This window comes from Desulfovibrio sp. (genome assembly GCF_018379785.1).
In the GTDB taxonomy this organism is placed as follows: Bacteria; Desulfobacterota; Desulfovibrionia; order Desulfovibrionales; family Desulfovibrionaceae; genus Desulfovibrio.
The window spans coordinates 1-57,212 of record NZ_JAGZUV010000006.1 but is presented as its reverse complement, the minus strand read 5'-3'; the positions used below and the strand labels follow the sequence as shown (position 1 = coordinate 57,212).

General features: G+C 55.1%; 51 protein-coding genes, 2 tRNA genes, 2 pseudogenes and 1 riboswitch (1 of these 56 running past the window's edge). Of the genes and pseudogenes, 25 read left to right on the top strand and 30 right to left on the bottom strand.

Annotation, left to right across the window (positions count from 1 at the left end):
- On the bottom strand, positions 1–604 hold the 5' portion of the coding sequence (locus tag KH208_RS02300; protein WP_291433465.1) for a hemolysin family protein. Its footprint begins 458 nt before the window's first position; only the first 604 of its 1,062 coding nucleotides appear in the window; its start codon is at positions 602–604; the stop codon falls past the left edge of the window.
- Positions 605–914: 310 nt separating this feature from the next.
- On the opposite strand from KH208_RS02300, the gene KH208_RS02295 reads away from it, so the two are divergent.
- The 3 genes from KH208_RS02295 (at position 915) to KH208_RS02285 (ending at position 6,185) form a co-directional block, all read left to right on the top strand.
- Positions 915–991 (top strand) — tRNA-Met (locus tag KH208_RS02295).
- Positions 992–1,488: 497 nt separating this feature from the next.
- Entirely contained in the window at positions 1,489–4,626 is a 3,138-nt protein-coding gene (locus KH208_RS02290; RefSeq protein ID WP_291433463.1) for an SNF2-related protein, read from the top strand.
- A gap of 11 nt (positions 4,627–4,637) precedes the next feature.
- On the top strand, positions 4,638–6,185 hold the full coding sequence (locus KH208_RS02285; protein ID WP_291433461.1) for a hypothetical protein: 1,548 nt from the start codon (positions 4,638–4,640) through the stop codon (positions 6,183–6,185).
- A gap of 57 nt (positions 6,186–6,242) precedes the next feature.
- Here KH208_RS02285 and KH208_RS02280 read toward each other — a convergent pair whose 3' ends face one another.
- The 16 genes and pseudogenes from KH208_RS02280 to KH208_RS02205 all read right to left on the bottom strand — a co-directional run bounded on the left by KH208_RS02280 (position 6,243) and on the right by KH208_RS02205 (position 23,449).
- Positions 6,243–6,512, bottom strand: a complete 270-nt coding sequence (locus tag KH208_RS02280; protein WP_291433459.1) for a hypothetical protein — start codon at positions 6,510–6,512, stop codon at positions 6,243–6,245.
- A 3-nt stretch (positions 6,513–6,515) separates the two neighbouring features.
- A complete protein-coding gene (locus KH208_RS02275) occupies positions 6,516–7,049 on the bottom strand; it encodes a hypothetical protein (RefSeq protein ID WP_291433457.1) in 534 nt (177 codons plus the stop codon).
- A gap of 82 nt (positions 7,050–7,131) precedes the next feature.
- Positions 7,132–7,557, bottom strand: a pseudogene (locus KH208_RS02270) (relaxase/mobilization nuclease domain-containing protein); the annotation flags it as partial.
- Positions 7,558–7,778: 221 nt separating this feature from the next.
- Positions 7,779–8,126 carry a plasmid mobilization relaxosome protein MobC gene (gene mobC / locus KH208_RS02265; RefSeq protein ID WP_291433455.1) on the bottom strand — a complete coding sequence of 116 codons (348 nt, stop codon included), beginning with the start codon at positions 8,124–8,126 and terminating at the stop codon, positions 7,779–7,781.
- The gene (locus tag KH208_RS02260) at positions 8,123–8,452 is read right to left on the bottom strand and encodes a hypothetical protein (RefSeq protein WP_291433452.1); all 330 of its coding nucleotides are present in this window, start codon (positions 8,450–8,452) and stop codon (positions 8,123–8,125) included. The genes mobC and KH208_RS02260 overlap by 4 nt, the downstream gene beginning before the upstream one ends.
- Positions 8,446–10,833, bottom strand: coding sequence for a DUF6371 domain-containing protein (locus KH208_RS02255; protein ID WP_291433451.1), 2,388 nt, complete (start codon positions 10,831–10,833; stop codon positions 8,446–8,448). The genes KH208_RS02260 and KH208_RS02255 overlap by 7 nt, the downstream gene beginning before the upstream one ends.
- Positions 10,830–11,042 carry a helix-turn-helix domain-containing protein gene (locus KH208_RS02250; protein WP_291433450.1) on the bottom strand — a complete coding sequence of 71 codons (213 nt, stop codon included), beginning with the start codon at positions 11,040–11,042 and terminating at the stop codon, positions 10,830–10,832. Before KH208_RS02250 ends, KH208_RS02255 begins: the two co-directional genes overlap by 4 nt.
- 218 nt (positions 11,043–11,260) lie before the next feature.
- Positions 11,261–12,190 (bottom strand): hypothetical protein, encoded by a 930-nt coding sequence (locus KH208_RS02245; RefSeq protein WP_291433449.1) that lies wholly within the window; start codon positions 12,188–12,190, stop codon positions 11,261–11,263.
- Positions 12,191–12,208: 18 nt separating this feature from the next.
- The gene (locus tag KH208_RS02240) at positions 12,209–13,624 is read right to left on the bottom strand and encodes an RNA-binding domain-containing protein (RefSeq protein ID WP_291433448.1); all 1,416 of its coding nucleotides are present in this window, start codon (positions 13,622–13,624) and stop codon (positions 12,209–12,211) included.
- 67 nt (positions 13,625–13,691) lie between these two features.
- The gene (locus KH208_RS02235; RefSeq protein ID WP_291433447.1) at positions 13,692–14,744 is read right to left on the bottom strand and encodes a tyrosine-type recombinase/integrase; all 1,053 of its coding nucleotides are present in this window, start codon (positions 14,742–14,744) and stop codon (positions 13,692–13,694) included.
- Between the two features lie 338 nt (positions 14,745–15,082).
- On the bottom strand, positions 15,083–15,532 hold the full coding sequence (locus KH208_RS02230; protein ID WP_291433446.1) for a hypothetical protein: 450 nt from the start codon (positions 15,530–15,532) through the stop codon (positions 15,083–15,085).
- 2 nt (positions 15,533–15,534) lie between these two features.
- Positions 15,535–16,443, bottom strand: coding sequence for a restriction endonuclease (locus tag KH208_RS02225; protein ID WP_291433445.1), 909 nt, complete (start codon positions 16,441–16,443; stop codon positions 15,535–15,537).
- Between the two features lie 32 nt (positions 16,444–16,475).
- Entirely contained in the window at positions 16,476–18,083 is a 1,608-nt protein-coding gene (locus tag KH208_RS02220; protein WP_291433444.1) for a type I restriction-modification system subunit M, read from the bottom strand.
- Positions 18,080–19,180, bottom strand: coding sequence for an AAA family ATPase (locus tag KH208_RS02215; protein ID WP_291433443.1), 1,101 nt, complete (start codon positions 19,178–19,180; stop codon positions 18,080–18,082). Before KH208_RS02215 ends, KH208_RS02220 begins: the two co-directional genes overlap by 4 nt.
- Positions 19,177–20,463, bottom strand: coding sequence for a restriction endonuclease subunit S (locus KH208_RS02210; protein WP_291433442.1), 1,287 nt, complete (start codon positions 20,461–20,463; stop codon positions 19,177–19,179). Before KH208_RS02210 ends, KH208_RS02215 begins: the two co-directional genes overlap by 4 nt.
- A 10-nt stretch (positions 20,464–20,473) precedes the next feature.
- Positions 20,474–23,449: a type I restriction endonuclease subunit R gene (locus tag KH208_RS02205; protein ID WP_291433441.1), complete on the bottom strand. Its 2,976-nt coding sequence runs from the start codon at positions 23,447–23,449 to the stop codon at positions 20,474–20,476.
- Positions 23,450–23,636: 187 nt separating this feature from the next.
- On the opposite strand from KH208_RS02205, the gene KH208_RS02200 reads away from it, so the two are divergent.
- From KH208_RS02200 to KH208_RS02175, 6 genes are all read left to right on the top strand, one after another.
- Positions 23,637–23,807 (top strand): hypothetical protein, encoded by a 171-nt coding sequence (locus tag KH208_RS02200; protein WP_291433439.1) that lies wholly within the window; start codon positions 23,637–23,639, stop codon positions 23,805–23,807.
- 489 nt (positions 23,808–24,296) lie between these two features.
- Complete coding sequence (locus KH208_RS02195) at positions 24,297–24,806, top strand: hypothetical protein (protein ID WP_291433436.1); 510 nt, start codon at positions 24,297–24,299, stop codon at positions 24,804–24,806.
- Positions 24,807–24,979: 173 nt separating this feature from the next.
- Positions 24,980–25,363: a DUF2007 domain-containing protein gene (locus tag KH208_RS02190; RefSeq protein WP_291433434.1), complete on the top strand. Its 384-nt coding sequence runs from the start codon at positions 24,980–24,982 to the stop codon at positions 25,361–25,363.
- Between the two features lie 80 nt (positions 25,364–25,443).
- Entirely contained in the window at positions 25,444–26,727 is a 1,284-nt protein-coding gene (locus KH208_RS02185; protein ID WP_291433432.1) for an MFS transporter, read from the top strand.
- Entirely contained in the window at positions 26,724–27,212 is a 489-nt protein-coding gene (locus tag KH208_RS02180; protein WP_291433430.1) for a methylated-DNA--[protein]-cysteine S-methyltransferase, read from the top strand. Before KH208_RS02185 ends, KH208_RS02180 begins: the two co-directional genes overlap by 4 nt.
- A 175-nt stretch (positions 27,213–27,387) precedes the next feature.
- On the top strand, positions 27,388–31,647 hold the full coding sequence (locus KH208_RS02175; RefSeq protein ID WP_291433428.1) for a PAS domain-containing protein: 4,260 nt from the start codon (positions 27,388–27,390) through the stop codon (positions 31,645–31,647).
- A 98-nt stretch (positions 31,648–31,745) separates the two neighbouring features.
- Here the strand turns inward: KH208_RS02175 and KH208_RS02170 are convergent, their stop codons facing one another.
- The 3 genes from KH208_RS02170 to KH208_RS02160 form a co-directional block, all read right to left on the bottom strand.
- Positions 31,746–32,363 (bottom strand): nitroreductase family protein, encoded by a 618-nt coding sequence (locus tag KH208_RS02170; RefSeq protein ID WP_291433425.1) that lies wholly within the window; start codon positions 32,361–32,363, stop codon positions 31,746–31,748.
- Between the two features lie 150 nt (positions 32,364–32,513).
- The gene (locus KH208_RS02165; RefSeq protein WP_291433423.1) at positions 32,514–33,599 is read right to left on the bottom strand and encodes a glycerol dehydrogenase; all 1,086 of its coding nucleotides are present in this window, start codon (positions 33,597–33,599) and stop codon (positions 32,514–32,516) included.
- A 117-nt stretch (positions 33,600–33,716) separates the two neighbouring features.
- Positions 33,717–35,411 (bottom strand): diguanylate cyclase, encoded by a 1,695-nt coding sequence (locus tag KH208_RS02160; protein ID WP_291433421.1) that lies wholly within the window; start codon positions 35,409–35,411, stop codon positions 33,717–33,719.
- Positions 35,412–35,618: 207 nt separating this feature from the next.
- Here KH208_RS02160 and KH208_RS02155 point away from each other — a divergent pair, with 207 nt between their 5' ends.
- The 11 genes from KH208_RS02155 (at position 35,619) to KH208_RS02105 (ending at position 43,543) form a co-directional block, all read left to right on the top strand.
- Positions 35,619–35,963 carry a helix-turn-helix transcriptional regulator gene (locus KH208_RS02155; protein WP_291433419.1) on the top strand — a complete coding sequence of 115 codons (345 nt, stop codon included), beginning with the start codon at positions 35,619–35,621 and terminating at the stop codon, positions 35,961–35,963.
- 427 nt (positions 35,964–36,390) lie between these two features.
- Complete coding sequence (locus KH208_RS02150; RefSeq protein ID WP_062253981.1) at positions 36,391–36,684, top strand: helix-turn-helix transcriptional regulator; 294 nt, start codon at positions 36,391–36,393, stop codon at positions 36,682–36,684.
- A 263-nt stretch (positions 36,685–36,947) separates the two neighbouring features.
- Positions 36,948–38,459, top strand: a complete 1,512-nt coding sequence (locus KH208_RS02145; RefSeq protein ID WP_291433417.1) for a glutamate synthase-related protein — start codon at positions 36,948–36,950, stop codon at positions 38,457–38,459.
- 280 nt (positions 38,460–38,739) lie between these two features.
- Entirely contained in the window at positions 38,740–39,744 is a 1,005-nt protein-coding gene (locus KH208_RS02140; protein ID WP_062253978.1) for a methionine ABC transporter ATP-binding protein, read from the top strand.
- Positions 39,737–40,399: a methionine ABC transporter permease gene (locus KH208_RS02135; protein WP_291433415.1), complete on the top strand. Its 663-nt coding sequence runs from the start codon at positions 39,737–39,739 to the stop codon at positions 40,397–40,399. The genes KH208_RS02140 and KH208_RS02135 overlap by 8 nt, the downstream gene beginning before the upstream one ends.
- A gap of 34 nt (positions 40,400–40,433) precedes the next feature.
- Positions 40,434–41,234: a MetQ/NlpA family ABC transporter substrate-binding protein gene (locus KH208_RS02130; RefSeq protein ID WP_291433413.1), complete on the top strand. Its 801-nt coding sequence runs from the start codon at positions 40,434–40,436 to the stop codon at positions 41,232–41,234.
- 383 nt (positions 41,235–41,617) lie between these two features.
- Positions 41,618–41,932, top strand: coding sequence for a hypothetical protein (locus KH208_RS02125; RefSeq protein ID WP_291433411.1), 315 nt, complete (start codon positions 41,618–41,620; stop codon positions 41,930–41,932).
- An 8-nt stretch (positions 41,933–41,940) separates the two neighbouring features.
- Entirely contained in the window at positions 41,941–42,225 is a 285-nt protein-coding gene (locus KH208_RS02120; protein WP_291433409.1) for a hypothetical protein, read from the top strand.
- Positions 42,189–42,452: a hypothetical protein gene (locus KH208_RS02115; protein WP_291433406.1), complete on the top strand. Its 264-nt coding sequence runs from the start codon at positions 42,189–42,191 to the stop codon at positions 42,450–42,452. Before KH208_RS02120 ends, KH208_RS02115 begins: the two co-directional genes overlap by 37 nt.
- Positions 42,453–42,600: 148 nt before the next feature.
- Positions 42,601–43,212, top strand: a complete 612-nt coding sequence (locus KH208_RS02110) for a hypothetical protein (RefSeq protein ID WP_291433404.1) — start codon at positions 42,601–42,603, stop codon at positions 43,210–43,212.
- A 172-nt stretch (positions 43,213–43,384) separates the two neighbouring features.
- The gene (locus tag KH208_RS02105; protein WP_291433402.1) at positions 43,385–43,543 is read left to right on the top strand and encodes a hypothetical protein; all 159 of its coding nucleotides are present in this window, start codon (positions 43,385–43,387) and stop codon (positions 43,541–43,543) included.
- Here the strand turns inward: KH208_RS02105 and KH208_RS02100 are convergent.
- From KH208_RS02100 to KH208_RS02085, 4 genes are all read right to left on the bottom strand, one after another.
- Complete coding sequence (locus KH208_RS02100) at positions 43,535–44,338, bottom strand: Dam family site-specific DNA-(adenine-N6)-methyltransferase (RefSeq protein ID WP_291433400.1); 804 nt, start codon at positions 44,336–44,338, stop codon at positions 43,535–43,537. The genes KH208_RS02105 and KH208_RS02100 overlap by 9 nt on opposite strands.
- The gene (locus KH208_RS02095) at positions 44,338–46,668 is read right to left on the bottom strand and encodes a DGQHR domain-containing protein (protein WP_291433398.1); all 2,331 of its coding nucleotides are present in this window, start codon (positions 46,666–46,668) and stop codon (positions 44,338–44,340) included. Before KH208_RS02095 ends, KH208_RS02100 begins: the two co-directional genes overlap by 1 nt.
- 138 nt (positions 46,669–46,806) lie before the next feature.
- Positions 46,807–46,882, bottom strand: a tRNA-Ala gene (locus tag KH208_RS02090).
- Between the two features lie 132 nt (positions 46,883–47,014).
- Positions 47,015–48,208 carry a pyridoxal phosphate-dependent aminotransferase gene (locus KH208_RS02085; protein WP_291433396.1) on the bottom strand — a complete coding sequence of 398 codons (1,194 nt, stop codon included), beginning with the start codon at positions 48,206–48,208 and terminating at the stop codon, positions 47,015–47,017.
- A 127-nt stretch (positions 48,209–48,335) separates the two neighbouring features.
- Here KH208_RS02085 and sfsA point away from each other — a divergent pair, with 127 nt between their 5' ends.
- Positions 48,336–49,178, top strand: a complete 843-nt coding sequence (gene sfsA / locus KH208_RS02080) for a DNA/RNA nuclease SfsA (protein WP_291433394.1) — start codon at positions 48,336–48,338, stop codon at positions 49,176–49,178.
- A 260-nt stretch (positions 49,179–49,438) separates the two neighbouring features.
- Positions 49,439–50,728 (top strand): phenylacetate--CoA ligase family protein, encoded by a 1,290-nt coding sequence (locus tag KH208_RS02075; RefSeq protein WP_291433392.1) that lies wholly within the window; start codon positions 49,439–49,441, stop codon positions 50,726–50,728.
- A 126-nt stretch (positions 50,729–50,854) separates the two neighbouring features.
- Here the strand turns inward: KH208_RS02075 and KH208_RS02070 are convergent, their stop codons facing one another.
- Positions 50,855–51,766 carry a sirohydrochlorin cobaltochelatase gene (locus KH208_RS02070; protein ID WP_291433390.1) on the bottom strand — a complete coding sequence of 304 codons (912 nt, stop codon included), beginning with the start codon at positions 51,764–51,766 and terminating at the stop codon, positions 50,855–50,857.
- A gap of 43 nt (positions 51,767–51,809) precedes the next feature.
- Positions 51,810–52,062: riboswitch (cobalamin riboswitch) on the bottom strand.
- Between the two features lie 54 nt (positions 52,063–52,116).
- On the opposite strand from KH208_RS02070, the gene KH208_RS02065 reads away from it, so the two are divergent.
- On the top strand, positions 52,117–52,707 hold the full coding sequence (locus KH208_RS02065; protein WP_291433388.1) for a hypothetical protein: 591 nt from the start codon (positions 52,117–52,119) through the stop codon (positions 52,705–52,707).
- A gap of 138 nt (positions 52,708–52,845) precedes the next feature.
- Entirely contained in the window at positions 52,846–54,564 is a 1,719-nt protein-coding gene (locus KH208_RS02060; RefSeq protein ID WP_291433386.1) for a 30S ribosomal protein S1, read from the top strand.
- A gap of 136 nt (positions 54,565–54,700) precedes the next feature.
- Here KH208_RS02060 and KH208_RS02055 read toward each other — a convergent pair whose 3' ends face one another.
- From KH208_RS02055 to KH208_RS15500, 5 genes are all read right to left on the bottom strand, one after another.
- Complete coding sequence (locus tag KH208_RS02055; protein WP_291433384.1) at positions 54,701–55,138, bottom strand: helix-turn-helix transcriptional regulator; 438 nt, start codon at positions 55,136–55,138, stop codon at positions 54,701–54,703.
- A 94-nt stretch (positions 55,139–55,232) separates the two neighbouring features.
- Entirely contained in the window at positions 55,233–55,820 is a 588-nt protein-coding gene (locus KH208_RS02050) for a helix-turn-helix transcriptional regulator (protein ID WP_291433382.1), read from the bottom strand.
- Positions 55,810–56,007, bottom strand: a complete 198-nt coding sequence (locus tag KH208_RS02045) for a helix-turn-helix transcriptional regulator (protein WP_291433380.1) — start codon at positions 56,005–56,007, stop codon at positions 55,810–55,812. Before KH208_RS02045 ends, KH208_RS02050 begins: the two co-directional genes overlap by 11 nt.
- A gap of 100 nt (positions 56,008–56,107) precedes the next feature.
- Positions 56,108–56,608: a helix-turn-helix transcriptional regulator gene (locus KH208_RS02040; RefSeq protein ID WP_291433378.1), complete on the bottom strand. Its 501-nt coding sequence runs from the start codon at positions 56,606–56,608 to the stop codon at positions 56,108–56,110.
- 81 nt (positions 56,609–56,689) lie between these two features.
- Positions 56,690–56,911: a helix-turn-helix domain-containing protein gene (locus KH208_RS15500; RefSeq protein WP_367114934.1), complete on the bottom strand. Its 222-nt coding sequence runs from the start codon at positions 56,909–56,911 to the stop codon at positions 56,690–56,692.
- A 136-nt stretch (positions 56,912–57,047) separates the two neighbouring features.
- Here KH208_RS15500 and KH208_RS02035 point away from each other — a divergent pair.
- Positions 57,048–57,212, top strand: a pseudogene (locus tag KH208_RS02035) (helix-turn-helix domain-containing protein); the annotation flags it as partial.

Genomic DNA, 57,212 nt, shown 5'->3' with positions numbered 1-57,212 from the left:
TGCGCGGGGTCATGATCTCATGCACGCGTTTCTGATCCAGGGCCAGCACGTTGCGGATGAAACTTTCCTCATAGGGCTGGATGCGCCCGGCCTGGCGCGAAAGGCTGGTCACGGCGCAGATGTCGTCCTCGGAGATCTGCGGCGCGCTGGAGGGCGGCGACATCAGGCGGGTGAGCAGGCTCGTGAGCCAGAGCAGCGGCGAAAGCAGCTTGATCGTCAGGGCCAGGGGGCGGGCCAGGGCGCTGGCCAGGGGCGTGGCATAGGCCACGCCCAGGGTTTTGGGCACGATTTCGCCGAAGGCCAGGATCACGACGGTGAAGGCCAGGGCAAAGAGCGCCATGTGCTCCGCGCCGAAGACCGCCAGAAAGGCCGCGCCCGCAATGGTGGAACCGGCGGTGTTGGCCACGGTGTTCAGGGTCAGGATGGCGGCAATGGGCTTGTCCACCTCGGTACGCATTTTATAGAGCAGTTCGCCTACAGGACGGCCCATGCGGCGCAGGCGTTCAATGGAGGACCAGGGCACGGCGTACAGGGCCGCCTCGGTGAGCGAACAGGAAAACGAGACCAGAACGGCTATGCCGACGGCCAGGATAAGGGTGAGCATGACGCGGCATCCTGCGGCTGCGGTTTGACGGGCGGCCACGGGGCCCGGAGATGGACGCGGTGGGCAAGCCCATATTTATATGGATAAACTATAGCCCGACGGACCGGGCTTGGCAATTGCCGCCCGGCGCGACCGGGACCGGGAGAAGCAGGCCGCTTGGCGACAGATGGTGAGGGAGTGGCGGGGAGCGGCTTTTGGGGGATGGCGCTGAGGAAAATGGCGAGCCGAAAATAAAATGCGCGGCTTTGCTTGACAGAATCCACCCGCAGGACTATATTTCTTTCTCGCGATATGACATGTCGCCACATGGCGCGGGGTGGAGCAGTTCGGTAGCTCGTCGGGCTCATAACCCGAAGGTCGCAGGTTCAAATCCTGCTCCCGCAACCAGAAATTACAGGCACTTATGAGTTTCTAACCATAAGTGCCTTTTCTGTTTTCTAACCTATTTCTAACCACAAGGGTATTTTGCCTGATGAAGCCGCGCCTGTATTGGCGCGGCTTTTCTGGGTTTTATGGAGTTTGCAGCGTGTGGAGAAAATCGCGAGCAAAGTCCATTACGGTTGCTCGGCAAGAAGGGGCTAGGTGTGGGTGCAGGGAGGTTTTTCCGCCAGTCCTAACCATTTCCTAACCACGTTTCTAACCAGTTTTCTAACCTATGCAGGGATACTGGTCATAGCCTCACATAGAAAACTTTCATCTTTTCCCAAGGCAAAAAAGATCGCTATCTGGTGGACATCTGGTCTGGTCAAAATAATCTTATTTGACCTTGCTCATGCCTCATACTAGATTCAAACTGTCTATATGGTCGTGGCACCATGGCAGCTTGATGATCAGGGCCAGTGGCCAACTGAGGCAATGAAGAATTTAATCTTTAGAGAATCAATATGACAGCTAGTAGTGAAATTATACCCTTTATTCAGGGCGATCTGATCATCGATAAAAGCGACCCTGGGAATATCGCGGAGTATACAGGAAAATCTATTCCAGTTGGCTCTAGGTTGATGGTGGAATTGCGATTCCCAAATGGCAGCCTGAAGCTTCGTCCCCTATCAAGTGTGAGCTCTATCCAACAAGGCAAGACCAGCAGCTTATTGGAGCAAATGCAGCAAGAACTTTTTGGGAGTTTGTCTGATTTGCGCCAGCTAATTACATATGAAAAACTCAAAGGGGCACTACATGATGTTGTCTACTCCATGGAGACTGCTCAAATTGATTTTTATCCCTATCAGTACAAGCCTGTAATCAAGTTTATCAACTCTCCTTCCGAACGGCTTTTGTTGGCAGATGAAGTCGGTCTGGGCAAAACGATTGAAGCAGCGCTGGTCTGGATGGAGATGCAAGCTCGCTACCAGGCAAAGCGCCTTTTGGTTGTTTGTCCCAAAATATTGGCGGAAAAATGGCGAGAGGAGTTACACCAAAAATTTCTTATCGATGCCAAAATAGTTAATTTTGATGAGTTGCAGCGTGAAATCGGCAATTTGAAAAAATATGGAGCAAATTATCCTTTTGCTCTTATCAGTACCTATTCCGGTTTGCGGCCTCCAAAAAGTGCACGCGATGAAATTAAAACTCGCCCGGAAGATGGTCCAGCCTCTTCCCCAAAGGTGCAGCTTTTGCGGGAATTGCGATTTTGGTCCGAAGAACATCAAGCAATAGATCTCGTTATCTTTGATGAAGCACACTATATGCGTAACCAAGCAACGACAACGTTCCTCCTTGGTGAGAGCTTATCTACAGCAGAAGCCGCTAGGGCTGTCTTGTGTGTTTCAGCAACGCCTGTAAACAATAGTAATATTGACCTACATAGCTTGCTTAGACTTATTGATGAAGATTTTTTTGCGACACAAAGCAGTTTTGAATGGCTAATTCAAAGCAATAGACCTGCCGTCGAAGTCTCTAATGCTCTTTCGCGGCATCCAGTTGATCGAGATGCGCTATCGCACGCGCTGGAACGCATGAGTTTTATTCCGCATATCCAAAACTCTCCATATTTTCATGAGTTAATTAAAAAACTAGGCGTATTGGAACAAGAAAATTTTGTTAATCCGGCTCTTTTGGCAAAATGCCAGGATATAGCGGATAAAATGAATGTTCTTGGTTCATATATCAATAGAACGCGAAGGGTACAGGTGCAGGAAAACAGGCCTATCAGAGATTCAAACGTTATACCAGTTACATACACGCAAGGCGAAATGGACCTTTATCAGGCTATACTTGGCGCTGTACGGGTACATTGTTTTAAAAACAATTCTGAATTTCATGTATTTCAAATAATGACATGGCAATTAATGGCTGCCAGTTGCCTCCCTGCTTTTGTTGAAAAAATAAAATCCGGAAAAGAAAACGAATCAAACAACCTTCTTGCTGAAGCCTTTGGCAACACCGACAATGGCGAGCCACCCTCCCTAAGTATTGGGCAAGAAATTGCTTCGTGGGCAGACTTATTAAATTACGATTTCGAAGGAAATGATTCAAAGCTGTCGCAACTTTTTGACCTGTTGCAATCTGAGCCGGGGGAGAAGGTAATAATATTTTCTTACTATCGTGGCACGCTGTCGTATTTGCAAAAGAAACTTGAAGAGAACGGAGAATTGTCTGCTGTTATCCATGGGGGCATCCCGGTCGAAAAGCGTTGGGCAGAAATTGAAAGATTTCGTTTACCATCTGGGCCAAGAGTTCTACTTGCGTCTGAAGTCGGAAGTGAAGGCATTGACCTGCAATTCTGCCGTATACTCATAAATTATGATTTGCCGTGGAATCCTATGCGTGTAGAACAGCGGATTGGGCGTATTGATCGCGTGGGCCAAACCGCAAAGCGCTTGTCCATAGTAAACTTCAAAATCCATGGTACTATTGAAGAAAGAATATATGAACGACTTCATGAGAAATTGGCAAAATTCAGCAATAGCCTTGGTGATTTGGATGAGGTTCTTGGGGAAGAGGTAAAAAAATTAACTGTTGATCTTTTGAGCAAAAACTTAACACAGGAAGAAACAGATCGCAGGATTAGCCAAACGCAGCAAGCTATAGAAAAAAAACAACTTGATATTCAGCACCTCGAAGAGTCTGGCGAGGGACTTATCGCCCTTTCAGACTATGTGCAAAAAAAAATAGAGGAAGATAGGGGACGAGGCAGATATATTCAGCCATCTGAGCTTGAAGCATATATCTCTATTTTTTTTGCACATTATTTTAAAGGAACTATAATTAACTATAATACTCCAGTACACGGCTGTTTGCAAATTTCACTTTCTAACGATGCCAAAGAATCTCTATTTGACTTCATAAGAGAAGATAGGACTATTGTTGCAACTCATTTGCGTCAACAAACAATAACAATGACATTTGATCGTAAAATAGCACAAGAAATACGTGGCAAGAAAAAACTAGCTTTTATTAATCACATGTCACCATTCGTCCGCTGGATAACAAGTTTCAATAGAAAACAAGAATACAATTTACACAAAATTTCTGCTATCGGCTCGAACACATCTTCTCTAAAACCGGGGACATACCTTTTCCGGATAGACAAGTGGACACTTAAAGGAATAACAAATAGAGAAAAACTTGCATATGGATTCATTTCTCTTGAAAATGGGAAGTGTGTTTCTTCGTATGAGGCAGAAACAGTGTTTCAGGATATATTTAGGGCTGGCTCTGAATGGGTATATAGAGATTACGACAAAAGCTTGATCGCTGAGCGATATAACTCTCTTGAAACATATATGTACGCACAGTTTAATGATGAAGCGGAAGACTTTGAGAGAGAGAATGCAAATATGCTTCAGATTAAGGAACAACGCGTATCGACCATCTTCGGGCGGAAAATTGAACAAGATCGGCAACGGTTAGCCACTCTTGTTGAAAATGAACGCGGAGAGCAGATCATAAATATGACCAAAGCTCGCATCAAAAAGAATGAGGACAACATGCGTAATAGGATTGCACAATTGCAATCTAGCGCCGAATTGGATCCTGAATCTAATACGGTAGCGCTTGGCCTCGTTAAAGTGGAACGTTGAGAGGGGACAGTATGGGAAGCTTCAGCGACAACTTAAGCAAACTACTTGCCAAAATTACAGGGAAAACCTCTGCTGATTCTATACAACAATCTACTAATCCTCAGAAACTTACAGAAGATATCTTTCCACCTGCTCGTACAATCTCGCCAGCTACAAATGTTTCAAAAGAACGAGAGCCATACTTTTTTCAAATTGGGTTTGACTTCGGAACGTCTAGTTCCAAGGCCGTTATTAGAGATATCAACATAGATCGAGCTTGGGTCTATACTGTCACTTTTGCCGCGCCCCATACAGCTTTTTTGATTCCAAGCGTTGTTATCTATAAGGATGACAAATTTTTGCGCCATCTTGATATTGACACACTTTATCCAGAAGGTGGACTGTATCACCTCAAAATGGCGGTTGAAAAGGCCGCTTTGGGAGAAATTAATGATCCCATTTTTGGGGAATATAGAAGAATCGTTGGCCGAAAATCTCCTCACACGCCAGCACACATTGCCTTCTTAGCCTCTGTCTTTTTCCTTTCTTCGACTTTTTCTGAAATAAGCAACAGTATTATACAGAAATTTCCAGACTTTGGACGTAAATCTGAAGATCAAATGGCTATCAATATGGCAATCCCTGTTGCCAATATTAGTAATAATAGCGTTCGTTCGCTTTTTGAAAAAATATTAAATATTGCATGGCTGTTAGGCCGTAAGCACAATGTAGGGCAAGATTCTTTTGTCATTGATGAGTTATCGCAAAAAGTTAAAGAGATCGAAAATGCACTTGAGCAAACCAGCAATAGTGAACTTTGCCATGTTTATCCTGAAGTAAGTGCTAGCGTTCAGGCTTTTGTTCGCTCTCCTGCATCAAGCCCTGACGACCGTACAATCTATTTTTTTTCAGATGCGGGTGCTGGAACGGTGGATCAAAGCGTTTTCACCTACGCCGGTGGGAATGGAAGACGTCTTAATTATTTTTCTGCCGAAGTTTTTCCGAGGGGATCGGGACAGATTGAACTTGCCGCATGTGCTGGCGAAGTTAATGAAATAAACCTTGAATATTGGCGGAAAGAAAAAGAGCTTGGTAAAAATTCTCCAGAGCTTAACGTAGCAAAAATGAAGGTCAGCGAAGGATTAAAATTTGACTCAACAAAAACATTACAAGGAACATTGAAATGCCTGCCTTATGGTGAAGGTGGTATAACTCCAACAACATCACTTAAGGAAAAGATCAAGTTTATTTTCAGTGGTGGTGGGAATATTGAATTTCCATATCAACGAGCGGTTGTTGATGCGTATAAAGAAGCACTCGGTACAGCACAAGACCCAGTTTTTACCTCTATTGCGCGTCCTTCTGATTTAGAAATACCGCAAGGATATGAACACTGGATAAACCGCCTTTACGTTGCTTATGGGTTATCTTTTTTGTTTTATGGGTTAGCCGAGAACACTTTTCCTTCGGAAAACAAACTTGATCCAGGAGAAACATCTCAAACGCAGGTGGCCTGTTCTTGCAATGGATTCAATAAGAATTGTTCTAAATGTTACGGAACAGGAATGATTCAACCATAGGCTATCTCCCTAGCCTCGGCCCACGGCTGCGTTTTCGTTCCTGCTCCCGCAGCCGCTCTATTTGGCGTTCAATAAGGCGCTCAAACGCGACAAGAGCGGTTCCAAGTTCGCGTGTATATCGCTCAAGCGTTGCAAGTGCTGCGCTGATTCCTGCTGTTCGGCTCGGAGCTGCTCGATGTTCCGGCGCAACTCCTGTATGTGCTGGGCCTGGGCTTTCAAGCTCTCCTGCTGGGCGGCCAGCCTCTTTCCATGGGTTTCCTGCGTGACGGTCACTTCCTTCTCCAGGGCGGTCAGGATGGTTTTGAGCATACGTTCTAATTCTGTCATGGACTATTTCCTCACTATGATCCAAGCGTCCCGCTTGTCGAGCGTTCCCGCGTGGGTGATTTTCCAGCCTTCCGGCGTCAGCAGATAATCCCTGCCCTCCGAGTGGTACGGCTCCAAGTCCTTGAACGTGGCCCGTATTTTGGCTGCCTGCACTTCCAACGATTCCTTCCGATCCGACAGCACGGTTATTTCTCGATACAATGTAGTGATCTTCTTCTCGGCCAGGGCCATCAGGCTCCAACCGCCGAGCGACATGCCCGTCAGGATGCACAAGGTGACGATCAGGGTTTGCAGACATTTCCAGCCAAAGGCGGCGCTCAGAATCCGGCAGCGTGAAGTCACGTTCTGTTCCAGGTTCGTGAGCTGGTGAAGGATAGCGGCCTCGGTTGTACTGAGCGCGGCTTTCGACGATTCGTGCAAACTCCGACTCAAGGCGTCGAACTGTTGCCGGGTCAGGGCTTCCATATCCTGCCGCTCCCGTTCGGTCTTGGCCTTCACTTTCTCGGTCAGCGAGTTCAAGTTTCCAGTGCTCTGCATATATTCCTCCCTTGAGGCGGAGTTTTTCCCCGCTCTCCGGGTCTTTGACGGTGATGTACTTCTTGCCCGCCCGGTTGATTTCCAACCCGGCCCCGGCAAGTGCATGAAGAACGTCTTCACGATTGCTGACAAGCCCCTGTTCGATGTTGGCCCGCATGTATTCGTGGACGGCATCCTTGGCGGCGGCGCGGTCATCCTCGGATGGCGTTTTGCCCCAGCGCAGCAGCCGGGCGTTGTGCAAGTCCGCATGTTCCGGCGTGTGCAGACGAGCGCGGGCCGGGTCATCCGGTCTGGCCCAGCCTTCCCGATGGTTGTGCATGTCGCGGAACACGTCGAAATGCTTCTGCCAACCGGGTGGGCAAGGGTTAAACGCCTTGCCGCCGGAAAGCTCCACGCGCGGAATGACGAAGTGCAATTCATGGTGGCCCGCGTGAGAGTGACGTACCCACAGGATGTTGCGCTGATCCGGCTCCAGACCCGCGAAGGCCATTTCTTCAAAATCGTCCATCACCCGCCGCTCCTGCTCTGGCGTCACCGCATCGTCCGGGTGCCAGGAAAGCACCCCAGCGGTGAACTTCCATTTGGTATCCAGCGTGTCGATAAGGTCGCGGGTAGTTTCTACATCCCCGCGCAGGACTTCCGGCGGCAGTTCGTCGCGGCCCGGATAATCCGGACGCACAAGGTAGTGCGTGGGGCCGTCACCGCCGCCCTGGCCGTGAGGGAACACCTTCATATACATGGCGTGTCCTCTGATTCAGGCGGCGGGGGTGTGTCTGCTCCCTTCAACTCCCGCTCCAGGCTGACCAGAGCGGCCAGTACGTCTATCGTTTCGGCGCGGCCCTTGTGGACGTTCACCCACCGCGCAAGCTGGTTCAGGTTCACGCCGATGCGGGCAAGCTGTCGGACGCGATCTTTTTCCAGAGGCGTTTGCCGCAGGCGATAGTCCAGGGCGCGCTGCCGGATGAAATCCGTCACGGTCTGCCCCTGAGCATCGGCCTTGGCGGTGATGGCTTCCTTCTCCGCAGGGGTGACGCGCAGCTTGACCAGGGCGGTGCGGGTATCCGTTTTCGGCTTCATGATTTTTGCCTTGGCAGGGTTCGAAGGGGCGCAGCCACTCGCCAGCCCCGGCAGTGGACACCGCGCAGCGTGTGGCCACAACGGGTAGGCTGGCTATTGGAGATAACACCGGGGCGAAACGGCAACATATTGGGCGCATCACGAAAGAATACGGGAAACGAAATAAACGAATTTGACGAAATTACCGAAAAAACGCCTGTCGCTCTGGAGAGGCTTTCTTCGTATTTTTCGTTTCTTTCGTGAGCCGACAATGCCGCAATCAACAGATGATCCCGGCGTCCGGCGAAGGAAGAAAAAAACGAAGAAAACGAAAGAAGCATCAGCATATGGCCTCCTTTTTTTCGTTACATTCGTTATTTTCGTTTCCTTCGTTTATTGTCGTTATTTCGCGCAGGGTGATAATCTGCTTGGGACGGCCTTTCCCGCTCTTGTCCTTATGGATGTGTATGCGTTGCTGTGCCTCCAACTGCTGCAAAAGCGGTTGCAATCGCTCCTTGGGGATATTCCGGCTGAACGCGGCGCTCAAGTCTGTGGCCGATAGCGGCCCCTGTTTCAGAATTTCCAGCAATTTTTCCTCAAGCGGGTCAACAGACCGATCTCCGAAGATATACAGTGCCGAGTCTTGAGCGTAGCCCCACATTGCCAGAGCGGCTTTCAAGTGCGGCACATCAATGTGTTCCTGGCCGTCGAGCAGCGCGTAGACCAGGGCAAGGCGCTGCGCCTGCGCTTCGGCCCGGTTGATGATGCTCCCGGCAAGGCCGGTGTGTTCCCTGGAGATTTCAGGATAGATGCCCTCCCACATTTCCAGGGCGCTGGCGGTCATGGTTATGGCTCCGCGCTTCTGCGCTTGGGCCACCAGCCGCCACAACTCGCGCTGTATCGGGGCCAGTTCCGTTTCCGGCATCCGGGGCGGCATGGCTACCAGCTTGGAGCGGCGGGCGCATATCCAGAGAAAGCGGTTGCCAAACCCGTTGAAGGCCTGCACGTCGCCAAGGCAGACGGCAAGCTCCTGCATGGTGATGTGGGTGATGATGTTGATATGCGCCCCTTTGACCGTGACGGGATTATTCTTGGTGAGCGGGGCGTAGTCGCCGTCATCCCAAAAGCAACGGAGTCCCATTGAAAGCGTGTTGCCCTCGCGTTTGGTGCAGGTGAGGCCGCTGGCAAACTCTTCATCTTGAATCATCAGGCGCTTGTCGCCTTTCTCACGGATTGGTTCGTTGGGGTTTTGCCGCTGCCGCCGCTCCCGTTCCTCGTCCGATTCATCGCGGACGTGATAGGCCAGCCCTTCGCCGGTAGACAGCGGCCCGCCGCTCTCCCTGGCGGGCAGGGGCAAGCCCCATTTCCGCAAATCGGCAAGGAAACAATGCTCCCGGCCAAATAGCTTTGTGACCGGATGCCGTGACGTGCCTTTCCGGGCCTTGCTGGAGTTGCCGCAGATAACGGCGAACAGACGCGGCGCGTGGACGGTTTCGCCAATATAGAGGTGGGGGCCTTGACCCGTACCGTTATCGGGCGCGTGACCGTAGATTTCCGCGCAAAAGCGCACCAGGGCGGTAATGGCGACTGCCGCCGGGTCGGCCTCGCTGTCCCGCGTGGCCAGCCTCACGAACTCGCCCAAGATGCCGGGGCAGGCGTCAAAGGAAAACACCGGCCACTCCTTGATGGTGATGTCCTCCGGGTCTGCTGTCGAAGAATCCGACTGCACGGCAACGGACGGCGCAAGGCTTGGATACCGCTTTGCTGCCCTGCGGCTGAACTCCGCTACCAGCATGGCGGTTTCGATATGCACTTGTGGGAGAAATCCCGGCTCGGTCTGGTCGGCCAAGTCCCAGCCATCCGGCAAGGTGTCAGGCGGTTGGATGATGGCAATGCTTTGCGCTGTGCCGTCCAGTATCCGGGCAAGCTCCAGGGCGGCGGCGAAACCCGGTTCATCGTTATCCGGCCAAATGAGGATGTTTCGGCCCTGGAGCGGAGAGAAATCCGCTTTACCCACGGCGTTGCTGCCACCGCTCCAGGTAAGCGCCGCATGGTGCGGAAAATAGGATTGCGCGGCGTCCGCTGTTTTCTCACCCTCCACCAGAAGGACGGGAGCATCCGGCATGGACGCGAGTTTGGGCAGGCCATACAGCGGGCGCGGTTCCGGCAGAGCTTTCCAGGCCCATTGTGGCGGATTGGAGCCATATTTACCGTAACAGAGCGGCAGAACCGCCTTGCCGTCCGGCAAATCAAACCGGACGGCGTAGGCCAGGGTGCGGCCTTGTTCATCTTCATAACGCCAACTCTGGCTGTACTGCCCATGCTGCGGGTGACGACGCGGCGGTTCCGGTGCTGACGGCGGAACCGGCAGGATGGGCGTAAACGTGGCCGTGGCCGATGGAACCGCGCTGCTTGTCGCTTGCGGTCGAAATACCTGCGCCGTGCCGATGCCGTACTGCTTTCCAAGCTCCTTGGCGGCTTCGCCCTGGCGTATGCTCCAGACTTTGGCGGCAAGGCCGATAATGTCTCCCCATGCATCACCAGAGGCAAAATCGCTGCCCTTGCCGGTTTCCAGATTGGTTCGGCATGACTCGCCGCTACCGCCCTGGAGCGAGGCGCAAAGGTATTCTTTCCCGGCGATCCTCCCGCCGGGGAGAAGTTCCTGTACTACCTCGCCCAGCCTGGATTGCAGGCCGTCTTTGACTTCCTGAAAGATGTTGCCGTTCATCGGGCGCTCCGAAGCTGTGGGGCTGTGTCTTTGGTGTGGACGCTGCGCGACGCGAAATATTCCTCCAGGTCGTTGATGTCATAGAGAACGCGGCTGCCGATTTTGGAGTATTTCGGGCCTTTCTTCTTGGTGCGCCAGACTTCAAGCGTGTTGGGCTTCACGCCTAGGAAATCGGCGGCTTGCTCGTTGTTGAGTTTTTTAGCGGGCATACGGTGTCTCCTTGCATAATGGTGTGTTGCGCCTGCGCGAAATGTGGCAGGCTGGAGACACTCGTATAGACCGGCATCAAGGGAGAAAAAATTTGACTTCTAGCTGAGGCATAACAAAACCCCTCCATTCTAGCTTTAGAACGGAGGGGTTCCCATTTTATCCAGAAAAATTAGCGTAATATCGACATGAACATTATGGCAAGCGGAACCTAATCCGGTCAGGTTTTCTCTTCTTCGGAACCCTGTTTTGGGGCTCCACTCCAGTTGATGATGTCCTTGGGCATGTTTTTGCGGAAAATGTCTACATATGCGCTCGGTGCTTCGGTGATGCCGTAAATTTTACCGATGGCAATGTATTTGGCCTTAACCCCCTCGCGGGTGATAGTGTGTGGTGGTTGGAAATCATTGGTGACTTTGTTGGCAAGCTCGACAAGGACAGCCATATGACTTTCCGTTTCCGCCAGCCGATTTTTCAGGCGAGCCTCACGCCCGGCTGCCGCCGTATACTTCTGAGTGGCTTCCTTCTTCTCTTCATGCAAATCGGCAATTTTGCGCTCCAGAGCGGCAACTTCTATAGAGATGTCTCCGGCCTGTTCTTCAACGTGTTCCTCAGCTTCACTCCACATGGCTTTGTTGGCAGCGATTATTTCTTGTATATGGGTGAAGTCGCAACAATGGTTGTCAGATCCAAGGGCGGCGTTCTGATCGGAGCGGAGAAAGCCCGGTGACAAAAAGGTGGATATGAGTTTGCAGGGGACGTTTTCTGCAACGCCGTCACCAAGCGCGTTTTTCGCTTTGAACACGGAGATTCGGTAATATTTGAGCGCGGCCAGGCTTTCCCGGTTCGTTTTCGCGTGCAGCATCCGCATGGCTTCGTTCAAGCGTATGGCCTGAGGGAGTGTTGCGGACTCAAAGAAAGAAAACGCATGGAAGGCAAGAAGGCAAAAAAGTCCTGTCACGAACAAGCCTATCAGCGTCCCTCCCAGCAGGGTTGCAGTGAGGTCACTGATTGTCGCTCCGGAACTGACGCCAATCCTGGCTAAATGAGCGACGATAAAAGAAACGGCAAGTATCCCGAGCGCCCCGGTGCCGATTACCGTAACCAGACGGGCGTTTTTGATTATTTCAAACTTCTTTGAGGTAAACATAACTGATCCAAAAACAGGCTATTCCACGACTTCCCAACTGCCGCCCTTGTTCGGCCCAATGCGGCGGACAACGCCCTGCCCTTTGAGTTCCTCCAGGCGGCGAAGGATTGTCCGCTTGGAAACATTCAGCGATTTCGCAATGATTTCAGATGTCACAGTGCTGTCTTGCCGGATCATGTCCATAATGGCGGCGTTTATGTCTGGTGACAGCATTGATGCCATTTTTGGTGACACGGATTCTTTTTTTGGTGAATCTGTCACCAATGTGTCGGTGGAAACAGCCTTCCGGCGCACAATAGCCTTAAACAAACAGCCCTCGTTGTCATCGATAAAGTCGATATCCGGCCATTCCGCCAGGGCGCGTTTAATGCCGGAACCAAGCCCGTGGTAGGGCAGCAGTCCCTTGGCCACATAGGAAACCAGGATGGGATTGCGGATGTTGGAGTTGCCCGCCTTGATTTTTTCAACGGTCAAGTTGTTGGGCAGATGGCCAGGACTGATTATTTCGATCCGGTCATCGAAGATGAATATGCGGATCGCGGCGCTGACAAGGTAATCCCGATGTACCAGGGCGTTGACCAGCAGTTCTTCAAATACGCCTGGGGGAATTTCAGGCTGCCCCGGCGAGTTGACCCCGCGCCCAGCCTGAATCTTATGCAGGTTGCGCATGATAAAGGCGTGGGCGTCATCAAAAATCTTTCGCAAAGGCCCGGCAAAATCCTCGGTGTCTATGTAGTCCGTGGCATGAATTGCATTGCCAGGGTAGCGGATGGCTTTGACCACAAATTGCGGCACTATCCATTCCGGGCGCTCGGCGAACATGAGCACACCGGCCAGGTTCAGCTTTCCGGCGTCTGTCGCCAGATTCATGTTTTGCAGCAGGCGCGTCAGATCTTCCAGGGATTCGGGGTAGTCCTGCTGGTACACGTCACGCAGGAAGTCGCGGAAGCGCAGTTTATCCAGTTTGTCGATTCCGGCCTTGGTGGGCAACTCATCGGCGTGGAACTGGTTGCTGATCTGGAACAGACGGCGCAACTCTTCCTTGGAATTGACGCGGCGCTTGTCGGAGCCGGTTTTCAGCCAGATAACGCCGTTTTTGTCGAAATAAGGCTTGTCCATGCCCTTGGGAACAGTGAGGACGATGACCACGTTACCGTTTTCCAATACGACATTTTCCGTATGCACGGTCAGCGGACTACGCACAAGCTGGCTGGCCGCGTTGCTGATAAGCTGGTTGATGCGGCTTACATCGGCCCGGGAGAGGCCCGGAACCGAACCGTCATCCGCGACGCCGAGAAACAACGTACCTCCTTCCGAGTTGGCGAAAGCCGCCATTTCAGAAGCCAGGGATTCGGCATTGTGAATATCCGCCTTGAACTGGCGGGTGCTGTCCTCGCCCCTGGCGACTTGTGCGAGAAGTGCTGATGCGTCCATGTGGTTCCTTCAAATATATTAGTGCTGTGTCATACACTAAATCACGCGGGCCTCTGCCGCAAGATATTCATTCCTCTGGCATAGCGGTGAGAATTGCCGCAGCAGCATTGCCCGCTGCCGTCATGGATTCCGGCAGAAACTGGCCGTATTTCTTTTTGGTGAACTCGGCATTTTTGTGGGTGAGCATTTCCGCGATCATGTCCAGGGTGAATTTGCCGCTATTGGCCAGCGTCACGGCGAAGTGGTGCCGCAAGCCGTGAAAAGGGCGGAACTTGACAGGCAGCTCAGCCGCTTTCTTGATTTTGTCCACGGCGCTGCAATCTTTGCGCATGTCGCCGAACTTACCGGGGAACACAAAAACGCTTTGCGGGAAGTTCTCCGCTTTCCATGCAAGCTGATTTTTGAGTACTTCTTCGGCGACATTGCTCATGCCGATGGAAACGGATTTGCCGCCCTTGGGGTCGCGGATGCGGATGAGCTTCATGTGAAAGTCTAAATCCTCGGTTTCCAGAAATTTCTTCGCCTCGTCCGGCTTGAGGTATTCAATGACCTCGTTGTCCTTCACCGGCATTTCAATCTGAAAACTCAAGGCCGGGCAACGGTTGGTCTTGAAGCCGAAATTGGCGATACGGCGCAGCAGTTCAAGAGCGTTCCAAACGGTCGCCGGTTTACGGTCACTCAAGGATTTTCGCAGTTCCTCAATGAGCTGGGGGGTGATTTCGCTGACGGTACGATTACCGCATAACGGCTCAAGGTGTTTGGCGTAGCGGTTCTTGTCGGTGACAAGTCCCTTGAGCGATGGGCCTTTGATCTCAAAGTAGGCGTCGGCGATTTCCTTGAAGGTTCGATCCTTCTCCGCTTTCTCGCGTCGAATTTCCTTGGCGGTCTTGACCTCTTCACCGTGCCGGACGGCCTTTACTCGCTTGGCTCTGACTTCGACGGCAACATCCGGGCCGTAGCCCTCGGAGATTTTACCGATTTTCTCCCAGATAAGACGGCGGCCCGAACGATAGGTGATATAAAAGCAGAGGTCTGGAGCGCCGTTGAACATCTCGGCGGTTTCATAGACGTAAACCCCTGCCCATTTGTTCGGATGATAGCGCCGTTTTTGCGTTGCCATATGCTTGCTCTCTTACTCAAAAAGCGTTGTTTACCATTTTCTAACCACCGATATTTTTCTAACCTATTTCTAACCACATCGTCAAATTTTGGCAAAAAATATCGGGTTGAGTAAAAGATGTTTCGAAGATATTATATTGAAAATAAAGAAAAATACTGCTTGATAAAAGAGCGTAAATTCTAACCAAAATCGTTAAAAAAGGGCTCATAACCCGAAGGTCGTAGGTTCAAATCCTGCCCCCGCAACCAAGAAATTTAAGCGCTTATGGAATCCTAACCATAAGCGCTTTTTTCATTTCCTAACCTATTCCTAACCAGGAAAGGGACTACTACCAGATTTCATGAGGCAATATGTGAACGGAAGTCAGACAGGATTGCCGCAGCAAGCCGATTTGATGCTGTCAGTATTTCGTCTTGTGTCGTTGGCTGCATCTCATGTGTTATGCAAGATTCAATATACAGGGCAAACTCGGAGGCCAGTTGAGAAACCTCTGCGGATCCACTCAACTCCAGAAGTGCAAGCGTGGCTTTAAACTCCATGGGCTTGATGGGAATTCGGGACGATTGCGCAATCACGGCAAGATAATTCTGGTAGACTTGCCGTTTCAGCTCGAAACTGCGTTCTTCCTTTCTTCGCCCCTCCTGGCGTTCCCATTCCTCCTTGGCTTTCTGTTGCTCGTAAGCAAATCTGCCGTCCTGTAATTTTCCTTGGTGCCGCAAGGCGACAATACTTCCCAAAAGGGTGAACAATCCGCCTATGGCCGCCCCCAAAATCGTTTCCCAAGGCATTGTCATTTCTCCGGGGTCAGAAAAAAGATGGGCGTAAGGGGCAGTCGCTGCCATGCCTGATCGCTCAAGCGCGGGATGTTGTCCGACCAGAGCTGGACAAGTTTGGCACTGTCCACAAGCATGATGCGCTTGCTTTCCTGACTGCGGGCGTAGGCCTCGGCATCCTTGGTGAACCCCCCTGTGCAGAAAAAGATGCCGCTGTCATGCTGGCCGATATTTGCCATGAATGATTTGAGATCCGGCTCGGTTACGGCTTTGCATTGTTGTTTGACCTGCACCTTGATGCGCGGTCCCTGAGTACCCAGTGGATCTGTGTATGCCAGGATGTCCACGCCGCCGTCTTTGCCCGGAGGCGCGATCCACGTCACATGGTAGCCGATGGCCTTGAGCAGCTCTGCTACTAGTTTCTGAAAATCATAGGGATCCATGGCATGTAAAAAAGCGTCGATTGTCTCCTGTGCCTGTTCCCTGGCTTCCTCGTAGGAAACACTGACGCTTTTTTCGCTTTCATCCTCAACATCTTCCGATTCGGAGGAAACAGCGCATTGATTTTCGGCATGCCGCCCCTTGTGCTGTTTATACCATTGACGATACAGCTGGGCGGCCATCTTGTGGAATACTTCAGGGTCCTTGAAGAGCTTCAGGGCCTTCGCTCCCTCTCCAGTCAGGGTCCATATCCCGTCATCCTTGATGAGCCAACCTGCGCGTACTGTATCAACGGTGGCAAAGCGCACGATCTTTTCAAAGCGGCGCCCGCTTTCATAGCTGCCCGCTTCATACTCTGTAAGCGTGACGGAATCAGCCAGCGCCGCCAGGGCCTCTTTAGCCTTCATGCCTTCCGGCTGCTTTTCCAGAATACGAAAAAGGGTCTGTACCAGTTCCCCAAGGCGCTTATTGGTAATTTGGGCCATGAGCTATTCCTTGTAAAAGATAGTGTGCTTCCCTATGGCAAAAGGGGCAGACCCAGCTCTTTCAAAAACGCATTGTGTTTTTCCGTGGCGGCTTTGATTTGCGCATCCACCGCCATCATTTTTTTATGAACATCGGCAAGGTCAATTTCCTTTTCCGGCATTGCTGTGCTGACGTATCTGGAAATATTCAGATTGTAGCCGTTTTCGGAAATTTCTTCCATGCTGACACATTTAGAATATCGTTCTTCTTCTGTGCGGAACTGATAGGTATCTACAATTTTTTTTATGTGTTCCGTAGAGAGTCTATTTTGCCGTTTACCCTTTTCAAAATGCTCAGAGGCATTGATGAAGAGCACGTCATCAGACTTTTTACACTTTTTGAGCACAAGGACGCACACGGGAATGCCCGTGGAGTAAAAAAGGTTGGCGGGCAGGCCGATAATGGTGTCTATGTTGCCGTCTTCAAGCAGTTTGCGGCGGATGCGCTCCTCCGCGCCGCCACGGAACAGCACGCCATGCGGCAGGATAATGGCCATAGTGCCTTCCCGCTTCAGGTAGTGGAAGCCGTGCAGCAAAAAGGCGAAGTCCGCGGCGGATTTCGGAGCCAGTCCATAATTTTTGAAACGCACATCTTCGCCCAGCGCCTCACTGGGATTCCAACGGTAGCTGAAAGGGGGATTGGCCACCACGGCATCGAAATAGGGCTTTTTCGCGGGATTGGTTTCGCGCAGCATGTCCCAGTCGTTGGTCAGGGTGTCGCCGTGGAATATCTCAAATTCCGAGTCTTTCACGCCATGCAGCAACATGTTCATGCGCGCCAGGTTGTAGGTGGTGACGTTCTTTTCCTGACCGTAGATTTTGCCTATGCCTTGCGCTCCCATGCGCCCCCGTACATTGAGCAAAAGCGAACCGGAGCCGCAGGCGAAATCAAGCACGCTGGCAAGATGTTTTTTGGGGCCGGTGCTGGGATCCTGGCTGTCCAGCGTCACTATCCCTGATAAAATGCTGGATATTTCGTGTGGTGTATAGAATTCGCCGGCTTTTTTGCCGGAGCCTGCCGCGAATTTGTCGATCAGATATTCATAGGCATCGCCCAGCGTATCGCCCTCACTGGAGAAGCTGGACAAGCCTTCGGCAATTTTCTTTATAATATCACAAAGTTTCTCATTGCGCTCGGCGTTGCGCTTGCCAAGCTTCTCGGAAGTGAGATTGATTTCTGAAAACAGCCCCTGAAAGGTGCTGTCGAAGGATTCATTTTCAATATGTTTGAAGCCGCCCTGAAGGGTATCCAGCAATTTCTCGTCCTGCGTGCGCGCCATTTCGGCAATACTGCCCCAGAGATACTCCGGCTTGATGACGTAATGCACACGACGGCGCATGAGCTTTTCAAACTCCGGCACGTCATCCTGATTGGCGGCATACCAGATGCGCAGGGGCGTAACTCCGGACTGTGTGCCGGCATCGGGGTATTCGTTTCCCAATTCCTTTTTGGCCGCGACTTCATAATTGTCGGACAGGTAGCGCAAAAAGAGAAAGGCAAGCATATAGTCACGGAAGTCATCGGCGTCCATGGTTCCGCGCAAGGTATCGGCAATGCTCCAAAGGACAGCGCCCAGTTGCTTTTGATTTTGTTCGGTCATGACTGTTCCGGGGGGTTGGCGGTTGCTTTGGTGAGCTGCGGGATTTCAAATCGGTAACGGCTGAGGAACGCCGTCAGAATATTTTTGAAAAGTTCCTTGGTGTCGTCCACCATCTCGCGCGGAGTATAGATAGAATACTTGCCGTGGCTTAAGAGGTTAAGAGCACGCGTGTACAGCACCTCATCATCCACGCCGTGAATGCAAGCGGAGAAATCCTTATAGCCAAAGAAAACCGCTGTTTTTTCCATGATGCTGCGCAGTGCATTAAAATGATGCGTGTAGATTTGATTGCTTTCCATAGCCTGTTGCAACTCGCTGAGCATGGCCACATGATGAAAGAAGGGCGCTTCGTCCGTTCTTTGCAAGGAGTACTTTTCGCCTTGTGCCGAGCGGTAAAAGAAATAAGTGTTATAGTTTGTACGTGAGCGTTTGAATTCGTTCCACAGCACATTGAAAAACAATCCATGATGGGAGGAAATGATACACTTTGTTGTATTCTCCGGTTTTTTTAGTGTATTGATGAGGTCTGTAGCTACAGCAATGGCGTTATTATCATCCAGAGATGATATGGGGTCATCAATATAGATATATTTCACCCATGCATAGGACTCGTGTCCTTCAATGACAAGGGTGCAAATGGCAAGGAAAATACACCAGATAAAAATATTCTCTTCGCCGCGAGAAATCTTGATGTTTTCTTCTTCCCCACGCGAGAACGAAATCGACCACTGTTCATAGTCAATCTTGAAGTCAAAATCCGCATAGCGTTCAAGGTATGAAAATATCTTGCCTTCCAGTGCCAGCTCTTTGAAGCCGGAAAAAAACTTGGAGACTGTGTTGAGGCGTAAATAACGCTCCGCATCGCTTTGAAGATCATTGTCCCAGGAAAAGAGGTCTTCGGTATAGGCATTAAAATAGAGCGTGTCACTGGAGCCGCCTTTCTTCCCGGCATTCTTAAAATCCATGGAAAGCCGAGTCTTGCCTGTGCCGTTGTAGGCAAAAAGCAGTACACAGTCATTGCTGCGCAGGTCATCCCGCAGGCGCGTCACCAGTTTGGGCAAAGACGGATATTCCCAAATTTTCGGCGTGTCGCTCATGCCTTCGCCTCGTCAAAAACTGGGAAGAGCTGCTGCATGAGCCCTTTTTTATGTGTCTTGAGCAGACTGAGCTTTTGTCTCTGCGCGGCAATGAGTTCGTCGAGGGAGGAGAGGCAGTCGGCAATTTTTTGTTGTTCAGCTGGTTTGGGGACAAAAAATTTGTATTTTTTTAGCTGGTTGCCATTTATTGAGTTGATGGTGGCACCCAGGCCAGCGGACACTTGACTTTCGTATGTTTCTGTTTGGAAAAGTTGAATAACGAACTTAGCCGATCTTGATCTGAATACCATCATAAATGCACCATGAGTGCACGGTGGCATCCCTTCGGGGATAAGGGCATTTTTCCCAATCAAGGATTTAGATCCATTTCGAACACAAATCAAAATATCATTTGGCTCTGATGGATTAGCACTCCCTATTTCATGTCTCACATAGACGTTGTCATCCAACACGATCATGCCATTTTGAACGTTGGATGATCTTAAAACCAACAATCCATTATCGCGGACATCATCCGGGCTGTACGTTAAGCCTGAGACAAGCTCACCTAACTGGCTGAGTGTTCTCTCTTCCCACTCTCCCGCACTCCGAAACTCAGGAAACCGCAATGCGGGCAGTGTTTCACCCTCTGCCGGAAAAAGCTGCTTGAGCAGCCCTTTTTTATGAGCCTTGAGGGCGTCGAGCTTATTGGTTTCGGCGGCAATGCGTTCATCAAGGGAGGAAAGGCAGTCGGCGATGCGTTGTTGCTCTTTAAAAGAAGTATTACCCGTTGGATAGGGAATTGGGAGAGACAACAAATCTGCATCATCAATAGCTAAAGCACCATGTGAACGAGCACCAATAGTGATATACCTCCTTAAATATTTTCCATGGAAATTATATAAAAATAAATAATTTAAATACAGATGAGCGATGTCAGCTACTTTAATTTTGAAACAAGTAAATATACTATTTGGTACTGCTGCAATTTCAGTACCTATGTACATAGCAATAAATCCTTCAGGGTATTCTTTTGTTGAACTTTTATTATATGCAAAATCATTTTTATGTAAAATGATATAATTTTTGTATTGTTGGCCAGCAATTTCTTTTCCGAACTTATCTATTTGCGGAATTAACCCAACTCCAGACATAATACTCATCAGAATACATTTTCTATCCCCTGCTTTTTCTTTAATAATAAAAGCCAATTCACCAAGGGGTTGACTACGCCACTCTCCATTGAATTCAGGAAAACGTAAACGCGGCACCAGAGAGCCTTTCTTCTTATCCTTTGCACTCATCATGTTCACCTTACTCATAGGCTCCCAGCCCCGAAATGTCGCGCCCCTTGGCAAGTTTATGCAGCAGAGGGATAAGGTCTTCCATCAGGGCCAGTTCCTTCTGGGTGCGGGCCTTCCAGCCCAGGCCCAGAGGCGCCAGCAGGTCGCTGAGCTGCTCACCGTCAAAGATCATGCGCTGCATGATGCTGTCCACGAAACCTTGCATAGAAGTCGCCTCAAGACCGTGCCTGGCGGCAATGGCGGCCAGATCTTGCGCAGTTTTCTCGGTTTTAAACTGCTCGTAGCCTTCACGGATAGCGGCCTCACTCATCCCCTTGTCAGTGCTCAACGTCTTGATATAGGCGGCAATATCGTCGCGCTCGTCCACAAATTTGGCATCGGCCTGGATAAGGCCGATGAGTTCGTCGCGGGTCATGGACTGCTTGCCCGGAACAGCCTGGGTATATCCGGCAATGAGCTTCATGATATAATCATAGTCGATCACTGCGGAGGAAAAGAGCACAAACTCAAATTCCAGTTGTTGGATCGCCGCATCAGCAGCGGGGTCGGCCTTGCCATCCTTCTTTTCCTGCTGGGCTTTCAGGCGTTGGGCAGTTTCCAGGTACACCCCCTGCAAGCCCTGCAATTGATCGGGAGGGATGAGCTTTTCTATGGTTTCGGCGTGTTCCGGGGTGAGGTCGGTGTACTGGTCAAGCTGGGTTTTCAGGCGCTTGACCTCTTTGAACAGATTGATGAACTGGCAGCGGGCTTCATCACCCTTCAGATTGTTCACGTCTTCCGGGGCGCACGTCAGGCCCTGGGAGTGCATGAAGGCATCCAGCTGCGTGACTGCGCTTTCCAATTTGGTAATGACGGCAGGGGCGGGATCGACAAGCCAAATCTCTCTCGCTGTGTCGGACTTTTCACCGGAAAACATGGCTATGGCCGCATCAACGGCCTTTTCCTGCTGGCGGAAGTCCAGAATCTTGCCATAGGGCTTGGTGTCGTTCAGTACGCGATTGGTGCGCGAAAATGCCTGAATCAAGCCATGATGCTTGAGGTTTTTGTCCACATACAAGGTGTTGAGAAATTTGGAGTCAAAACCTGTGAGCAGCATATCCACCACAATGGTGACGTCGATCTTTTGCGCGTGAGGCAAGTCCTCATTGGGATATTGCTGATCCTTGATGCGCTTTTGTATGTCCTGATAGTACAGGTCAAATTCATTGATGCTGTGATTGGTGCCGTAGCTGGCATTATAATCGGCAATGATAGCCTTGAGCGCAGTCTTTTTCTCTTCGGGGGCTTCGGCGTTATCCAGCTTTTCCTGAGGCAGGTCTTCCTGAATTTGCTGCACATCTTTGTTGCCTTCCGCGGGCGGGGAAAACACGCAGGCGATGTTCAACGGCTCATAATGGCTGTCCGCCGCCGCGCGCTCTGCCTGAACCTCTTTAAAAAGTTGATAATACTCTATCGCGTGAATGATGCCCGATGTGGCAAACAGCGCATTGAATTTGCGCTGGGCGGTGGAGGCATTGTGTTTGTCCAGTATAGCTTCCACAACAGCACGCTTGAGAAGCGGCTCGCCGGGCTTGGGGATGCTTTTGCCCTCCGGCTTGTAATATTCAACAAGAAAACGCAGCACGTTGCGGTCTTCAATGGCATGGGTGATGGTATAGGCGTGCAGCTCACGCTGAAAAATATCTGCTGTGGTTTTATAGTAACCTTGCTCCCCTGTGATTTGCGTATAGGAAGCGTTTGCTTCAAAGATGGGGGTTCCAGTGAAGCCGAACAATTGGGCGTTTGGGAAAAAGTCTTTGATGGCTTTGTGGTTATCGCCAAACTGAGAACGGTGACATTCGTCAAAAATGAACACCATGCGCTTGTTGCGCAGCGGTTTCAGGCGTTCCTTGTAGTTGCCGGGGTTGCCGGCATCGAGGGCAAGCCCCAGTTTCTGAATGGTGGTGACGATGACCTTGTCGGCGTAATCATCGGAAAGCAGCCGCTGCACCAGCGCAGCCGTGTTGGTGTTGGCCTCAACACAGCCTTCCTGAAAGCGATTGAACTCTTCCCGCGTCTGACGGTCAAGGTCTTTGCGGTCAACCACAAACAGACACTTTTCTATGTCCGGGTTGTCTTTGAGCAGGGTGGACGCCTTAAAGGAAGTCAGCGTTTTGCCGCTGCCTGTGGTGTGCCAGATATAGCCGTTGCCGCAGTTTTGGTGAATGCAGTCCACAATGGCCTGGACGGCATATATTTGATAAGGGCGCATAACCATGAGCTTTTGTTCGCTGGCCACCAGCACCATATAGCGGCTGATCATCTCTGCCAGCGTACATTTGGCCAGAAAATGGTCTGCAAAACGGTCAAGCTGGGTGATTTTTTTGTTGTCGTCTCCGGCAAACTGATAGAGCGGCAAAAAGCGTTCATCCGCATCAAAACTGAAATGGCGGTTGTTATTGTTGGCAAAATACCATGTGTCGCTCATGTTGCTGACAATGAATAATTGCAAAAAACAGAGCAGGGTTTTGCCGTAGCCGTTGCCGGGATCATTTTTGTAGTCAACAATTTGCTGCATTGCCCGGCGCGGGCTGATAGCCAGCGTTTTCAGCTCAATCTGCACTACAGGGACGCCATTAATGAGCAATATGACGTCATAGCGGTGGTAGCTGTAATCTGTATTTATGCGGAGTTGGTTGACAACTTCAAAGGTGTTCTTGCACCAGTCTTTGATATTGACGAGTGTGTAGAAGAGCGGTGTGCCGTCGTCGCGTTCAAAGCTGTTGCGTTCGCGCAAAAGCCGGGCGGCACTGAACACATCTGGGGTAATAATTTGTTCCAGCAGGCGTGAAAATTCGCCGTCTGTCAGGCGTACCCGATTCAGAGCTTCAAATTTCTCCCGGAAGTTGGCCTCCAGCGTGGCACGATCGCGGATGTCCTGACGGTGAACATACTTGAGGTCAGTCAGATTCTTTATCAGCTCTTGTTCGATTTGTTGTTCTGTCATGAGCTGCTTGACCCTATTGGAAGGTTAGGCTGTGTTGTGTAACCCGGCTTTCCCATTCACTGGGTGCCCAGTGGGTGGAGTACGAGTCTTCACCAAGAAGGAAATTGACGTGTCCGGATACTATGCGAAAAAGCTTGTTCGTACAATGTGACCTCCTGGGCCGAACACGTATGCGGATGAGTTTCATGTGAAAGTCGAGGTCGCCCACTTGACCAGCGGCAAATACGCCAAGCTGGCAAAGTGTTCGCCGGATACCGCCTTGCGGGATATTCGGGAGCTGATGGAATACGGCATCTTGCGACAAGGGGAAAGCGGCGTACGGAGTACGAGTTATGAAATGATTCACTTCTTAGAATAGCAGTAATGCAATTTCTGCAATCATATTCAATGCGTCGTTGTATATAATTTATGGAGAACAGGCCTGAAAACTAAATTTATCTGAGCGTTGTTGCCGCCATATTATCTTTGGATTAAAGATAAGAAAGCTGTACTCCACCGTGCCCGCCTACCCCTTGCAGGCCATGGCGTTCTTGGCGATAGTATTCGTCGGGAGGGCTGCTGCCGTGCGTCTTCCCGGCCCTGCCCGCTGTTGACAGTTCCCCGCGCCTATGATTCCCTTCTTCCCGGTGCTCAAAACACCTTCCGTAGACGGCTCCCACCCCGACAGACTGTGGGCTTTCTTGCGCTGTGCCTTTGGCACGGCGTAACTTCCCGTATGCTCTTTCCGGGTGTGGGCGAAATACAAGACCGGCTTGCCGGAAAATAGCCCGCTGCTCTGCGGCAGTTTTGAGCACCCGGAACTTTCTGTTTTTGGAAGTTCCGAATCAAAAAACCGTAGAGGTACTCCATGTCCAGTTCTTCCCCGAGCGCACGCCGCTCACGGCCCCAATTTGTCCCGCCTGATGCGGCGTCTCCGGATCTTTCCTGCTCCCACTTCACGGATCTGGCCGAAAAGCTGCAACAGGCGGCCCAGGCCTTGCTGGCTTTTGCGGCAAAAGAACAGCCGGAACCGGCGCAACGGGACACGGCAGCCGCCGCTTCCCCCAAGGCCGCCGGGCCCGCCGGGGAAGTGCCGCACGAATTGCGCTGCTACCGCGTGCCGTCGTATATGCTGAAATATGAGGAGGAAACGCTTGCCGCGCACAAAGCCGAGGATTTATCCGGCCTGCTCGATAAGGTGCATGACGACCTTTATGTCACGGCCTATCTCATGGAACATTTCGAGGATGGTGAGGATATTGACGGCTTCACCGTTCAACTGATCGGCGACAGGCTGCAAACTTCCGTGCATGTTTTGAGTAAAGTCTGCTCTGTCCTTGCGGATTTCAGACCGGCGGAAGCGCCGTTGACAGCCTGAATCTTGTGAGACAAAGGCCCCGGTTTTCCGGGGCCTTGCAAAGCACAGACGGCCGCGCGTCCGTGCGGTGATTGCACCTTCCATTCGCCGCAATTGTTGCGGAGAATGCCAGCCGTATGCGGCGCGGAAGCCGCGCAAGGCTACGCTCCATTCACAAAACCCGGAGGCCGCACATGGCTGATTTCGTCACCGTGGCCGCGTTCGACGCCGCGCCCGACGCCTATATCATCAAGGGCCTGCTGGAGCAGGCGGGCATTCCGGCGTTTATCAGCAACGAGCATCTTGTGGGCGTGCAGTGGCTGTATTCCAATGCCGTGGGCGGGGTGCAGGTGCAGGTTCCGGCGGAGCACGCGGCGGCCGCCCTGGAAGTGCTGCGCGCCGGGCAGGAGGAAAGCCCGGAACAGGAGCGGGATGCGCCCGTCTGCCCGCGTTGCGGCAACAAGGGTGTGGAAAGCGGGCCCACGGGCCTGCTGGCGGCCCTGTCCCTGTGTCTGGGCATTCCGCTCCTGGCCCGCCGCCGCAATCGCTGCGGGAAGTGCGGGGCCACATGGCGCTGAACGGCGCGTCCGGGCGGGCAGGGCGCGCCTGCGCCGTCTTCCGTCTTGGATTTGCCCGGCCTTTGGTGTAGCGTCCCGCAATGGACAAAAAGAAAATCCTCCTTCTTTCGCTGGGGCATCTCTCCTGCGACGTGAACGGCGGCGCCCTGCCCGCCGTGCTGCCGTTTCTGCGGGCCAGCTACGGCCTGAGCTATCAGGCCACGGGCGGCCTGATGTTCGCTTATTCCTGCCTTTCGTCCATTATCCAGCCCCTGTTCGGCTGGCTCTCGGACCGCTTCTCCAAGCCCTGGTTCATTCCCCTGGGCGTGCTGCTGGCCGGTTGCGGTCTGGCGGCCGTGGGCTTCATGCGGGACTACTGGGCCATTTTCGCGGCCATTACGGTCAGCGGCATCGGCGCGGCGCTCTTCCATCCCGAAGGCGCGCGCTACGCCAATAAGGTGTCCGGCCAGAGCAAGGGCGTGGGCCTGAGCATCTTTTCCATCGGCGGCAACAGCGGCTTTGTGCTGGGGCCGTTGCTGGTCACGGGCTGCGTGGGCTATTTCGGCATGAGCGGCACGGCGGTTTTTGCCTGCCTTGCCGTGTGCATGGCCGCCATTCTGCTCTGGCAGATCGTGCACATGACCGGCCTTGCAACGGGCGCGACCGTTGTGCCCGTCCCGTCCGCGCCCCCGACCGAATCCGTTGCGGGCAAAACTCCGCAGGCCGATGCCGCGCCTGTTGACCCTGTTGTGCCTGTCGCGCCCGTTGCCGGGGGCGCGGACAAGGACTCTGAAATCCTCGGCCGCAACAACTGGCGGGAGTTTTCCAAGCTGACCGTCGCCATTGTGGCCCGCTCCACCCTGTTTGTGGGCTTCAATACCTTTATTCCCCTGTACTGGGTCAGTGCCTTCGGGCAGTCCAAGGCCGCCGGGGCGCTGGCCCTGACTTTTTTCTGCACCTGCGGGGTGATCAGCAACATCATCGGCGGCCTGCTCTCGGACCGCTACGGCTGCATCAGGATCATCCGTCTGGCCTTTGTGCTCATGGCTCCGGTGGTCTTCGCCTTCAGCCTGGCGGGCAATCTTTACGCGGCCTTTGCCCTGCTGCCTTTTCTGGGCTTTGTGCTCTATGCGCCTTTCAGCTCCCTGGTGGTGCTGGGCCAGAAACTGCTGGCCAGGAATATCGGCTTTGCCTCGGGCGTGACCCTGGGCCTGGCTACCAGCATGGGCGGCATGGCCGCGCCCTGCCTGGGCTGGATCGCCGACAATTACGGCCTGGCGCGGGCCATTCAGTGCCTGGGCCTGGTGGCCGTGCTGGGCGCGCTGTTCGCTTTTCTGCTGTCCTCGTCCAAAGAGCCCGACCGGGCGCAAGGAACCGCCGCATGATGTACGCGCAGCACTATGATCTGCCCCTGGTCGGCGGGGTTTCCCTGGTGGAGGAGGACGGCCGCATCCTGGCCCTGGACTTGGTCCGCAAGGACGGCGGTCGTAAATCCGGCCCGCTGGCGGCCAATGCCGCCGATGAGGAAACACCTCTGCTGCGCGAGGCCGGACGCCAGCTCAAAGCCTACCTGGCGGGCAGGCTGCGGAACTTTGATCTGCCTCTGGCCCCCAGGGGCACGCCGTTCCGGCAAAAGGTCTGGGCCGCGCTGACCGCCATTCCTTACGGCGAGACGCGCAGCTACAAGCAGATCGCCGAAGCCGTGGGCTGCCCCAAGGGGTGCCGGGCCGTGGGCATGGCCAACAACCGCAATCCCATCGCCATTGTGATTCCCTGCCACCGGGTCATCGGGGCCGACGGCGCGCTGGTGGGCTATGGCGGCGGCCTGCCCATCAAGGAATGCCTGCTGCGCCTGGAAGGCTGCCTTTAAAGCAGGCTGCCTTCCGTTGCGGGCGGGTTGTATTTGCGGCATATCGCTTTGGCCTTTGGAATGTCCGCAATGACGCCGAAGGGCAATGCGATGACTATCCGCCGCACGCCGTTCGGCGCGCGGCAAAGTTGAAAAAGCGGACAGCGCGGCACGCGCGGGAAGGAGCCGGCCGGATATGGGCAAGGATGCGTTTCCATCCAGTGACAAATTATCGCTGATTCTGGACCATGCGCCGGTGGCGGTATATGTCAGCGCGCTTGACACCTGGGAAATACTCTATGCCAACCGGCTGGCGGCGGAGCTGCTGGGCTGTCGGCCCGGCGGCAAGGCCACCTGCTACGGCCTGATGGGTTTTGAGCGGCCCTGTCCTTTTTGCCGGGTCGGCGAAATGAGCGATACGGAGCCCCATGTGCGGGAGTATGTCCGTGGGGGGCGCGTGTATCAGCTCAGCGGCAAGGTCATTGACTGGGCCGGCATCCCCGCCCATCTGGAATACATCCACGATATTACCGAGAAAAAACGGGCCGAAGAGGCCAGTACGGCCCTGACGCGGGAATTGCGCTCGCTGCTGGACAATATGCCCGGCGGCCTGTGCGTCTACCGTTTCGACGGCGAAAAACTTTTCCCGGTCTTTCACAATCCCGCCTTTTACAGCCTCCTGGGCTACTCGGACGAGCACATCGCCCGCACACAGCGGGAAACCAGCTACCTGAACGTGCATCCCGAAGACGTGGAAGCCCTGAAGGCAAGCATTGCGGCGGCCATTGCGGACGAGGGCGTCGCGCGGCACACGTACCGTGTCTTTCACGACGGGAAAAAAGAGTACATCTGGGTTCAGCTTGAGCTGGCGGCCCGGCGGCAGGCCGACGGCACGTTCCTGCTGTACGGCGTGTACACCGACATAACCGAGCGGCATCAACTGGAGCGTCGGCTCGCCGAGGCGCACGAAAAGACGCAGAACATCATCAACGCCATTCCCGGCGGCATCGCGGTCTACAACGTGACGGACACCATTACGCCGGTCTTCTGCTCCGAAGGCGTGGCCGCGCTTTCGGGCTATACGAAAGAGGAATATCTGGCGCTGCGGGGCAACGACGCCTTTCAGGTTGTGTATGAAGAGGACCGGGAACGGGTGCGGGCGGCTGTGCTCAGCGCGGTGCGCAGCGGCGAACCGGTGGAAATATCCTACCGCATCCTTCACAAGGACGGCCGTCTGGTCTGGCTGCATCTGAACGGCAGGCGCATGGGCGCGCTGACCGGCCCCACGACCTTCTACGCCGTGTTTACCGGCATGTCGGCGGAGACAAAGCTCTATCAAAGCCTGGCCAACGAGGCCGCGGACGGCATTTACGTCATCGGCAGGGAAGACTACAGCCTGCTCTATGTCAATGAGCGGGTCAATCTGTTCATGGACGGGGAAGCCCTGGTTTCGGGCCGGAAATGCCATGCCGTCCTGCACGGCAGGCAGAAACCCTGCGAGTTCTGCAATCTCGACCGCCGCAACGACGGCCGGAAGCGCCAGGACATGGTGATTCCCGGCTCGGACAGAATCTACGCCACAGCCACGCGCGAGACCGACTGGAACGGCATTCCCGCCTATGCCAGGTATGTGACGGATATTACGGAGAAAGTGCGCATCCGCAAGGAAAAGGAGCGGTTGGAGCGCTACTACCAGACCCTGATCCGCCATCTGCCCGGCGGCATTACGGTGCTGGGCTGCGCCGCCGACGGCACCATTGTGCCGGAATTCATCTCGGACGGTTTTGCCGCCATGACCGGCATGACGCTTGAACAGGCCTACGCGCTGTACGGCAGCGACGCCGGCGCGGGCGTGCATCCCGAGGACGTGGACTATGTCCTGGCCCGCATCCGCGGGCAGGTGGAAACGGGCCTGGATTCCTGTGAAACGGTTTACCGGCTGCGCAAGGGCGAACAGGACTACATCTGGGTGAAAAACATTTCCGCCCTGATTCCGGATGAGGACGGCAACGCCCGGATTTACGCCGTGTTCAGCGACGTCACGGAAGACATGAACGAACGGGCCGAGCTGCGCAGCCGCTACAACGACATGCTCATAGAGCATCACAAGGGCTTTGCGCACGGCGAAATCATCACGGGCCACTGCAACATCACCCGCAACTTTATCATTGAAATTACGGACCAGACCAACAGCCGCCTGCTGGAGACATTCGGCACGGCCCGTGAGCCGTTTTTCACGGGTCTGGCCGGGCTGGTCGTGGACGAGAACGAGCGCCGCGCCTTTCTGGAGAGCTTTCTCGCCCCGCCGCTGCTGGCGGCATTTGCGCGCGGCGACCTCAAACATGAGCTGGAGTGCTTTGTCAAATTGCCCGCCGAGACGCAGGGCCGCTATGTCCGGATCGTGGTCAAGCTGGTGGTCTCCCCGGACAGCGGCGATCTCATCGGCGTTCTTTCCGTGCTGGACGTGACCGAGCAGAAGATTTCAGAACAGATCCTGAACCGCCTGGCCCACGCGAGCTATGATTTCCTGGCGGATGTGGACCTGCGGCGCGACAGCTACAAGGTGCTTTCCTTCAACCACCGGGCCAGCGCGTTGCCGCCGTCCGAGGGCGGCTATGCCGCGCAGGCCGCTTACCTTCTCCAGTCTCTGGTGGTGCCCAAGGACAAGGAGATTTGCGCCAGGATGCTCGACCGGGACTACATGTGCCGGCGCCTGGAAAAGGAGGGCTCCTACTCCTTCCACTATTCCCTGACGGATGAGAACGGCGAAATCCTGACCAAAAACATGGTCGTCTTTTCGATCGACAAAAAACTGGGCCGGGTCTGCCTTTCCCGGACGGATATTACGGAATCCGTGCGGGAACAGAAGGCCCTGCTCAACATGCTGGCCTATACCTTTGATCTGGCCGGTTTCCTCAATCTTGCCACCGGAAGTTTCGTCATCCACACCCGGGAAACCGTGCTCCGCAACCTTGCCCCGCATACCACAGAGGATTTTGACCTGGCCCTGGAGAAGTTCATCCGTCATGCCGACACGGAGGAGGGACAGGACGAGGTACGCGGGCAATTGTCCGTGGAGACCATGCTGGCGCGCTTGGCCGAACAGCCCGAAGGTTATGAATTCACCTTCCCCTGCCGCTCCGAAGCCGGACTCCGCCACAAGCAGATCAGCGTTCTCTGGGGCGGGGAAAATCACCAGACCATCTGCCTGGTGCGGGCCGATGTGACCGACGTGCTCAGGGCGGACCAGCAGACCAGGGAGCAGCTGAAAAACGCGCTCGCCCTCGCCCGGGAAGCCAGCCAGGCCAAGACCGACTTCCTTTCCTCCATGAGCCACGACATCCGCACGCCCATGAACGCCATTGTCGGCATGACCGAACTCGCCCTGGCCCGGCGCGACAATCCCGTTCAGATCGACGAGAGCCTTGCCGTCATCAGGACCGCCTCGGAGCACCTTCTCCGCCTGATCAATGATATACTGGACATGAGCCGCATTGAAAGCGGCCATATAGTTCTGGTCAAGGAGCTGTTCAGCCAGCGGGAGGAAGTGGAAAAAATCGTGACCCGGTCCCAGGCCCTGGCCGGGAAAAAGGGGCAGACCTTCAGTCATTCCTTCCAGGTCCGCCATGACAAGTGCATCGGCGATGTTCTGCGCATCCATCAGATTCTCGAAAATCTGATCAGCAATGCCGTCAAGTTCACGCCCGAGGGCGGCCGCGTCTCCTTCGCCGTCACGGAGTTGCCGCAAAAGAACGAGCAGATCGGCTGGTACCGCTTTGTGGTTGCGGATACCGGCATCGGCATCAGTCCGGAGGATATCCCGCATATCTTCGAAGTGTTCTTCAGGGTGGAGAGTGCCCGCGTCGGGCATACGGAAGGCACCGGCCTGGGGCTTTCCATCATCAAAAATATTGTGGACTACAAGGGCGGCACCATCAAAGTGGAAAGCGAGCCGGGCCAGGGCACGCGCTTTACGGTGGACCTGCCCCTGCACCTGGCGGACGCGCCGGACGCCCCGGCCCCGCCGGAGGTCGCGGAGAGCGTCGAAGAGGATGTGGATATTTCCGGCCTGCGCGTGCTGCTGGTGGAGGACAATGAGGTGAACCAGCTGGTGGCGCAACGGATTCTTGAAAGCGAAGGCGTGGCGGTGAGCATCGCCGACAACGGCAAGGCGGGTTGGGAAGCCTTTGAGAGCAGCGCGCCGGATGCCTTTGACGCCGTTTTCATGGATATCCAGATGCCGGTCATGGACGGCTATGAAGCCACCCGCGCCATACGGCGGAGCGGGCATGCCCGCGCGGCGGACATTCCCGTCATCGCCATGACGGCCAATGCTTTTGCCGGGGACGTCCGGCGCTGCCTGAACGCGGGGATGAACGCCCATATCGCCAAGCCCATCGAGCCGGGAAAGCTCTTTGAACTCTTGTGGAGGCACACAAGAGGCCGCGCCTCCTGAGCCGTTTATTTCCAGGTGCCCGTCATGACGAAAAGGCCGTTGCCCGAAAGGGCAACGGCCTTGGTCTGCCCGCGGCAACGGGCCGTCGCAGGGGCACGTTACTGAATCAGGCCCACGGTCTGGGCGATGAGCACGCGCCAGCCGTCGGGCAGGGGCAGTTTGCCGTCCAGGGCCGAAACGCCGGAAGCGTGCACATAGTTGCCCAGCCCGGCGGAGGCACAGTAGAGCCCGGCGTTCTGGTAGAGCGAACCCACGTGCATGCCGGACCAGCGGCCCTCGGGCGCGGCATAGAGCAGCACCAGCGAGCCGCCGCCCGCCGCGTCGCGGTAATCGCCGCTCAGTTCCCGGATCAGGGCGTGTTGGGCCGCGTCATAGCGCCAGACGCCGTTTTCCCGCACCACGTAGATCGTCACTTCCTGGCGGTTCATGGCCGAAGGCGCGGTGCGGCGGCCGTCGGGCCGGTTCACGCCCCAGGTGGCCCAGAGCAGGTTGCTCAGTTCCTGGGCGGACAGGGGCGCGCCGGTATAGCCGCTTTTGCTGGAATGACGTTCGGCCAGGGCTTGCATCAGGGGCATGCCGCCCTTTTTGTCCGGCGCGGGCAAATCCATGCGCGCGCCGTCGGCGGAAACCGCCCGTGCCGGACCGGCCGGGCTCAGGCTGAGCGCCAGTACGGCCAGACCCGTACTCAGGGACATCAGAATGTTGCGGATGCTCATTGTTGTCTCACTCTTGGGAAACGCCGCCTAATGGTCCTTTTGCTCTTTTCCCGCGCCGGGCTGGCCCTGTGCGCGATGTTTGCCTTTCGGCAAAGAACAAACATTTTCATCAGTCAGCGCATCCCTTAGTTTGTCGGATGGTTTCATCAATCAGGCGCGCAGGGCGCGGCCCAGGCCGTCCGCCGCCAGAACGGCGTCGGTCAGTTCCTCCGGCGTGACGTCGCCGATCATGTTGTGGATGCTTTCGCCCGGCGCGCAGGCCTTCGCGGCGGCCACGGCCACCCGCGCGGGGTCGGTGACGCCCATTTCCGCCAGGGTCACGGGCAGGCCCACATTCAGACAGAAGTCCTGCACCTGGCGCAGTTCCGCGCCGGGCGCGTTTTCCAGCAACAGTTGCACGATGGTGCCGAAGGCCACCACGCTGCCGTGGGCCGCAGTGCATTCTTCCAGGGCGGTGAAGCCGTTGTACACGGAGTGGGCCACGCACAGGCCGCCGTTGTCCGCGCCCACGCCCGAGAGGTAGATATTGGCCTCAATGATCGCCTCCACATCCGGGGTGAGCAGATGCCGCTCCACGGCGGCCTTGGCCCGTGCGCCGTTTTCCAAAAGGGTTTCGTAACAGAGGCGGCAGAGAGCCAGGGCCGAGCGGGTGATGCCGCCGTTTTCCAGGCTGGGGGCTTTGGCCCTGGCGCACATCCGGGCTTCGAAATAGGTGCCCAGGGCGTCGCCCATGCCCGCCACCAGGAATTTGACCGGCGCGTTGGCGATGACCGTTGAATCCACCAGAACCACGTCGGGATTTTTCGGATAGAAAAGGTATTTGCTGAACGAGCCGTCGTCCTTGTAGATGACCGAAAGCCCGGTGCAGGGCGCGTCCGTGGCGCTGACTGTGGGAATGACCAGCACGGGCAGGCCTTCATAATAGGCCGTGGCCTTGGCCGTGTCGATGGCCGAGCCGCCGCCCACGCCGGCCACGCAGTCAATGCCGTGAGCGCGCACGATGTCGCGCATGCGTTGAATTTCGCCCTCGGAGCTGTGTCCGCCGAAAATCTCGAAGCGGATGGCGGCCTCCTTGCCGGCAAAACTTTGCTCCAGGTGGGCGCGGCAGGCCTTTTCACCGCTGCGGCTGCAGATGAAGAGGAAGGATGTACCCAGATTTTTGGTTTCGCCATACGTGGAAAGCAGGGCGTCCTTGCCCTGGATATATTTTGCGGGTGCCCGCATCAGTTTCAACATTGGTATTCTCCTGTGTTCTTCTTGGGAAATAAAAAGCACGCGGCGCGCCCAGGGGGCTTGTCGCGTGCTTTCATTGTGTATGCCGGCGGAGGGAACTGTCAAGAAAGAAGGACCGGCTCAGTTGGCGGGGAGACGGTCGTCGGCGCGGATGTTTTTACCCGTGCGGGCTTCAATCCAGTTTTTGATCTCTCTGTGCGCGGTTTTGCGCTGGGCCCGTTTCTGGCGCAGCATGGCCGTATCCGCCTGGACCATGACTCTGGCCAGGGCCATCTCCGGGTTTTCGCTGCAGGCCAGGCCAAAGGCCGCCAGAATCGGCATCCGGCCGGGATGCTGGTTGCGTTCGGCAAAACAGGCTTCGATCTTGCGCAGCAGCTCCCTGCCCTTGTCCGGCGCGCAGCCCGGCAGCAGAACCACGAATTCGTCCCCGCCCATGCGCGCCACGCAGTCCGTAAGCCGCAGGGGCTTGCGCAGCAGCGTGGCGGCCTCGGCCAGCAACTCGTCTCCGGCCGCGTGGCCCAGGTTGTCGTTGACCATTTTCAGGCCGGTGATGTCGCAGGAGATCACGCAGACCGGGCGGATGTTGTTTTTTTCGATGCGTTCGGCCTCCAGGTTGCAGTAGGCCCGGCTGCGCAGGCCGGTGAGCGCGTCGTTTTTGACCAGTTCCTCCAGCCTGTCCCGTTCGGTCTGGGCCGTGGTGATGTTGGTGACGATGTTCACCAGATGGTGCGCCCGACCGTTTTCATCCCTCCGGGTCACGCAGCCGCGTCCGAAAAGCCAGGCCCAGCCGCCGTCGGCGCGCCGCATGCGGTAGGTGCATTCAAAGGAATCGCCGTAGCGCGGCGACTGGACGATAGCCAGTTGCGTGCCCACGATTTTGTCATAGTCGTCGGGGTGGATTTTGTCTTTCCAGGCATCCACATGCGCGGGAAACTGCTCCGGCTCATAGCCGAGCATGGCCAGGCAGCGGGGGCTGTAATAGACGGCGTCGGTGCGCAGATCCCAGTCCCACAGGCCGTCGCCCACCGTGTCCAGGGCGTAGTGCAGCCGCTCGTCGTCGGGTGAGCGGAGGCCGGGACGGAGGCTTTCCTCGCGTTGCAGCGTGCCGGCCAGCAGGGTGGCACGGCCCGTGTGGTCGCGCTCCAGCACGGAACCGCGCACCAGCATGCGCGCGTACTGGCCGTTGTTCAGCCGGACCCTGATGATGTCGTCAATGGATTCGCCCAGAAGTTTCTGTTCGATGAACAGCCGGTAGCGGCGGAGCAGGTTTTTGCGGTCGGCCGGGTGGATGTTTGTGGTGCGGTTGTCGTAGCTGACGGCGTAGGTTCCGGATGCGGCCTCGCCCAGCAGGGCCGCGCAGATGCTGTCCCGCCAGACGTTTCTGCTCGGAATGGAATATATCCAAATGCCCACTTCGGGCAGGCCGCTTTGCCGGGCTTTGGCCTCCACGGCGGGATCGCCGGCCAGAGCCGGAGTGACCGTGAAACGGCCCATGATTTTGGTTGCCCGGCCCTTTTCGTTGCGGGCCAGCACCAGCAGGTGTTCCTGAATCCACAGGTTGTTGAAGGGGTAGTCGCACTCCAGGCAGGAACCGGCCGTGCCGCTGAGCACGCCCTCGCGCAGCTCGTTGAGCCTGGGCAGGGCGTGGGGCGGAATGCAGCCGAGAAAATCCGCCATGCGCGTGGGCGGTTCGGGCAGGCGCAAACGGCTGCATGCGCCCAGGCTCAGAAAAAGCGCGTCGGAAACGATGTCCCATTCCCACAGCGGCTCGCTGGAGGTAAGCGGGATAAGACAATGTGCCGGATGCGTGGACATGGGAAGGCCTTTGCTGTGGTTGTGGCGTTCCTCCGGCGGGCCGCCGCCTCCGGATGTCATTGTTGCATTGCGGCAGGGCCGCAACAAAAACAGAGACGCGTCAACCCGCCTTTTTCCCGTCGGATTTTTTATGCTGTGTGTATCTATATACCGATATAGGACTTTAATCCTTTATGCAAGCCGGGAAGTTCATGTTTTAATGGCAGGATGGAAACGGAACAGGCCAAGCAGATTATGGGCCGCATTGTGGCCGCTCTTCGCGAAGAGAGACTCATGAGCCGTTATGCCCTGGCCAAGCGGGCCGGGGTGGACTGCTCATGGCTGCGCCGTTTCGAACAGGGCCGCTCGGGCGTGCGGGTGGAGACTCTGATCGCCATTGCCCAGGGCCTGCAAATGCCGGCCGCGCGGATTGTGGATATGATCGAAATCGCCCTCTGCGAAGCCGCCGTTTACCCCGGACCGTGCGCCAAGTCCCACGCCGAACCCCTTTCCAAACAGGAGCGGCAAAACTGCTTCGGGTTCCCGAGGCGTAAGGATGCGGACCTGTACTGAGCGGGCGCGTCCGGCTCGGCCAGGCTTGTTCCAACGCTGAAAGCGTCCCGTCCGCTCCGCCCTGCCGTCTTGTCTGTCAGCTGTTCCCGGCCAGCTGCGGCCGCCCTGCGGCTCTTTCAGATGCGCCGCCGCGCGCACGTTGCCTTTTTCCTCTTGAGCGGATTAATGTTGAGAATTGACATTCTCAATGTTGGCGCTGCCCTCAGCCTATCGTTGCTGTCTTGACCCGTAATGCCCGCTTTGCTCGCGAACGGCTAAAGGTGCCTTGGCTTCAGGCGCGGGCGTCCGCTTTCGCGGCCGACGAAGCAAAGTTACTTTGCTCATTGCCTATGGTGTTCCGCGTTGTCGTGTTGCGGGCGTTTTTCGCCTGCCGGATATCCGTATAAATATACGGATATTTTGTCAAGGGCCGCGCTATGGTTCGCGCATGGAAAAAATACCCACATTGCAGTGGGCCGTGGCCGCGGTGATCCACCGGCTGCGGCGCAAGGCCGGGCTTTCCCAGGGGCAGTTGGCGGGCCTGGCGGGGCTTTCCGAAGATTATATCTCCGGCATGGAGCGCGGCATCCAGTGCGGTTCGCTGACCGCCATGCTGCATATCGCGGCGGCCCTGCGCATGGAAACGGCGGAGCTGGTCCGGCTGATCGAGGCCGAGATGCGCGCCGGTCCCTGTCCGCCGGAACGCGGGGCGGGCAAGCCGCCCAAGCGGGAAGGAGACTAGGCGGCACGCTGAGTTTCGCGGCCGTTGCGGCGGCTCAGGCGCCGGGCGTCGGGCATTCCGGTTCAGCGCAGGAAAGAGGTGACGGAACGCCGGGAAAAACGTAAGATCAGAACCATTGATACCACGGGCCGGAACCGGCCGTCATATTCCGGATGCGCCTCGCATCCGGCGCATGGCGCGGCCTCCGCCCTTGAAAATACGCCTGACGAGTGCCTGATGGTCTGATCGGCTCCCTTTCCCCCAACCGCAAGGAGATATGCGTCATGTCCCTCAACCCCGGAATCGCCTCCAGCTTCAACGAAACCAAAACACGCAGCCACACGCTGTCGCCGCAGAGCGGCATGTGCTCCTTCTGCACCGCCGACTGCCCCGGCACCTGCGAGATCGGCCTGTCCGCCGTGCTGGGCGCGCAGAGCGTCTACCCCACCACCACGGGCAACAACCAGATCGCCTCGGAGAAGGATTATCCGCTGGATTGCTCCCACTTCAACATCAACGGCCGCGTCTTCGGGGCTCAGGGCGTCCCGGCCGGAACGGACCAGGCGGCCATCTTCAACGTCAGGCTTGAACGCACGCTGGGCAGGCGGCATCCGGTCAAGATCGCCCTGCCCGTGATCCTGCCCGCCCTGCTGAAAATGAACTGGCAGGATTATTTCGCCGGGGCCGCCATGGCCGGGGTCTGCTGCGTCATCGGCGAAGGCTCGCCCTCCAAGGACCCCGCGCTGCAAATGCGGAACGGAAAAATTGCGGAATTTCCCTATCTGAACGAAATAATGGACGCCTTCCGCCGCTATTACCGGGGCTACGGGCAGATCGTGCCGCAGGCCAATTTTGAGGAGGACGGCCAGGGGTTGCCGGAATACGCGGTCAGCCGATGCGGGGCCGAGGCCATTGAATTCAAGTTCGGCCAGTCCGCCAAAGGCACCCAGCCCGTGACCCGGCTCAAGGATTATGACGCCGCGCTCAAGAAAAAAACGGCCGGGGCCCTGGTCCATCCGGATCCGGAGGATCCCGCGGTCCGGGCCTCGGCGGAACGGGGCGAAGCGCCCAACTTCTATGTTTACGGCCGTCTGCCCATGTGGGACGAGGAGTACCTGATCCCCCGCATCGGCATGCTGCGGGACATGGGCCTGAAAAACGTCTATTTCAAGATGACCGGCTTTGACCCCGTGGACATCGAGCGGGTGCTGCGTATTGCCGCGTCGGCCGAAGTGGATGTGGTCACCTTTGACGGCGCGGGCGGCGGCTCGGGCTACAGCCCCTGTAAAATGATGAACGAGTGGGGCCTGCCCACCGTGCCGCTGGAAAGCGCTGTCTGCGGCATTGTCCGCCGCCTGATCCGGGAAGGCCTGGAGCTGCCCTCCATGGTCATCACCGGCGGCTTCGCCACTGAGGACCAGGTCTTCAAGGCCCTGGCTCTGGGCGCGCCCTGCTTTCAGGCCGTGGGCCTTTGCCGGGCCGCCATGGCCGCTGCCAACAGCGCCAAAAAGGTGGGCGAACTGATCGAAGCGGGCAACATTCCCGCCTATCTCCAAAAATACGGCGACAGCAAGGAAACGTTGTTCGCGGATCTGCCGGATCTCAGGCATCTCTACGGCAAGGAGGCGGAGAGCTTCCCGGCCGGGGCCATCGGCGTGTTCTCCTATCTCAACCGCATCGCCATGGGTCTGCGCCACTTCGCGGCCCTGAACCGCAAATTTGACGTAAGTCTGCTGGGCCCGGACGATCTGATTCCGCTGACCCCGGAGGCCGCGGAACTGCTGGCCGGAAGATAGGCGGGCAGTCCGATAGCATGAAGCACTCCGCCCCGGCCTTCCGTGACCGTGGCGGAAGGCCGGGGCGGAGATGCAAAATCCGCTCGGGCTTGAACGGACGGGCGGCGCGTTCCCACGGACGGTCCCGCCGGGAGTGAAATTGCTCTGACTGCGCGCCTTCGCCGCCTCTTTGCGCCTGAGGCAAAATGTGCTAGTATATTCCCTCCGTTCCGGAAGGGGCCAAGGATGCGCCGGGTGCGCTCCGCCTTTGCCGGAACGGCAGCGTCACGGCGGAGGCATTATGGCTGACGGCCCCATCATAAGTATCGAGCACCTGGAAAAGCGCTTTTCCGGTAAAAATGCCGACGTGTTCGCCCTGCGCGGCATTGACCTTGCCATCGGCCGGGGAGACATTTTCGGCATCATCGGCAAGAGCGGCGCGGGCAAGTCCACGCTGGTGCGTTGCATCAACATGCTGGAACGCCCCACGGCCGGAAGCGTCTTTTTTGAAGGCAGGGATCTCTGCCGTCTGCCCGAGGCCGCGCTGCGCAAGGCGCGGCGTTCCATGGGCATGATTTTTCAGCAGTTCAACCTGCTCATGCAGCGTACGGCCCTGCAGAACGTCTGTTTTCCGCTGGAGCTGACGGGCGCGCCCAGGGACGAGACCCGCAAGCGGGCCGAAGAGCTGCTGGATATGGTGGGTCTGGCCAACCGCATGGATTCTTACCCCTCCCAGCTTTCCGGCGGCCAGAAGCAGCGTGTGGCCATTGCCCGCGCCCTGGCCACCAAACCGCGCGTGCTGCTCTGCGACGAAGCCACCTCCGCGCTGGACCCGGCCACCACGGATTCCATTCTCGCGCTCATCAAGGACATCAACGTCCAGCTCGGCATCACGGCGGTGGTCATCACCCACGAGATGAGCGTCATCGAAAAGATCTGCAGCCATGTGGCCATCATCAGCAAGGGCGTCATTGTCGAGCAGGGTCTGGTGGAGGACGTCTTTTTCCACCCCCGGACCGAAGCGGCCCGCCGCCTGGTCCTGCCCGAGGCCCTCCGCAAGCTGCCGCAGCCCAATCTGTACCGGCTCATCTTCAACGGCCGCTCTTCCTTCGAGCCCGTCATCGCCAACATGGTGCTGGAATGCGGCTGTCCGGTGAACATCATGTATGCCGACACCCGCGACATCAACGGCGTGGCCTTCGGCCAGATGGTCCTGCAACTGCCCGAGAGGGAGGAATCCCGCGCGCGGATCATGGCCTTTGCCGAGGCGCATTCCATCATGCTGGAGGAAATGAAACATGTTTGACCAGCAGACCGTTGAAATGCTGCTTGTGGGCGTATGGGACACGCTCTACATGACCGTGGTGGCGACATTTTTTTCCTATGTCTTCGGCATGGTCATGGGCGTGGTGCTGGTCATCTGCCGCAAGGACGGCATCCGGCCCAACGCGCTTGTCTACAACGTGCTGGACGTGGTGGTGAACCTCACGCGTTCCTTCCCCTTCCTGATTCTGATGATCGCGGTCATCCCCTTCACCCGCTTTCTGGTAGGCACCACCATCGGCAACAACGCCACCGTGGTGCCGCTGGTGCTGGCCGCCGCGCCCTTTGTGGCCCGCCTGGTGGAATCCTCCCTGCTGGAGGTGGACAACGGCGTGGTGGAGGCTGCCCAGAGCATGGGGGCCGGCACCTGGCAGATCATCGTCAAAGTGCTGCTGCCCGAGGCGCGGCCCTCGCTGCTCAACGGCAGCGCCGTATCCGCCATCACCATTCTCGGCTACTCGGCCATGTCCGGGGCCGTGGGCGGCGGCGGACTGGGCAAGCTCGCCATCATGTACGGCTACAACCGCTATCAGACCGACATCATGGTCATTACGGTGGTTTTGCTGATCATCATCGTGCAGGCCTTCCAGTCTTTCGGCAACTGGGCCACGCGTCGCAGCGACAAACGCGGCTCGTAGCCCGGCTCCAACCTTTTACACAAGGACAAAACCCATGAAAAAACTGCTTCTGGCTTTTGCCGCCCTGTTGGGCACGGCTTCCCTGGTCTGCACCGCTCAGGCCGCGGGTACGATCACCGTGGGCGCGTCCCCCACGCCCCATGCCGAAATCCTTGCCGAGGCCGCCAAACTGCTCAAACCGCAGGGCTACGTCCTCAAGATCGTGGAATATTCCGACTATGTGCAGCCCAATGTGGCCCTGGACAGCAAGGAGCTGGACGCCAACTATTTCCAGCACAAACCCTACCTGGACGACTTCAACGCCCAGAAAGGCACCAAGCTCGGCTCTATGGGCTCGGTGCACTATGAACCCTTCGGCATCTACGCGGGCAAGACCAAGAGCCTCAAGGACCTGAAGGACGGCGCGCTGGTGGCCGTGCCTAACGACGCCACCAACGAGGGCCGCGCGCTGCTGCTCCTGCAGGACGAGGGCCTTATCAAGCTGAAGAAGGATGCCGGTCTGGCCGCCACCCGCCGCGACATCGTGGAGAATCCCAAAAAGCTCAAGATTGAGGAAATCGAGGCCGCCCAGCTGGTGCGCGCCCTGCCCGACGTGGACATTGCCATCATCAACGGCAACTACGCCATTCTCGGCGGCCTGAAAGTGGCCGACGCCCTGGCCGTGGAAGCCGCCGACTCCGTGGCCGCCGCCACCTACGCCAATATTCTGGCCGTGCGCGAGGGCGATGAAAAGCGTCCTGAACTCCGAGCCCTGTATGAGGTTCTGATCAGCCCGGAAATGGCCGCCTTTATGAAAAAGAAGTATGCGGGCGCGGTGCTGCCCTCCGTGAAGTAGGCTTTTCCCGCTGGTTTTAGAGCGTTTTGATATTGAAAATATCTCAACGCGCGGTGCGGATTTTCCGTGAAAATCCGCACCGCGAAATTATCACAAGGCGAATTTACTTCGCCGTTAAGCGCTGATTTCAAGCGCAAACTGCTCTGAGGAGGCGCTTGTTTCCGGCTGGATACAAAAAGCGGCCCATGACGTTTAGTCATGGGCCGCTTTTTGTATCTTCGCGCTGCCGGGTTGTAGAGAGGGCCCGGCGCTCGGAAACGGGAAGCGTTTTCGCGGATTTGTCATCTCGGCGGTAATGGGGTACCAATGAACCATGGACAGAGCAGCAATGCTCTGTCCCCTATATAAAATATAAGGGCGCTGCCCGAACAGGAGATATTATCATGGCTGAAAAAAATGAAGAAAGCATGGATACGTTGCGGAATGAACTGAACACCCTGCGCGACCAGATGGAAACGCTGGTGAAATCTCTCGGCGAAAAAGGCGGCGAGGCCTCTTCGGACATGGTCGCCAAGCTGGAGCGGGAACTGGAACACTACCGGAAAATGGCGGCCGATAAAGTGCACAAGGCTTACGAGGCCGGGAGCGCCGGCATCGAGCAGGTGGGCGAACAGGTGCGCCGGAATCCCGTGACAAGCCTGCTCGTGGCCTTTGGCGCGGGCTGCGCGCTTTCCTGGTTGTTCCGCCAGTACAGGTAAGAGCCCGCGTGAAGGGTCTGGCTGAACTCATCATCAGTTTCTTTGACCTGCTTGAGGCCGAAGGGCAGCTCCTGCGGCATAACGCTCTGCGCACATTGCGCACGGCAATGCTGCTGGGTTTGGGGCTGCTCTTCGGCGCGGCGGCCTTGGCTTTTTTTGTGGCGGCGCTGTATAAGGCCCTCTCGATCGTGCTGCATCCGGCCTGGGTGCTGTGCATCATCGGGCTGGTCTGCGCGGGCATCGCCGGAGGCTTGTTATGGATGTCGCTCCCAAAGAAAAGACATACACAGTAGGCGAGGCCAAAGAGCGTTTACGCCGGGTTTCGGCCCGGTTCGATCCTTTTGCCGTTGTCAGGCGAAAGCCCCTGCACGTTGCGGGCGCGGCCTTTCTGGCCGGACTGGCTTGGGGGGCGTTGCGCCGTGGCGGCACGCCCGCGCCGGTGAGCCTGTTGCCCTTGGCCGCGCAGATCGTGAGCTTGGGGATGCGCTGGGGCCTGCGGCCAAAGGATGCTGCACATTAATGTGTAAGACTTAGACAAATGAGAGCGAGCCGCCCCTTCCAGGGTGGCTCGTTTTTTAGGCAAAACGATAAAGTGTTATGATAAAATCGTTGGAGTAAGTTGGGAGGGTGCTCGTTAGCTGCGGGTGGTAAAAATTAAAGAGGGCAATATGAAGGGAATATTTTTTATATTTTTATTAGCTATTATGCTTTCAGCTTGTGATATATCTCCAGGAATTGCATATCGTGAGAAATATACGCCAGAATTTGTAAATAATTCCGAAGAAAATATGGACGTGTATCTTGTCTTTCAAGAGATTCGCGACAATGGGTATCTTGCTGTTTACCATGAAAAATTGGCCCCAGGCAGCTCTATCCCCGTTTGGCTTAATAATTATGACGGCATCGGCTATGTATTGGGTTCTTATGAATTTCGTATAAAAGAAAGCCTGGTGACCAGAGATGGGCAGTGTATAGAGGCAATTCGGAAATACAGGGCAAAAGGTGATCCTAATAACAGCTACTTTGATACGCAAGAAAATCTGGATATGTTTTTGGCTTCATGCCCTGTGCTTTTTAAATTTTCTGAAAAAGATGTATATGATATTTGGAATGGACTTCCCCGGCAGGGTGGCTCATGCATCCTCCTCAGCGCGGACAAGAAACTAAGAGCCGTTAATATCGATGAATTCAATATTGAAAGTAAGCGTAATCTAAATCCGAATTCCAACGTTAGGTTGTGTGCTGACCCAACTGTGCGATATCCGCAGCCTCTATATTAGCAGCGTTTGTTCTCAGCTGTGATGTTTTGGCGTTCGATTCCACTCTACTTTTGATGATCGGAGATTTTGGCGTGTTCAGGGCTAATGATAGAACTTGGGAAGTCGTCAAAAGAGTTTAAAATAATTATTATGCTGTATTTTTGCCGCATCTAATTTTCTTCAAGGTTTGGCGATGAAAAATGAACCGAAAGCTCTTCTAAGCTCTATTATCAGCTCTGATGCCGATAAAAGCAAAGAATTTGCGCAGCGTCGTCGTGCTTATAATAACATTCTAGACATAAAAAGCGTTATAAAAATGGCTGAAATGTTTTTATCGAGTCAGCTAATATGATGTTATGAGTATTTCTTCTGTTTTTTTCCTTCCATTTTTGATCCCTGATATTGAAGCATATCTGTTAAGAATATGAATATTAAATTCCTTTGAATACAAGCAAACAATTGAAGGATGGTGTGCATTTGATATCGCAACAAAAGCCCCTGCTTTTTTTGCTTTTATTGCAGAGCAGTGAAGCCTTTCTTGATCAGACCATGAAAATAATTTTTTATTGTATTCTATAAAGCCATTGTTATTGTGCTGCACTGTGTATGGTGGATCATAATAAATAAAATCACCCTCTTCAATCATATCGTCAATATTGTTAAAATCTCCGCATTTGAGAGTGCTTTTTTCTAGAGATAATGCTGTGTTGTAAAAATTGTCAGATGCAAGTATTATGTTCATTTTTGTACCAATTGGGACATTAAACTGACCGGCTCTATTAACACGATATAGACCATTCCAGCATGACCGATTTAAATAGATAAATTGTGCAGCGCGATCAATGGCGTCTGGGTAAATCTGTTTTCGTATGTGGTAATAATATTCGGTGCTGTGTAGATTATGATGCTCTGTTAATCTATTAAATACGAGAGCTGGATGTTCTTTGATTTGTATATATGTATTAATTAAATCGCAATTCAAGTCAGAGAGAATAGATCTTTCTGGATGGAGATGGAAAAAAACTGCACCACTCCCCAAAAAGGGTTCATAATAAGTTTTAAACCGTTGTGGGAATAAAGAAGCATACTGCCTCATGAGCCAGCGTTTTCCCCCAGCCCATGTCAAAAAAGGGAGTTGTGCTGGCATTATCTACGGTCACTATTATATTGTTGTGTCGGGGAAAAACCAACACGCTCATAATTTTGTTCCAAGACTTCTACAAACTCATCTAAGAAATCAAAGTCATCAACGCTATAACTTCGATCCGGGGAGGGGTGGGCATGATTTCTTCTTAATTGGTTGACCCGAATCATCCATGCGGTTTGATCCTTCTTATTATTGCTCTTGCGAGGAATAGCAAAAACATCCTGAAAATATTTCCAATTATTTTTGCTTGTCACAATTTCAATAACATCACTAAAGTCAAAAAAGACCTCTATTGGATAGTCTTTCCCTTCTTTTATACTCTGAGTCTGTTTTTCAACAGCCTTAGTATATGTTTTTGTATCTACAGAAAGCATAAGATATTTTTCATTATTCTGGTATACAGCTTTGAGCTTTTTGAATATATACTCTGCAACTGATGACTGGATAAATTTCACCTGACTATCTGCATTAGCTACCTTTTCATATGATTGAGCTTCGTTCCAGTTGGTAAATCCTTCAGGCGAAAAGTTATGATAGACAGAATTTATGATTTTACAGAGTTGCCAGTAGTATTGTTTAGGGCCAGACGCCCCATAGGGAACTTTGAATTTCGAAGAAAATTGTTCATCTGATGCACTTGCAACAAAACAAAGTACAGGATCCATATATTCATAAATCTTATCTATAAATTGATTTGTATTTAGCTTGCACGGGTATTTATTTAGCCCGCAATGCTTAGCTAGAGCTGATGCTAAGAGTAAGTAGCCAAATATTCCCGCATTTGTGCATAAATATCCTGTTCTCCCCATTTCCCATCTAGCGGGATTAGCGCCTACAATCTCCCCAAAGAAATCCTCAAGGAACGAATGAGCATTATTTAATGTCTCAACATCATCAGAACCTGAAAGGACGCCAGGAGCATACGTTTTATTCTGGTCTGTTGCGCGGCCTAACAGGCCGGAATCTTTAAGGCCATTTTTTATCCAAGGAATCGTCAGACTATTCTTGTCTGATGCCTTTATCCCTTGTGCTATAAATCTATCATAAAAAAAACCACCAATCTCAGTGTTTATATTTTTTATTAAACGAGCACAAATTGCCCCAATTCGTTCATTAGGCTTTGAAGCTCCCCACTTCAGGTCTCCTTCAAGGTCATCTAATAACGTTCGGGAGACAGATTTTTGTTCATGGTTAATTGTGACAAACAGCTCAGCCTCTTTTTCTTTTGGCAAGCGTTCAAAGGCCAAAACAAAAATATTTTGCTTCCTCTCTTCCGGTGGCAAATTTGCAAAACCATAAAGCCGATGCTGCCCATCAATGATCCAAGCCGTTTTGTACTTTGGGGGTAAATTTAGTAAGCCATACTCTATGGCACCATCGTCCCCTTTGCTGATTTTTTTGAATTCAAGATTGTGCGAAAAATTGATCAATATATTGGTAGGAAAGTAGCCACCATTTCTTATAAAATTCTCTATTTCTTTAATTCTTTCTTTTTTTACTAGCCGTTGGTATGCGGGGATGCCCCGTGGATCATCAAGAGCCCTATGGTTCACAAAAGCAATTTTAAGCAAATGATCTGGTGTCGTGACAAAGCTATAGAAAAATCTCCCACCTAAACGCCCCTTAATTGCGGGTATAGATCTATTCCTTAGATTCGGGATATCTTCACCACAACAATATTCAGCTAGAAATTGATACCGTGCTGCGACTCCCAAATGAATCACGATTTGATTGAGGTATTCATATTCTTTCTCTGTAATAACCTTGATTTTTAACTCATTTGCTTTTGTAACGTCTGCCTTTGACCAAATAATATTTGATGTAAAAAAAATCCAAATAATTTTGTGATTAAACTCTTCTTCATAAAACTTCTTTATAGAATTAACAAGTCGACGTTTAATATTTGATAGCGTAACTAAATCATCAAGGAGTGATATACGTGTTAACTTTTCGCAACTTTTACATTCTGCGACTATTATCGTGTCATCATCTTTTGCAAATACATTGATATGTTTTGAAGCAATTTCGCCTTCTGCGGTTTTGAAAAATATTTCAAATTCATTTCCTTTATTGAGCTCTGAAAAACCCATTTTATACAATAAGCACCACAACTTGTTTTCAACAATCTCAGAAAATGGTTTGTCAAACCTAATTTGTGTACCTTTCTTCAATTTTTTTACGATTGTCCATCCGTGATCGAGATAGTCATTAACTTTAGATGAAGAGATGGTTTTAGTAAGCGAAGCACGGCGACGCTGCGTAAATTCTTTGCTTTTATCGGCATCAGAGCTGATAATAGAGCTTAGAAGAGCTTTCGGTTCATTCTTCATCGTCTAACCTTGAAGAAAATTAGATGTGGCAAAAAATATAGCATGATGATTATTTTAAACTCTTTTGACGACTTCCTCAACCCTGAACACGCAAAAACCCCCCGACCATCTTTCGATGATCGGGGGGGTTAAGATATCTGGTGGAGCTGGACAGAATTGAACTGACGGCCTCTTGAATGCCATTCAAGCGCTCTCCCAACTGAGCTACAGCCCCACGGCAGAAGGCATACTGCCCAAAAGAGCGGCGTCTGTCAATATTTTTTATACGTTTTTTTCAGGGCCGCGCGGGCCGGAGTTTTCGGGGTCCGCAATCCGGCCATATTCGGCCATATTCGGGCTATCCGGCTCAACGCCGGGTTTCTCCCGCCAGTTCACCCAGCACCTCGCCCACCCGGGACAGGGCGTCAGCCAGCACAGCGTCCGCCACCGCGTAGGACAGGCGGATGCAGTTGTCGTCGCCGAAGGCCGCGCCCGGCACCAAGGCCACATGGGCCTTGTCCAGCAGGTACGTGCAGAGCTCCGTGGAATTACGCACCTGGTCGCCGTAGCACTGGTGCACGTCCACAAAGAGATAGAAGGCCCCGTCCGGCTTGGGACAGACAGCCCACGGCCAAGCCTTGATGATTTCCAGGGCCAGATCGCGCCGCTGCAGGAAGGCCGCGCGCATTTCGTCCACGCACTCCACCGGGCCTTCCAGGGCGGCCAGGGCGGCCTTCTGGGACACGGAACAGATGCTGGAGGTGCTGTGTCCCTGCATGGAGGAGATTTTTTTAACCAAGTCCGGGTGCGCGGCCAGAAAACCCACGCGCCAGCCGGTCATGGCATAGCTTTTGGACAGGCCGTTGAGCACGGCCACCAGTTCGGGGCAGTGCTCGAACCAGGTGATGGCGCTGGTCATCTGCGCGGGCGGGAAGACCAGTTGGTCGTAAATTTCGTCCGACAGCACAAAAATGTTCCGCGCCAGAGCCCAGCGCATGATCTGCATGAACTCGCGGTCGGAATAGACCGCGCCGGTGGGATTGCTGGGCGAGTTGAGGATCAGCAGCCGGGTCTTGTCCGTGGTCTTTTCCTCAAGCATGAGGGGCGTGACCTTGAAATTGCGTTCCGGCCCGGCATGCACGGTCACGGGCACGCCGCCCGCCAGTTCCACCATGTCGGGATAGCTCAGCCAGTAGGGCGCGGGAATCAGCACCTCGTCGCCGGGGTTGATGGTGGCCTGCATGAAATTGTAGAGGCAGTGCTTGCCGCCCGCGCCGATGATAATGGATTCCATGGGCACGGGCGTGCCGTAGTTCCGTTCAAAGTAGCGGCCCGCGGCCTTGCGCAGATCGGGAATGCCGGGCACGGCGGTGTAGCGGCAGAAATTGGCGTCAATGGCGGCCTTGGCCGCGTCGCAGATATGCCTGGGCGTGGGGAAATCCGGTTCGCCCACGGCCAGGCTGGTCACGTCCACGCCCTGCGCCTTGAGCTCCAGGGCCCGGCTGTTGACACTGAGGGTCAGAGAAGGTTTGATGCTGCGCAAGCGTTCGGAAATCTGCATAGAGGGCTCCTTAGAAGAGCGGCATGGCATTGAAAATGTCGCCCTTCTGACGTTTGGCGCGCGGACGCGGCGGAAAAGAACGAAAAATCTGCCGCGAATTTTTTAGCAGGTTCAAAGCGGGGTGTAAATGCGGGACAGGGATGAACAGGGATTGCCGTCCGGACCGGGCGGCTGTCCGGCCGGTGAAGGTTTCGGCAATGCGGATGCGGCGCCGCTGCTGCCCTTCGCGCCGGATTGCGTGATCGGGACGTTCGTGCAACGGCAAAAGCGTTTCAGTGTGGAACTGCGCCTGGACGGCGCTCCGGTCTGGGTGCACAGCAACAACTCGGGCAGCATGCTGGGCCTGACCCGGCCCGGCGCGCCGGTGCTGGCCTCTCCGGCGGCCAATCCGGCCCGCAAGCTCAAATATACCCAGGAATGCGTCTGGCTGGCGGAAAGCGCCGTACCCGGGCCGCCCGGCCCGGTTCCCGGCGGCCCCGGATTCTGGGTGGGGGTGAACACCAGTGTGCCGAACCGTATGCTGGAGGCGGCCTTTCTCGCCGGGCGGCTGGCTTTTGCCGAGGGCTACGCCGGGCTGACCCGCGAGGCCAAGCGCGGCCAGAGCCGCCTGGACGGCCTGTTCAGCGGGCCGGGCCTGCCGCCGCTCTGGGTGGAATGCAAAAACGTGACCATGGTGGAGGACGATGCGGCCTGCTTTCCGGACGCGGCCAGCGAGCGCGGGCAGAAGCATCTGCGCGAACTCATGGACATTGTGGCCCACGGCGAGCGGGCGGCCATGTTTTATCTGGTGCAACGGCCTGACGGGCACTGTTTCGCACCGGCGGACTTTATTGATCCGGCCTATGCCGAGCTTTTTTATGAGGCGGTCGCGCGCGGGGTGGAGATCTATCCCTACCGGGCCGTGGTCAGCCCGCGCGGGGTGGATCTGGGCGGCTTGCTGCCCGTCAGGGCAGACGCACGTAGCATCTAACTATTTGAAATTATTTGCTACGAACAACAAATATAGCTTATTATATATTAATAATTTCAAATAGTTACCGAATTAGATGCGTCTGCCCTGTGCTGCCCGTGCGCCTTTATTGACTTTCCGCGTGCGGGGAGTCTAGAAACGGGGCTGAACAACGGAAGCGGATACAAACCGCCGTTCCCGCCCGCACGCGGCCCGCGTATGGTCCGGGCACGGGCAGTACGGCGGGACAGACCGCCAGACAAACAGAGGGGGCTCTTTCCATGCCCGACACGACCCATCGCTTCATTCCCCGGCTTACGGACGAGCAGCTCCGGCAGACCCAGTTGGACGGCCTGCGCTACACCCTGCGCCAGGCGCGCAATTCCCCGCAGTACCGGGCGCGGTTGGATGCTTGCGGCGTGCGTGCCGAGGATATCCGCAGCCTGGATGATCTGCGTCTGCTGCCCACAGTGGACGTGGAGGATCTGCGCGAGGGCTATCCCCTGCCCCTGCTCTGCGTGCCGGAAAAGGACGTGGTGCGCATCCATGCCTCCAGCGGCACCACGGGCAAGCGCAAGATTCTGGCCTACAGCCGCCGCGACATCGAGACGTTCAGCACCCAGATGGCCCGCTGCTACGAACTGGCCGGACTCACGCCCGAGGACCGCATGCAGGTGGCTGTGGGTTACGGCCTGTGGACCGCCGGAGCGGGCTTTCAGCTGGGCAGCGAGCTTTTCGGCATGCTGACCATCCCGGTGGGGCCGGGCAATCTGGAAATGCATCTGCAACTGCTTAAGGACGTGGGTGCCAGTTGTTTCGGGGCCACGGCCTCCATGGCCCTGCTGCTGGCCGAGGAAGTGGAGCGCGCGGGCATCCGCGATCAGATCCGGCTGCGCAAGATGATCTGCGGGGCCGAGACGCGCAGCGAGAAAATGCGCCTGGCCATCGAGAGCAAGCTGGGCCTGGAAGGCAGCTATGACATCGCGGGCATGACCGAAATGTACGGTCCGGGCACGGCCATGGACTGCGACGCCCATGAGGGCCTGCATTACTGGGCGGATTTGTTCATCATCGAAGTGCTGGACCCGGACACCCTGCAGCCCGTGCCCGAGGGCGAAGTGGGCGAGATGGTGGTCACCAGCCTGCGCAAGGAGGCCGTGCCCCTGTTGCGCTACCGCACCCACGACCTGACCCGCCTGCTGCCGGGCCGCTGCTCCTGCGGCCTGAACATGCCCCGGCACGACCGCATTCTGGGCCGCTCCGACGACATGGTCATCTACAGGGGCGTGAACATCTATCCCGGCCAGATCATGGAAGTCATCGGCCGGTTCCCGGAACTGGGCGGCGAATACCAGATGGAGCTGACCAGGGACGAGCGCTCCCTGGACCATCTGGCCCTGATTGTGGAGCGCGCCCAGGATCAGCCGTCCGGCAATGACGCTGCCCTGGCCCAGGCTCTGGAGCGGCGGCTGCACAAGGCCATTCTGGCGCGCATGGAAGTGCGGGTGGCGGATTACGCCGGCCTGCCGCGTACGTTCAGCAAATCCAAGCGGGTGATCGACAAGCGCTGATCCCGCTTTCGTCCGCCGGTTTCAGGACGGCGGAACGGAGTGCCGTAACTCAGGCCCAAAGACGCCGCCCGTCTCCACGGAGTGTGGAAACGGACGGCGTCTTTGCTGCAGTGGATAAATCCGGCTTTACTGCTTCTTGGGTTCCTTGGTCAGGTCGTCCACATTTTGCCTGGCATGGTCCACAAAGAGATCACGCACGCCGGGCACTTCGCCCAGGCCCTTGAGGTTGGCCTCCACCTTGAAACCGGCGGCCTTGAGCTTGGAAGCCCAGGAATCCTCCTCGTCCCCGGCCAGGTCGTTGCGGGCGTGGTCCCCGGCCACCACCATCAGGGGCTGCAGCCAGACTTTTTTGATCTTGTGGGCCTTGAGCTCGGCCAGCAGGTCGTCAATGCCGCGCGCGCCTTCCACCGTGGCCATGAAGACCAGGGGGTCACTTTCCTTGAACGTGGCCCGTGTGCCTTCAAAAACCAGGTCCGCCCGGCCGTGGGCCTGTCCGTGGCCCATGAGCACCACAGCCTCGCCCTTCCGGCGCTTGCCGCCCATATCGGCAAGCACGGCCTTGGCCACGCTTAAGGCATCCTTGTGCGACTCCAGCAGGGGGCGGCCCAGGTACACGGCCTCAAAACGGCCCGGATGCTTCTGGATATCCAGCAGCACGGCCCGCTCAAGCTCCGTAAATTCCTCGCCGGGCATCACATGCAGGGACTGCACGCGCACCACTTTCACCCCCGCCTTGGCCAGCGCGGCCAAGCCGTCGCTGATGCCGCCCACGGGCTTGCCCTGCTTGGCAAGTTTTTTGCGGATGATCTGCGAGGTGTAGGACCAGACCACGGGCGTGTCCGGAAACGCGGCCTTGAAGGACACGTCCACGGCCTTGAACGAGGGCAGGGCTTCGGGCACGCTGGTGCCGAAAGCCACCAGCAGCACCCCTTCCTTGGGGGCTTTCTGATCCGCCGCTTGGACGGACGCGGCCAGCAGGGCCAGCAGAAGCAGGAAAAGCGGCAGGACGCGCGGGAACACGCGCAACGTACGAGACATGGCAACCTCCTCAATCGTGCGTTGAAAGGTGGATACGGCGGCGGCGCAAAGCGCCCCGGCCAGCGGGTGTTCGGACTTAAGGGATGTGGAGGCCCGCGTTTCTGATCATAATCAGGACAACGGCCCCGCGCCTCGGCTTCGCCTTCACCTGTGACGGCTGGCTGTCGCGCCCCGCCGGGATGTTTCCGGCAAGGCGAAGAAGCTCTGTACCCTCTTACCGCAGCGCGACTGTTTCCGATTCGCACGGAATTCCCCGCTACAGCGTGCAGGGGACAACAGGGAGGGGCAAAAGTCAAGCCGGACGCATGCCGGGCCTTGGCCCGAGGCGCATTTCAGGCTATGCTTTGAACATGAATACTTCCTTTGAGATGGATGTCCGTCCCGGCACCGGCAAGCGGCCAGAAATTCCGGCAGGGCTCAACGCCGAGGTTTCGGCCGAAGCCGCGGCCCTGCTGCGCCGGGGCGTGCTGTTGCCCGCGCGCGGCGGGGATGCCGTGAGCCTGGGGCGTTTTCTGACGCTGGGACTGGGCCTGGAAGAAGCCTATGTGGAAAGCCGCATCCAGACCATTCTGCGTAACGGCCTGGCTGTGGATGATTTTGCCGTGCCCCTGGCCTCCGGCGACCGGCTGGCCCTTTCGGCGGCCATGCCCGGCGTGGCCGGAGCAGCCCTGCGCCGGGGCGGCCGGTACGCGGCCATGCGCGCCGCCATCACCCAGCGCCGGGAGGACGCGCCTCCCGCGCCCGAGGCCCGGCTTGAGGCGCCGGTCTGGATCGAGCTGCGTTGCTTCAACAGCATCGCCGAGGAGCTGGCCGGGCATCTGCTGTGCCGGGGCCTGGCCGCCCGGCCCGCCGACGCGGGACAAGTCCTGCTCCCGCTGGCGGCCACGCCGCCAGCCGGTCTGGCGCTGCCCGAGCCGGATCTGCTCTGGCTCGCGGCCTGACATCCCGCTTTGTAGTTTTCCACCTTATCCTTCTGGCCGTAAAACTGTGCGCCGGACAATTTCTCTTGTGCTTTTCCTTTGCCTCTGATAATTTTTCCCACTCTCTCAGCGAGGGGAAATTATTTGGAGGCATGGCAGATGGCAGACAAGGAAACCGGGCACGACGAAATTAATTTCGAAAGCGCCCTCGAAAACTATCTCAATCCCGATTTCGGCGACCTTGAAGAAGGCTCCATTACCAAAGGCGAGATCGTCCGTGTGGATGACGACAATGTTCTGGTGGACGTGAATTTCAAGTCCGAGGGGCAGATTCCCGCGGCTGAATTCCGTGACGCCGCCGGCAACATGACCGTCAGCGTGGGCGACAGGGTGGACGTCTATGTGGTGCGCAAGAACGAAATGGACGGCACCATCACCCTTTCCTTTGAAAAGGCCAAGCGCATGCAGGTCTTCGACCAGCTCGAGGACGTGCAGGAAAACAACAGGGTCATCAAGGGCCATATCGTGCGCCGCATCAAGGGCGGCTACACGGTGGACATCGGCGGGGTGGAGGCGTTTTTGCCCGGTTCGCATGTGGATCTGCGTCCCGTGCCGGATATGGACGCTCTGGTCAACCAGGAATTTGAATTCCGCGTGCTCAAGATCAACCGCCGCCGCAGCAACGTCATTGTTTCCCGCCGCGTGCTGCTGGAAGAGGAGCGCGATTCCAAGCGTCAGGATCTGCTGCGCACCCTGGAGGAAGGCCAGATCGTCCAGGGCAAGGCCAAGAACATCACTGAATACGGCGTGTTCGTGGACCTGGGCGGCCTGGACGGCCTGCTGCACATCACGGACATGAGCTGGAAGCGCATCCGCCATCCCAAGGAAATGATCACCATGGGCCAGGAACTGACCCTCAAGGTGCTTTCCTTCGACCGTGAGAACAACAAGGTTTCCCTGGGCCTCAAGCAGCTCGTGCCCGACCCCTGGCAGGATATCTCCGCCCGCTTCCCCGAAGGCGCCAAGTGCACCGGCAAGGTCACCAATCTGGTTGATTACGGCGCGTTTGTGGAACTGGAGCCCGGCGTGGAAGGCCTGGTGCACATTTCCGAAATGTCCTGGACGCGCAAGCTGCGTCACCCCTCCCAGATGGTCCACACCGGCGACGAAGTGGAAGTGGTCATTCTGGGCGTGGACGGCGAAAAGAAGCGCATCAGCCTGGGCATGAAGCAGGTGCGTCCCAACCCCTGGGAGCTGGTGGCCGAGAAGTACCCCGAAGGCACCGTCCTTGAGGGCGTCATCAAGAACATCACCGAATTCGGCATGTTCATCGGCATTGAGGACGGCATCGACGGCCTCATCCATGTGTCTGATATTTCCTGGACCAAGAAGGTGCGCCACCCCAACGAGCTCTACAAGGTGGGCGACACTGTGCAGGCCAAGGTGCTTACCGTGGACCAGGAGAACGAGAAGTTCACCCTGGGCGTCAAGCAACTGGTGGACGACCCCTGGGGCCATGTGCCGGATACCTATCCCGTGGGCTGCACCGTCAAGGGCGTGGTGACCAACATCACCGACTTCGGCCTCTTCGTGGAAGTTGAGGAGGGCATCGAAGGCTTGGTGCACGTCTCCGAACTGTCCGGCAAGAAGGTCAAGACCCCGGCGGAAATCTACAAGGAAGGCCAGGAAATTCAGGCCAAGGTCATCCATGTCAGCGCCGAGGAGCGCCGCCTGGGCCTCTCCATCAAGCAGATCAAGGATGAAGAGGAACGCCGCAAGCCCAAGGAATTCCATTCCGGCCCGCAGGAAGCCGGGCAGAGCTTGGGCGACCTGCTCAAGCAGAAGTTCGAGGAAAGCGAAAACAGCGAAAACAGCTAGGTCGGCTGTTTCAGCGATACAAAAAGGGCGTCCGCAAGGGCGCCCTTTTTCTGTGCCGGATCCGCTCGCTGTTTTTCATCATGGCAGGCGTACTTGAGTCTGCCATTACCGGAACGGGATATCCGTTTTGCCGGTTTCATTGGATTTGTGGACGGTTTTCACGCGTTATCACATAAATCAGCCGGGCATAGTCCCGTCTCATTCCGCAGCAGGCGAAAAACCCTTGCGCTGGCCGGGGACGGTCAAGGCACAACGTCGGCGAACCTGGGATCAGGATTCTGAACCAATCCTCACGCATGAGCCGAGCCGTGGCACTGCCGGGCAATAACGGCTCTTGTGGGGCACACATCACCTTTGCCGCCTCGTTCACCAAAATCCCCGGCCCCATATTCAGTGCGCGGGCGAGCATAATAATTGTTGAAAGTTTGGGCTCTCTTTCGCCGCGCTCAATCCGGCTGATCTGCTGAACGGAGCGCCCCGCCAACTGTGCAAGACGATATTGTGTGATGCCGCGTTTCTCGTGAGCACGGACGAGGATTTTTCCAAAAGGGCATGGGGGGAATTTATTGTTCATTGTAGGTAGAACATAGCTGTTATGTTGATGTCGTGCGGACACGGAAGAGGCGGGAGAATCAGCCGGGCCGGAGAGGAAGCTCGTCGGCCTGCTTTTATTTCACAGGAGCCCCCTGATCTTCGTTTTGCGGAGAAGGGCGCTGAGAGATGGCTTGCTCTGTCTGCTTTTTATGGGAAACAATACGTTCATCAAACAGGTCTTTAACCGTCACTCCAAGCGCATGAGCAATAGTTTCCAGTGTTTCCAAGCTCATTTCCCGGATTCTGCGGCTCCTGGCGCGGGTAATGGTCTGGCTCGAAAGTCCTGTCACCGATTCCAGTTCGGCATATGTAATATGCATATTTTCCATAATATTTTTGACATTACTTTCGATCATCGGGGGTACGTCCTGCTCTGAAATACCGGATAACTTTGCCAGCTGGTATTGGGAACTCTGGGAGCTGTTTCTAACTTGTCCTTTCGCCCTCTGCCGGCGCCGGGCTCGCCCCGTGCGAAGGTCGAATATGTTTGAATATACTCCCGCCGCCCAAGGTTCGTCTTTCTTGGCAGAGAACGAAAATCCTAATTTAGAAACAGCCACTAGTCGGAGACGTATTTGAAGCAATGCCTTTCCAAAAAAATTATCGACTTTTGGTTCCATATCTCCATGTGGGCTTTTTGTGGTCTGAACTTCACTCTTCATCAAACAAATCTTTGATTTTTACATGTAGAGCCCTGGCCAAGGCATCAAGGGTCGATAACTTGCATTCGTAGATTAATGCTCCTCGGGTCCTGTTGATTGTCTCTCCCGCAATACCTGAAAGCTCTTCAAGTCGCCGGTATGTGATTTTTTTTTCCTTCATAAGGATTGCAAGATTGCTTTTTACCATTGGTGCGCTCCTTTTGAGGGTGCACTAAAATCGAATCAATAAAATGAAGTCAGTGATGCTATAGTATATAAATATGGATTTGACATAGTCGATCAACATACTACAGAAATTTATTTTTTGAAGCATGAGATGCGTGTTTCTGACTCTCTGCTGCTTCGACCTGTTTCAGGAGATGAGACGCCGTCGTATTAATGCGTTGGGCCAAGCGTATAAGTTCGTCCAATGAAGGCTGCAATAATCCTCTTTCAATTTTTGAAAGATACGCCTGCTCAAGGCCAGATTGGAGAGCCAGCTTTTTCTGTGTAAGCTTTGGAATTGATAATCTTTTCTTTTTAATGATAATTCCTAATTCTATGGCCAAAAAAGAGGGCTTTGTCCCATATTCTGAAGCTGTTTTCATCTCAGAAGATTCACAGTAGAGATCTTTTGTTTGAACTTGAAGAGCCTGCGCAATGGAAATCAATGTATCTAGACTGCATTCTCTGATTCTTTCACTTTTAGTGCGTGCGACTGTATCGGCGGAAATGCGAGCCCTCGCCGCCAAGGTGTGGTTGGTAAGCCCTTTCTCTGCCATAAGCTGCTTCACATTACTGCTGATCATGAATTACTCCATTTTCCATGACTAGCAGACGTTTACTGAATTTTGTTGTCTGAAATTTCAGATGATCGCGATGTGGCCTTTTCAGGAATTGGTATTCTCCTTGGCCGGGTGCTCATCGTACAGTGCCTTAGTCGTCACCCCTAACGCGGAAGCTATGGCTTCCAGCGTTCCAAGGCTGCACTCCTTGATTCGGTTACTCCGGCATCGGGCCACAGTGTCGCCGGAAATCCCCGTTCGCTTTATTAGTTCCTGATACGTGACTCCTTTTTCCCGCATGATTTCTTTTACTTTGCTAACTATCATAAAAAATTCCTAATTTTTTATGCGTTAGCAGATTTTGAAGATTTTTTGTTATCCGAAATTTCAGATTATAAAAACTTAACACAAACTCCTTGTGAAACGATTTCACACTATTATCAAAAATACATTGAGAGCCGCTATGAGGATCTATTCAGAAATAATAACCCGCATCCAGGCTGTAACCCGCACCCGCACCCAAAACGAGCTGGCTGAAATCCTTGCGATCAGGCAATCGAGCATTGCCGACGCCAAAAGACGGCAATCCGTGCCGGGGGCCTGGTATATGACGCTCTTTGAAAAGCTG

Bases quoted from the DNA above. Each gene is read 5' to 3' on its own strand.
- KH208_RS02290 (WP_291433463.1), top strand. From the start codon at position 1,489: ATGACAGCTAGTAGTGAAATTATACCCTTTATTCAGGGCGATCTGATC.
- KH208_RS02285 (WP_291433461.1), top strand. From the start codon at position 4,638: ATGGGAAGCTTCAGCGACAACTTAAGCAAACTACTTGCCAAAATTACA.
- KH208_RS02280 (WP_291433459.1), bottom strand. From the start codon at position 6,512: ATGACAGAATTAGAACGTATGCTCAAAACCATCCTGACCGCCCTGGAG.
- KH208_RS02275 (WP_291433457.1), bottom strand. From the start codon at position 7,049: ATGCAGAGCACTGGAAACTTGAACTCGCTGACCGAGAAAGTGAAGGCC.
- mobC (WP_291433455.1), bottom strand. From the start codon at position 8,126: ATGAAGCCGAAAACGGATACCCGCACCGCCCTGGTCAAGCTGCGCGTC.
- KH208_RS02260 (WP_291433452.1), bottom strand. From the start codon at position 8,452: ATGCTGATGCTTCTTTCGTTTTCTTCGTTTTTTTCTTCCTTCGCCGGA.
- KH208_RS02255 (WP_291433451.1), bottom strand. From the start codon at position 10,833: ATGAACGGCAACATCTTTCAGGAAGTCAAAGACGGCCTGCAATCCAGG.
- KH208_RS02250 (WP_291433450.1), bottom strand. From the start codon at position 11,042: ATGCCCGCTAAAAAACTCAACAACGAGCAAGCCGCCGATTTCCTAGGC.
- KH208_RS02245 (WP_291433449.1), bottom strand. From the start codon at position 12,190: ATGTTTACCTCAAAGAAGTTTGAAATAATCAAAAACGCCCGTCTGGTT.
- KH208_RS02240 (WP_291433448.1), bottom strand. From the start codon at position 13,624: ATGGACGCATCAGCACTTCTCGCACAAGTCGCCAGGGGCGAGGACAGC.
- KH208_RS02235 (WP_291433447.1), bottom strand. From the start codon at position 14,744: ATGGCAACGCAAAAACGGCGCTATCATCCGAACAAATGGGCAGGGGTT.
- KH208_RS02230 (WP_291433446.1), bottom strand. From the start codon at position 15,532: ATGCCTTGGGAAACGATTTTGGGGGCGGCCATAGGCGGATTGTTCACC.
- KH208_RS02225 (WP_291433445.1), bottom strand. From the start codon at position 16,443: ATGGCCCAAATTACCAATAAGCGCCTTGGGGAACTGGTACAGACCCTT.
- KH208_RS02220 (WP_291433444.1), bottom strand. From the start codon at position 18,083: ATGACCGAACAAAATCAAAAGCAACTGGGCGCTGTCCTTTGGAGCATT.
- KH208_RS02215 (WP_291433443.1), bottom strand. From the start codon at position 19,180: ATGAGCGACACGCCGAAAATTTGGGAATATCCGTCTTTGCCCAAACTG.
- KH208_RS02210 (WP_291433442.1), bottom strand. From the start codon at position 20,463: ATGAGTGCAAAGGATAAGAAGAAAGGCTCTCTGGTGCCGCGTTTACGT.
- KH208_RS02205 (WP_291433441.1), bottom strand. From the start codon at position 23,449: ATGACAGAACAACAAATCGAACAAGAGCTGATAAAGAATCTGACTGAC.
- KH208_RS02195 (WP_291433436.1), top strand. From the start codon at position 24,297: ATGTCCAGTTCTTCCCCGAGCGCACGCCGCTCACGGCCCCAATTTGTC.
- KH208_RS02190 (WP_291433434.1), top strand. From the start codon at position 24,980: ATGGCTGATTTCGTCACCGTGGCCGCGTTCGACGCCGCGCCCGACGCC.
- KH208_RS02185 (WP_291433432.1), top strand. From the start codon at position 25,444: ATGGACAAAAAGAAAATCCTCCTTCTTTCGCTGGGGCATCTCTCCTGC.
- KH208_RS02180 (WP_291433430.1), top strand. From the start codon at position 26,724: ATGATGTACGCGCAGCACTATGATCTGCCCCTGGTCGGCGGGGTTTCC.
- KH208_RS02175 (WP_291433428.1), top strand. From the start codon at position 27,388: ATGGGCAAGGATGCGTTTCCATCCAGTGACAAATTATCGCTGATTCTG.
- KH208_RS02170 (WP_291433425.1), bottom strand. From the start codon at position 32,363: ATGAGCATCCGCAACATTCTGATGTCCCTGAGTACGGGTCTGGCCGTA.
- KH208_RS02165 (WP_291433423.1), bottom strand. From the start codon at position 33,599: ATGTTGAAACTGATGCGGGCACCCGCAAAATATATCCAGGGCAAGGAC.
- KH208_RS02160 (WP_291433421.1), bottom strand. From the start codon at position 35,411: ATGTCCACGCATCCGGCACATTGTCTTATCCCGCTTACCTCCAGCGAG.
- KH208_RS02155 (WP_291433419.1), top strand. From the start codon at position 35,619: ATGGAAACGGAACAGGCCAAGCAGATTATGGGCCGCATTGTGGCCGCT.
- KH208_RS02150 (WP_062253981.1), top strand. From the start codon at position 36,391: ATGGAAAAAATACCCACATTGCAGTGGGCCGTGGCCGCGGTGATCCAC.
- KH208_RS02145 (WP_291433417.1), top strand. From the start codon at position 36,948: ATGTCCCTCAACCCCGGAATCGCCTCCAGCTTCAACGAAACCAAAACA.
- KH208_RS02140 (WP_062253978.1), top strand. From the start codon at position 38,740: ATGGCTGACGGCCCCATCATAAGTATCGAGCACCTGGAAAAGCGCTTT.
- KH208_RS02135 (WP_291433415.1), top strand. From the start codon at position 39,737: ATGTTTGACCAGCAGACCGTTGAAATGCTGCTTGTGGGCGTATGGGAC.
- KH208_RS02130 (WP_291433413.1), top strand. From the start codon at position 40,434: ATGAAAAAACTGCTTCTGGCTTTTGCCGCCCTGTTGGGCACGGCTTCC.
- KH208_RS02125 (WP_291433411.1), top strand. From the start codon at position 41,618: ATGGCTGAAAAAAATGAAGAAAGCATGGATACGTTGCGGAATGAACTG.
- KH208_RS02115 (WP_291433406.1), top strand. From the start codon at position 42,189: ATGGATGTCGCTCCCAAAGAAAAGACATACACAGTAGGCGAGGCCAAA.
- KH208_RS02110 (WP_291433404.1), top strand. From the start codon at position 42,601: ATGAAGGGAATATTTTTTATATTTTTATTAGCTATTATGCTTTCAGCT.
- KH208_RS02105 (WP_291433402.1), top strand. From the start codon at position 43,385: ATGAAAAATGAACCGAAAGCTCTTCTAAGCTCTATTATCAGCTCTGAT.
- KH208_RS02100 (WP_291433400.1), bottom strand. From the start codon at position 44,338: ATGCCAGCACAACTCCCTTTTTTGACATGGGCTGGGGGAAAACGCTGG.
- KH208_RS02095 (WP_291433398.1), bottom strand. From the start codon at position 46,668: ATGAAGAATGAACCGAAAGCTCTTCTAAGCTCTATTATCAGCTCTGAT.
- KH208_RS02085 (WP_291433396.1), bottom strand. From the start codon at position 48,208: ATGCAGATTTCCGAACGCTTGCGCAGCATCAAACCTTCTCTGACCCTC.
- sfsA (WP_291433394.1), top strand. From the start codon at position 48,336: ATGCGGGACAGGGATGAACAGGGATTGCCGTCCGGACCGGGCGGCTGT.
- KH208_RS02075 (WP_291433392.1), top strand. From the start codon at position 49,439: ATGCCCGACACGACCCATCGCTTCATTCCCCGGCTTACGGACGAGCAG.
- KH208_RS02070 (WP_291433390.1), bottom strand. From the start codon at position 51,766: ATGTCTCGTACGTTGCGCGTGTTCCCGCGCGTCCTGCCGCTTTTCCTG.
- KH208_RS02065 (WP_291433388.1), top strand. From the start codon at position 52,117: ATGAATACTTCCTTTGAGATGGATGTCCGTCCCGGCACCGGCAAGCGG.
- KH208_RS02060 (WP_291433386.1), top strand. From the start codon at position 52,846: ATGGCAGACAAGGAAACCGGGCACGACGAAATTAATTTCGAAAGCGCC.
- KH208_RS02055 (WP_291433384.1), bottom strand. From the start codon at position 55,138: ATGAACAATAAATTCCCCCCATGCCCTTTTGGAAAAATCCTCGTCCGT.
- KH208_RS02050 (WP_291433382.1), bottom strand. From the start codon at position 55,820: ATGAAGAGTGAAGTTCAGACCACAAAAAGCCCACATGGAGATATGGAA.
- KH208_RS02045 (WP_291433380.1), bottom strand. From the start codon at position 56,007: ATGGTAAAAAGCAATCTTGCAATCCTTATGAAGGAAAAAAAAATCACA.
- KH208_RS02040 (WP_291433378.1), bottom strand. From the start codon at position 56,608: ATGATCAGCAGTAATGTGAAGCAGCTTATGGCAGAGAAAGGGCTTACC.
- KH208_RS15500 (WP_367114934.1), bottom strand. From the start codon at position 56,911: ATGATAGTTAGCAAAGTAAAAGAAATCATGCGGGAAAAAGGAGTCACG.